General features: G+C 69.2%; 51 protein-coding genes and 1 tRNA gene (1 of these 52 only partly in view). 27 read left to right on the top strand and 25 right to left on the bottom strand.

Annotated elements, in window-relative coordinates:
- Positions 1-1,396: the 3' portion of a helicase HerA-like domain-containing protein gene (locus ABF401_RS16135; RefSeq protein ID WP_353510596.1), read on the top strand. It extends 152 nt beyond the left edge of the window; the window shows 1,396 of its 1,548 coding nt (coding positions 153-1,548); its start codon lies off the left edge, out of view; the stop codon is at positions 1,394-1,396.
- A gap of 6 nt (positions 1,397-1,402) precedes the next feature.
- A complete protein-coding gene (locus ABF401_RS16130; protein WP_353510595.1) occupies positions 1,403-2,254 on the top strand; it encodes a CoA transferase in 852 nt (283 codons plus the stop codon).
- A 170-nt stretch (positions 2,255-2,424) separates the two neighbouring features.
- Here ABF401_RS16130 and ABF401_RS16125 read toward each other — a convergent pair whose 3' ends face one another.
- The 7 genes from ABF401_RS16125 to ABF401_RS16095 form a co-directional block, all read right to left on the bottom strand.
- Entirely contained in the window at positions 2,425-2,793 is a 369-nt protein-coding gene (locus tag ABF401_RS16125; RefSeq protein WP_353510594.1) for a DUF5655 domain-containing protein, read from the bottom strand.
- An 18-nt stretch (positions 2,794-2,811) separates the two neighbouring features.
- Complete coding sequence (locus tag ABF401_RS16120) at positions 2,812-5,274, bottom strand: GcvT family protein (protein ID WP_353510593.1); 2,463 nt, start codon at positions 5,272-5,274, stop codon at positions 2,812-2,814.
- Positions 5,271-5,882, bottom strand: a complete 612-nt coding sequence (locus ABF401_RS16115; protein ID WP_353510592.1) for a GNAT family N-acetyltransferase — start codon at positions 5,880-5,882, stop codon at positions 5,271-5,273. The genes ABF401_RS16120 and ABF401_RS16115 overlap by 4 nt, the downstream gene beginning before the upstream one ends.
- Positions 5,883-5,925: 43 nt before the next feature.
- Positions 5,926-6,696, bottom strand: a complete 771-nt coding sequence (locus ABF401_RS16110; protein ID WP_353510591.1) for a class I SAM-dependent methyltransferase — start codon at positions 6,694-6,696, stop codon at positions 5,926-5,928.
- Between the two features lie 35 nt (positions 6,697-6,731).
- The gene (locus ABF401_RS16105) at positions 6,732-8,111 is read right to left on the bottom strand and encodes a hypothetical protein (RefSeq protein ID WP_353510590.1); all 1,380 of its coding nucleotides are present in this window, start codon (positions 8,109-8,111) and stop codon (positions 6,732-6,734) included.
- Positions 8,112-8,185: 74 nt separating this feature from the next.
- Positions 8,186-9,229: a uroporphyrinogen decarboxylase family protein gene (locus tag ABF401_RS16100; RefSeq protein WP_353510589.1), complete on the bottom strand. Its 1,044-nt coding sequence runs from the start codon at positions 9,227-9,229 to the stop codon at positions 8,186-8,188.
- A 54-nt stretch (positions 9,230-9,283) separates the two neighbouring features.
- Complete coding sequence (locus tag ABF401_RS16095; protein WP_353510588.1) at positions 9,284-11,182, bottom strand: potassium transporter Kup; 1,899 nt, start codon at positions 11,180-11,182, stop codon at positions 9,284-9,286.
- 293 nt (positions 11,183-11,475) lie between these two features.
- On the opposite strand from ABF401_RS16095, the gene ABF401_RS16090 reads away from it, so the two are divergent.
- From ABF401_RS16090 to ABF401_RS16065, 6 genes are all read left to right on the top strand, one after another.
- Positions 11,476-14,022, top strand: a complete 2,547-nt coding sequence (locus ABF401_RS16090; protein ID WP_353510587.1) for a DUF4118 domain-containing protein — start codon at positions 11,476-11,478, stop codon at positions 14,020-14,022.
- Entirely contained in the window at positions 14,019-14,696 is a 678-nt protein-coding gene (locus tag ABF401_RS16085) for a response regulator transcription factor (RefSeq protein WP_353510586.1), read from the top strand. Before ABF401_RS16090 ends, ABF401_RS16085 begins: the two co-directional genes overlap by 4 nt.
- 130 nt (positions 14,697-14,826) lie before the next feature.
- Positions 14,827-15,567, top strand: a complete 741-nt coding sequence (locus ABF401_RS16080) for a DUF4118 domain-containing protein (protein WP_353510585.1) — start codon at positions 14,827-14,829, stop codon at positions 15,565-15,567.
- Positions 15,568-15,593: 26 nt separating this feature from the next.
- The gene (locus tag ABF401_RS16075; protein ID WP_353510584.1) at positions 15,594-16,403 is read left to right on the top strand and encodes an SDR family NAD(P)-dependent oxidoreductase; all 810 of its coding nucleotides are present in this window, start codon (positions 15,594-15,596) and stop codon (positions 16,401-16,403) included.
- Between the two features lie 377 nt (positions 16,404-16,780).
- Entirely contained in the window at positions 16,781-17,596 is an 816-nt protein-coding gene (locus ABF401_RS16070) for a maleylpyruvate isomerase family mycothiol-dependent enzyme (RefSeq protein ID WP_353510583.1), read from the top strand.
- Between the two features lie 7 nt (positions 17,597-17,603).
- Positions 17,604-18,101 (top strand): VOC family protein, encoded by a 498-nt coding sequence (locus tag ABF401_RS16065; RefSeq protein WP_353510582.1) that lies wholly within the window; start codon positions 17,604-17,606, stop codon positions 18,099-18,101.
- Between the two features lie 290 nt (positions 18,102-18,391).
- On the opposite strand, the gene ABF401_RS16060 is transcribed toward ABF401_RS16065, so the two are convergent.
- Positions 18,392-18,694, bottom strand: a complete 303-nt coding sequence (locus tag ABF401_RS16060) for an addiction module antidote protein (protein ID WP_353510581.1) — start codon at positions 18,692-18,694, stop codon at positions 18,392-18,394.
- Positions 18,691-19,005: a type II toxin-antitoxin system RelE/ParE family toxin gene (locus ABF401_RS16055; RefSeq protein WP_353510580.1), complete on the bottom strand. Its 315-nt coding sequence runs from the start codon at positions 19,003-19,005 to the stop codon at positions 18,691-18,693. The genes ABF401_RS16060 and ABF401_RS16055 overlap by 4 nt, the downstream gene beginning before the upstream one ends.
- Before the next feature lie 431 nt (positions 19,006-19,436).
- Here ABF401_RS16055 and ABF401_RS16050 point away from each other — a divergent pair, with 431 nt between their 5' ends.
- Entirely contained in the window at positions 19,437-19,796 is a 360-nt protein-coding gene (locus tag ABF401_RS16050) for a hypothetical protein (RefSeq protein ID WP_353510579.1), read from the top strand.
- 23 nt (positions 19,797-19,819) lie between these two features.
- Here the strand turns inward: ABF401_RS16050 and ABF401_RS16045 are convergent, their stop codons facing one another.
- From ABF401_RS16045 to tadA, 5 genes are all read right to left on the bottom strand, one after another.
- Positions 19,820-20,161 carry a hypothetical protein gene (locus tag ABF401_RS16045; protein WP_353510578.1) on the bottom strand — a complete coding sequence of 114 codons (342 nt, stop codon included), beginning with the start codon at positions 20,159-20,161 and terminating at the stop codon, positions 19,820-19,822.
- Positions 20,161-20,772 carry an excisionase gene (locus ABF401_RS16040; protein WP_353510577.1) on the bottom strand — a complete coding sequence of 204 codons (612 nt, stop codon included), beginning with the start codon at positions 20,770-20,772 and terminating at the stop codon, positions 20,161-20,163. Before ABF401_RS16040 ends, ABF401_RS16045 begins: the two co-directional genes overlap by 1 nt.
- A gap of 446 nt (positions 20,773-21,218) precedes the next feature.
- Positions 21,219-21,308, bottom strand: a tRNA-Ser gene (locus tag ABF401_RS16035).
- Positions 21,309-21,360: 52 nt separating this feature from the next.
- Positions 21,361-22,233 carry a ketopantoate reductase family protein gene (locus ABF401_RS16030; protein WP_353510576.1) on the bottom strand — a complete coding sequence of 291 codons (873 nt, stop codon included), beginning with the start codon at positions 22,231-22,233 and terminating at the stop codon, positions 21,361-21,363.
- Positions 22,230-22,772, bottom strand: coding sequence for a tRNA adenosine(34) deaminase TadA (gene tadA, locus ABF401_RS16025; protein ID WP_353510575.1), 543 nt, complete (start codon positions 22,770-22,772; stop codon positions 22,230-22,232). The genes ABF401_RS16030 and tadA overlap by 4 nt, the downstream gene beginning before the upstream one ends.
- 17 nt (positions 22,773-22,789) lie before the next feature.
- On the opposite strand from tadA, the gene upp reads away from it, so the two are divergent.
- The 4 genes from upp (at position 22,790) to ABF401_RS16005 (ending at position 26,323) form a co-directional block, all read left to right on the top strand.
- Entirely contained in the window at positions 22,790-23,431 is a 642-nt protein-coding gene (gene upp / locus ABF401_RS16020; protein WP_353510574.1) for a uracil phosphoribosyltransferase, read from the top strand.
- A 212-nt stretch (positions 23,432-23,643) separates the two neighbouring features.
- Entirely contained in the window at positions 23,644-23,814 is a 171-nt protein-coding gene (locus ABF401_RS16015; RefSeq protein ID WP_353510573.1) for a hypothetical protein, read from the top strand.
- 18 nt (positions 23,815-23,832) lie between these two features.
- The gene (locus tag ABF401_RS16010) at positions 23,833-24,729 is read left to right on the top strand and encodes a PH domain-containing protein (protein ID WP_353510572.1); all 897 of its coding nucleotides are present in this window, start codon (positions 23,833-23,835) and stop codon (positions 24,727-24,729) included.
- A gap of 91 nt (positions 24,730-24,820) precedes the next feature.
- A complete protein-coding gene (locus ABF401_RS16005; RefSeq protein WP_353510571.1) occupies positions 24,821-26,323 on the top strand; it encodes an amino acid permease in 1,503 nt (500 codons plus the stop codon).
- 19 nt (positions 26,324-26,342) lie between these two features.
- On the opposite strand, the gene pntB is transcribed toward ABF401_RS16005, so the two are convergent.
- A complete protein-coding gene (pntB, locus tag ABF401_RS16000) occupies positions 26,343-27,722 on the bottom strand; it encodes a Re/Si-specific NAD(P)(+) transhydrogenase subunit beta (protein WP_353510570.1) in 1,380 nt (459 codons plus the stop codon).
- 8 nt (positions 27,723-27,730) lie between these two features.
- The gene (locus ABF401_RS15995) at positions 27,731-29,272 is read right to left on the bottom strand and encodes a Re/Si-specific NAD(P)(+) transhydrogenase subunit alpha (protein ID WP_353510569.1); all 1,542 of its coding nucleotides are present in this window, start codon (positions 29,270-29,272) and stop codon (positions 27,731-27,733) included.
- Between the two features lie 136 nt (positions 29,273-29,408).
- Between ABF401_RS15995 and ABF401_RS15990 the strand changes: the two genes are divergently transcribed.
- Positions 29,409-30,212 (top strand): crotonase/enoyl-CoA hydratase family protein, encoded by an 804-nt coding sequence (locus tag ABF401_RS15990; RefSeq protein ID WP_353510568.1) that lies wholly within the window; start codon positions 29,409-29,411, stop codon positions 30,210-30,212.
- A 94-nt stretch (positions 30,213-30,306) separates the two neighbouring features.
- Here the strand turns inward: ABF401_RS15990 and ABF401_RS15985 are convergent, their stop codons facing one another.
- Both ABF401_RS15985 and ABF401_RS15980 read right to left on the bottom strand, forming a co-directional pair.
- Positions 30,307-31,701: an MFS transporter gene (locus ABF401_RS15985; protein WP_353510567.1), complete on the bottom strand. Its 1,395-nt coding sequence runs from the start codon at positions 31,699-31,701 to the stop codon at positions 30,307-30,309.
- Complete coding sequence (locus ABF401_RS15980; RefSeq protein ID WP_353510566.1) at positions 31,698-33,080, bottom strand: MFS transporter; 1,383 nt, start codon at positions 33,078-33,080, stop codon at positions 31,698-31,700. Before ABF401_RS15980 ends, ABF401_RS15985 begins: the two co-directional genes overlap by 4 nt.
- A 327-nt stretch (positions 33,081-33,407) precedes the next feature.
- On the opposite strand from ABF401_RS15980, the gene ABF401_RS15975 reads away from it, so the two are divergent.
- The 5 genes from ABF401_RS15975 to narI are packed head-to-tail and all read left to right on the top strand — an operon-like array spanning position 33,408 to position 41,060.
- The gene (locus ABF401_RS15975) at positions 33,408-34,223 is read left to right on the top strand and encodes a helix-turn-helix transcriptional regulator (protein ID WP_353510565.1); all 816 of its coding nucleotides are present in this window, start codon (positions 33,408-33,410) and stop codon (positions 34,221-34,223) included.
- Positions 34,220-37,930 carry a nitrate reductase subunit alpha gene (locus ABF401_RS15970; protein WP_353510564.1) on the top strand — a complete coding sequence of 1,237 codons (3,711 nt, stop codon included), beginning with the start codon at positions 34,220-34,222 and terminating at the stop codon, positions 37,928-37,930. Before ABF401_RS15975 ends, ABF401_RS15970 begins: the two co-directional genes overlap by 4 nt.
- Positions 37,931-37,963: 33 nt before the next feature.
- On the top strand, positions 37,964-39,613 hold the full coding sequence (gene narH, locus ABF401_RS15965) for a nitrate reductase subunit beta (protein WP_353510563.1): 1,650 nt from the start codon (positions 37,964-37,966) through the stop codon (positions 39,611-39,613).
- On the top strand, positions 39,610-40,314 hold the full coding sequence (narJ, locus tag ABF401_RS15960; RefSeq protein WP_353510562.1) for a nitrate reductase molybdenum cofactor assembly chaperone: 705 nt from the start codon (positions 39,610-39,612) through the stop codon (positions 40,312-40,314). Before narH ends, narJ begins: the two co-directional genes overlap by 4 nt.
- On the top strand, positions 40,311-41,060 hold the full coding sequence (narI, locus tag ABF401_RS15955; RefSeq protein ID WP_353510561.1) for a respiratory nitrate reductase subunit gamma: 750 nt from the start codon (positions 40,311-40,313) through the stop codon (positions 41,058-41,060). The genes narJ and narI overlap by 4 nt, the downstream gene beginning before the upstream one ends.
- A gap of 138 nt (positions 41,061-41,198) precedes the next feature.
- Here the strand turns inward: narI and ABF401_RS15950 are convergent, their stop codons facing one another.
- Positions 41,199-41,807 carry a TetR/AcrR family transcriptional regulator gene (locus ABF401_RS15950; protein ID WP_353510560.1) on the bottom strand — a complete coding sequence of 203 codons (609 nt, stop codon included), beginning with the start codon at positions 41,805-41,807 and terminating at the stop codon, positions 41,199-41,201.
- A 94-nt stretch (positions 41,808-41,901) separates the two neighbouring features.
- Between ABF401_RS15950 and ABF401_RS15945 the strand changes: the two genes are divergently transcribed.
- Genes ABF401_RS15945 through ABF401_RS15915 form a run of 7 tightly spaced genes read left to right on the top strand, consistent with a single transcriptional unit; the run spans position 41,902 to position 49,564 of the window.
- Positions 41,902-42,699 carry an enoyl-CoA hydratase-related protein gene (locus ABF401_RS15945; protein ID WP_353510559.1) on the top strand — a complete coding sequence of 266 codons (798 nt, stop codon included), beginning with the start codon at positions 41,902-41,904 and terminating at the stop codon, positions 42,697-42,699.
- A 31-nt stretch (positions 42,700-42,730) separates the two neighbouring features.
- Positions 42,731-43,882: an acyl-CoA dehydrogenase family protein gene (locus ABF401_RS15940; RefSeq protein WP_353510558.1), complete on the top strand. Its 1,152-nt coding sequence runs from the start codon at positions 42,731-42,733 to the stop codon at positions 43,880-43,882.
- A gap of 54 nt (positions 43,883-43,936) precedes the next feature.
- Positions 43,937-44,683, top strand: coding sequence for an SDR family NAD(P)-dependent oxidoreductase (locus tag ABF401_RS15935; RefSeq protein WP_353510557.1), 747 nt, complete (start codon positions 43,937-43,939; stop codon positions 44,681-44,683).
- A gap of 12 nt (positions 44,684-44,695) precedes the next feature.
- Positions 44,696-46,330 carry an AMP-binding protein gene (locus ABF401_RS15930; RefSeq protein ID WP_353510556.1) on the top strand — a complete coding sequence of 545 codons (1,635 nt, stop codon included), beginning with the start codon at positions 44,696-44,698 and terminating at the stop codon, positions 46,328-46,330.
- Positions 46,327-47,526: a 3-oxoadipyl-CoA thiolase gene (gene pcaF, locus ABF401_RS15925; RefSeq protein ID WP_353510555.1), complete on the top strand. Its 1,200-nt coding sequence runs from the start codon at positions 46,327-46,329 to the stop codon at positions 47,524-47,526. Before ABF401_RS15930 ends, pcaF begins: the two co-directional genes overlap by 4 nt.
- Before the next feature lie 35 nt (positions 47,527-47,561).
- Positions 47,562-48,362: an enoyl-CoA hydratase/isomerase family protein gene (locus ABF401_RS15920; RefSeq protein ID WP_353510554.1), complete on the top strand. Its 801-nt coding sequence runs from the start codon at positions 47,562-47,564 to the stop codon at positions 48,360-48,362.
- A 50-nt stretch (positions 48,363-48,412) separates the two neighbouring features.
- The gene (locus ABF401_RS15915) at positions 48,413-49,564 is read left to right on the top strand and encodes an acyl-CoA dehydrogenase family protein (RefSeq protein WP_353510553.1); all 1,152 of its coding nucleotides are present in this window, start codon (positions 48,413-48,415) and stop codon (positions 49,562-49,564) included.
- Here ABF401_RS15915 and ABF401_RS15910 read toward each other — a convergent pair.
- The 3 genes from ABF401_RS15910 to trxA form a co-directional block, all read right to left on the bottom strand.
- Positions 49,557-50,603 carry an alpha/beta hydrolase gene (locus ABF401_RS15910; RefSeq protein ID WP_353510552.1) on the bottom strand — a complete coding sequence of 349 codons (1,047 nt, stop codon included), beginning with the start codon at positions 50,601-50,603 and terminating at the stop codon, positions 49,557-49,559. The two genes, ABF401_RS15915 and ABF401_RS15910, sit on opposite strands and share 8 nt — an antisense overlap.
- 300 nt (positions 50,604-50,903) lie before the next feature.
- Positions 50,904-51,305: a DUF302 domain-containing protein gene (locus ABF401_RS15905; protein WP_353510551.1), complete on the bottom strand. Its 402-nt coding sequence runs from the start codon at positions 51,303-51,305 to the stop codon at positions 50,904-50,906.
- A gap of 33 nt (positions 51,306-51,338) precedes the next feature.
- Positions 51,339-51,713, bottom strand: a complete 375-nt coding sequence (gene trxA, locus ABF401_RS15900; protein WP_353510550.1) for a thioredoxin — start codon at positions 51,711-51,713, stop codon at positions 51,339-51,341.
- Positions 51,714-51,847: 134 nt separating this feature from the next.
- Here trxA and ABF401_RS15895 point away from each other — a divergent pair, with 134 nt between their 5' ends.
- Positions 51,848-52,021 (top strand): DUF8730 family Cys-rich protein, encoded by a 174-nt coding sequence (locus ABF401_RS15895; RefSeq protein WP_353510549.1) that lies wholly within the window; start codon positions 51,848-51,850, stop codon positions 52,019-52,021.
- A 127-nt stretch (positions 52,022-52,148) separates the two neighbouring features.
- On the opposite strand, the gene ABF401_RS15890 is transcribed toward ABF401_RS15895, so the two are convergent.
- The 3 genes from ABF401_RS15890 to ABF401_RS15880 all read right to left on the bottom strand — a co-directional run bounded on the left by ABF401_RS15890 (position 52,149) and on the right by ABF401_RS15880 (position 57,326).
- Complete coding sequence (locus ABF401_RS15890; protein ID WP_353510548.1) at positions 52,149-53,399, bottom strand: alpha/beta hydrolase; 1,251 nt, start codon at positions 53,397-53,399, stop codon at positions 52,149-52,151.
- A 94-nt stretch (positions 53,400-53,493) separates the two neighbouring features.
- Entirely contained in the window at positions 53,494-55,254 is a 1,761-nt protein-coding gene (gene argS / locus ABF401_RS15885; protein ID WP_353510547.1) for an arginine--tRNA ligase, read from the bottom strand.
- 236 nt (positions 55,255-55,490) lie between these two features.
- Positions 55,491-57,326 (bottom strand): AMP-binding protein, encoded by a 1,836-nt coding sequence (locus tag ABF401_RS15880; protein WP_353510546.1) that lies wholly within the window; start codon positions 57,324-57,326, stop codon positions 55,491-55,493.
- Positions 57,327-57,489 lie beyond the last annotated feature (163 nt).

The following is a 57,489-nucleotide window of genomic DNA, read 5'->3' as shown; positions in this document are numbered from 1 at the left end:
GCACGGCCTGGTGGCGGGGGCCACGGGCACCGGCAAGACGAAGACACTGCAGCTGCTGGCCGAGCAGCTCTCCGACCAGGGCGTGCCGGTCTTCCTGGCCGACATCAAGGGTGACCTGTCCGGGATCGCCAGCCCCGGTGAGGGCGGGGAGAAGATCACCGAGCGGGCGACGTCGGTCGGCATGCCGTGGGAGGCCCGCGGCTACCCGACGGAGTTCTACTCCCTCGGGGGCATGGGCAGCGGCATCCCCGTGCGGGCGACGATCACCTCGTTCGGGCCGGTGCTCCTGTCGAAGGTGCTCGGCCTGAACGCCACCCAGGAGAGCAGCCTCGGCCTGATCTTCCACTACGCCGACCAGAACGGCCTGGCCCTGCTCGACCTCAAGGACCTCCGCGCCGTCATCTCCCACCTCACCTCCGACGAGGGCAAGGCGGACCTCAAGACCCTCGGAGGCCTGTCCTCGGCGACGGCCGGGGTCATCCTGCGCAACCTCATCACCTTCGCGGACCAGGGGGCCGACGCCTTCTTCGGCGAGCCGGAGTTCGACACGAACGACCTGCTGCGCACCACCGCCGACGGCAAGGGAATCATCTCGTGCCTCGAGCTGCCCCAGGTGCAGGACCGGCCGAAGCTGTTCTCGACCTTCCTCATGTGGCTGCTCGCCGACCTGTTCCAGGACCTGCCCGAGGAGGGCGACCTCGACAAGCCGAAGCTCGTCTTCTTCTTCGACGAGGCGCACCTGCTCTTCGATGACGCGAGCAAGCCCTTCCTCGACGCCATCGAGCAGACCGTCCGGCTGATCCGCTCGAAGGGCGTCGGCGTCTTCTTCGTCACCCAGTCGCCCAAGGACGTGCCCCCCGATGTGCTCGCCCAGCTCGGCAACCGCGTCCAGCACGCCCTGCGCGCCTTCACGCCAGACGACGCGAAGGCGCTCAAGCAGGCCATCGCGACGTACCCGCACACCCAGTACGACATGGAGAAGCTGCTGACCTCCCTCGGCATCGGCGAGGCCGTCGTCACCGTGTTGTCCGAGAAGGGCGTCCCGACACCTGTGGCGTGGACCCGGATGAAGGCACCGAACTCGCTCATGGACCCGTCGCCGCAGGCAACCGTCGACCGGATCATCTCCGGCTCGCCGCTGGCCGGGAAGTACGCCGACGTCGCCGACCGGGAGTCCGCCTATGAGCTGCTCGCCAAGCGCCTCCAGGCCGCCCCCACTCCCCAGCAGGCGCCGGCCCCGGAGCCGAAGCAGGGCCGCGAGCCCAAGCAGGACGAGGGACTCGTCGAGCAGGTCGTCTCGTCGGGCGCCTTCCGCTCGCTGCTCCGCTCGGCAGGCACGGTCATCGGCCGCGAGATCACCCGCAGCATCTTCGGCACGTCCCGTCGGCGACGCTGAGGCGCGATGAGCAGCGCGGCGCTTCCCCTCGAGAACATCTCGGTCGTCAGCATCGCGACGAACGTCCCGGGTCCGGTGGCCGCGGCCCGCCTGACCGGGCTCGGCGCGACGGTGACCAAGGTCGAGCCGCCCTCCGGCGACCTCATCGCCCGGGCGGCCCCCGACTACTACGCGGAGCTCACGGTGGGGCAGGAGGTCGTCACCCTCGACCTCAAGACCGACGAGGGCAGCGTCGCGATGGAGGCCCTGCTGTCCGTCGCGGACCTGTTCGTCACGTCGCACCGCCCTTCGGCCCTCGCCCGCCTCGGGCTGGGCTGGGACGCCGTTCATGAGCGGCACCCGCGCCTGTGCCAGGTGGCGATCGTGGGTGACCCGGGGCCGGGCGCCGAGGTGCCCGGCCACGACCTCACGTACCAGGCGGTCAACGGCCTCATCTTCACCGACGACGGCACGCCGCGGATGCCGTCCACCCTCATCGCCGACCTGGCCGGCGCCGAGCGCGCCGCGACGGCCGCCGTGGCCGCCCTGTTCGCCCGGGAGCGCTCCGGCGAGGGCAGCTACAACGAGGTCGCGCTGGCGGTCGCGGCAGAGTCGATGGCCGATCCGCTGCGGCACGGACTCACCGCCACCGGTGGGCTCCTCGGCGGCGCCCTGCCGGGCTATGCGATCTATGCCACCAGGGACGGGTACGTCGCCTGCGCCGCGTTGGAGCCGCACTTCCTCGCCCGGCTCGAGGACCTGCTCGAGGCGAGCGACCGGGACGCCCTGGCCGCCGCCTTCAGCACGAGGACCGCCGCCGAGTGGGCCGAGTGGGCCCGCGAGCACGACCTTCCCCTCGAGGCCCTCGCCCACGCCTGACGGCGGGTTGCCCCCGGACTGAGCTCAGCGGCATACGGAACATGCCGTATGCCGCTCACCGCGCGCCCGCTCCCACCCCCGCAACACGCCCGGGTCCTCGAAACGCACCACTGTTGCTTCAGGGGTGCGTTCGATGGTGCCGGGCGTGTTGCGGTTGCCGGGGCTGGGACTCACCTCGCTCGCTCGGCCGCCTCGCGCAACCAGCCGACGACCTCGTCGTCGAGGTCGGCGAGGTGTCGAACCTCGAGGTGATGGATCCAGTGCTTGGGTGAGGGGTGCGCGACCTCCTTCCAGCGGAGGGAGTCGTCGTGGCGCCCGAGCGCGATGGACAGGACGACCTCGGCCTCTGGATGGGCCAGGTACTGTCCCGGCAGCCAGAGGTAGGCGAAGGCGCGACGCAACCGGAGCGCGACCTGGCTCTTGGACACCCGCACCTCGACCGGAGCGAACTCGCCAACGATGTCGAGCACCCTGTTGTGGACCGTGAGGGGGAAGGGGTGCCCGGCGAAGAAGTCCTCGGCCGTCGGACCGGAGTTCATGGTGACAGTGCGCTGAGGTCAGACCCGGACCCGGGCGCTGGTGGGGTCGTACATGGGCCTCAGGGACACCTCGGCCGGGTAGCGGGTGCCGGCGACCTCGATCTCCCAGCGCCCGCTCGTCAGCCAGTCCGGCGTCACCGGCACGCCGCCACCGTCGACCATGGCCAGCCCGACCGCGGAGCCGAGGGTCCAGCCGTAGGACCCGGCCCGGACGTATCCGACCGGCCGACCGTCTCGGAGCACGATCTCGGCGTGGTACAGCAACGGCTCAGGATCGAGCACCCGCACCTGGACGATGCGGCGAGCCATGCCGCCCGCCGCGGCGTTCGCGGCTCTTCGGGCCAGGAGTGGCTCACGACCCATGAACGGCGTCGGCTTGTCGAGCGCCACCGCGAAGCCGAGCCCGGCCTCGAGGGGGCAGTCCGTGTTGTCGATGTCATGGCCGAAGTCGCGGTACGCCTTCTCCATGCGCAGGGACGCCAGCGCCTTGAGGCCCACCGGGCGCAGGCCGTGGCCGGCACCGGCGCCTTGGACGGCGTCATAGACCTGGAGCGCGTCCACCGCGGGCACGTAGAGCTCGTAACCGAGCTCGCCGACATAGGTGATCCGGGTCAGGAGCAACCGCACCCCGGCGAGCTCGACCCACCCGGCGCTGCGGAAGCCGAACGTGTCCGTCTGCAGGTCCGTGTCGGTGAGCCGGGCGAGGACGTCTCGGGAGGCCGGACCCTGCACGTTGAGCTGTGCGTAGTCGGCCGTCACGTCGGTGACTGACACGTCGGGATCGGCGAACCGGTGCAGGCGGGCGCGCACATGGCCGTGCGCCGTGTCCGAGGCCACGACGAGGAAGTCGTCCTCGTCGAGCTTGGTCACCGTGAGGTCGGCCTCGATCCGCCCGTCACCATTGAGCCACTGCGTGTAGGTGATGATGCCCGGGTCGCCGTTCACGGGACCGGCCGACAGGCGGTCGAGGAGCTGGCCGGCGCCGGGGCCACGCACGTGGAACTTCGCCATGAAGGACATGTCCATCAGCCCCACGGCTTCGCGGACCGCCCGGTGCTCCAGCTCCCACTGCTCGAACCAGGGTGCTCGTCCCCACGTCGGCTCGGCCGTCGGGGTCTGGCCCTGGCCCGCGAACCAGTCGGCGCCCTCCCAACCGGAGACCTCGCGAAGGTGCCCACCCTGCTTGACGAGCCGCTCGTGCACGGGCGAGAGCAGGCGGTCGCGCGCTGTGCGCAGCTGCGTGCCCGGGGTGTGGGCGGCGTAGACCGTGCCCAGGACCTCGGACGTGCGGGTGGCCCGGTAGCTCGGGTCGAGCTGGTCGGAGCGGAAGCGGTCGACGTTGAAGCCGGTGACGTCGACGTCCGGCTCGCCGGTCGTGATCCAGTGGGCCAGGACCCGGCCGAGGCCCCCGGCCGACAGGACGCCGACCGAGTTCATCCCGGCGGCGACGAAGTAGCCTCGGATCCCAGGCGCCTCACCGACGGCCGGGGCCAGGTCCGGCGTGAACGACTCCGGACCGCAGAAGAAGGTCCGGACCCCGGCCTCCAGGGTGACCGGCACCCGCGCCATCGCCTTCTCGAGGAAGGGTGCCATCCGGTCCCAGTCAGGTGGCAGCGTCCCGAACGAGAACTCAGCGGGGACCCCGTCGACTGCCCAGGCCGCGGCCTCCGGCTCGAAGAGGCCGACCATCATGCCGCCGCCCTCCTCACGGTAGTAGCCGAAGGACGACGGGTCCTCGAAGATCGGGGCGTTGGGGTCGAGCCCCTCGATGGTGTCGGTGATGAGGTAGTAGTGCTCGGCGGCCTGGTTGGGGATGACGAGGCCGTTCCGTTCGCCGAGCTCCCTGGCCCACATGCCGGAGCAGTTGACGACGTACTCGCACTCGATGGTCTGGTCGCCCGCGCGCACCCCCGTGACGGTGCCGTTGCTCGTGAGGACGTCGGTCACCCGGACACCCTCGATGACGTGCACGCCGAGCGCACGTGCGCCCTTCGCGAGGGACATCGTCAGGTCGACGGGATTGACCCTGCCGTCGCCGGGCACCAGGAAGCCCGCGAGCAGGTCGTCGGTCCGCGCCCACGGGAACAGGTCGGCGATCTCGGCGGGCGAGATCTCGTGAACCTCGAGTCCGAGGTGGCGTTGGAAGGCAGCGACTCGCCGGTACTCCTCCAGGCGGTCGCGGTCGGCGGCCGCCTCGATCAGGCCCACCGGGCGGAAGCCGGTCGCCAGCCCCGTCTCATCCTCCAGCCGGGCGTAGAGGTCCCGGGAGTAGAGCCTGATCTCGGTGTTGGTCTCCGACGTCGACCCGAAACAGGTCATCAGCCCGGCCGCGTGCCACGTCGTGCCGGACGTGAGCCGGTCCCGCTCCAGCAGGACGACGTCGGTCCAGCCGGCATGGGCCAGGTGGTAGGCCACCGATGAGCCGATGACACCGCCACCGATGACGACGACGCGAGCCCGCGCGGGCAGTTCAACAGTCACCCGGACACGGTAGCCGCCGGCACCGTCAGGCTCATGACGCAGTTGCCCTGGCCCTTGGGTCGTTCGTAGGCGAATCCGAGCCGCTCGTACATGGTGCGGGTGGCGTTGTACAGGAACGACGAGGAGATCTTCTTGTCCGGCGGCAGGTCGTGGGGATAGGACTCCACGTGGCCGCCACCAGCGGCGCCGATCAGCTCGAGCGCTCCCCGCACGGCGATCTCGGCGAGTCCCTTCCGGCGGTAGCGGCGGTCCACGAAGAGGCAGGTGATGCGGTAGTCCGGCATCCGTTCAACGCCCTGTTCCCACTGCTTGCGGTGGTGGATGTTGGGCAGTTCCTCGACAGTTCCGTACTCCGCCCAGGCGATGGCCTCGTCGCCGTCGAAGACCAGTGCCGCGTGCGCGCGACCCTCCCTGACCCTGCGCTCCTTGAAGGCCCGGTTGCCGATCTCCCTGCGATCCGGCGGGTCGGGATAGCGGTGGAACCACGTGCACCAGCACCCGCCGAACACGCCGTTGTGACGTTCGGCCAAGTCGGCGAAGGCCGGCCAGGTCTGCGCGTTGAGCGGCTCTATCCGGTAGCCGCTGATCATGGGGCTCTCCTCGGCCATTTCCCGAGCGTAGGAGACTACCCGGACGATCTACGCCCGGATCTCATCCGTGTCGGACACGTTGCGCACACAACAGATAGGTGCCGCCGGCCACGGTCACGACACCCCCGTGCCGCTCGATCGCCTCCTGCAACGCCGACGTCAAGCGCCCGAGGCGTTCCGGTCCGAGGCGGCGATGATCACCGAAGGTCGCCACGAGGCCGGCCCACTCGGGCGAGGTCATCCGGCGCTGCCAGCGGTAGGTCCGCGGAGCGGCCGTCGTGAACGCGGGGTGCGTGCCGAAGGGGTCCGGGGCGTCGACCGCGTCGCGGGGGTCGCGGCCGATGACGGTGGCCGTGGGCGCCAGCTCGGCATAGATCGCCTCGAACTCGCGACGCAGGCGCGCCGGCACGACGTGGTAGTTCCAGAACCGGGCGATCCGACCTGCGGGCTGGAGCAGCCGGGCGGTCGTGTCCGGGCCCGTCTCAGGGTCGATCCAATGCCATGCGTGCCCACACGTGATCAGGTCGAAGCGCCGTCCGGCGTCGTCCCAGCTCTCGAACTCCCCATGCTCGACATCCACGCCGTACCTGCGGGCAACAGCTGCCATTCTTGGGTCGGGATCGATCCCCAGGGTCTGGACCCCACGCCGACGTAGGTCAACCGCCACCTTGCCGGTCCCGCATCCCACGTCGAGGGCGGTGCGAACGTTCCGGGCCAGCAGGTCATCGAACAGGGCCCCGGGGTAGCCCGGCCGGAACTGGTCATAGGCCTCAGCGTCGAACCCGAAGGACTGAGCCCGGTCGCGGTCACTGTGGAGATGCTCCAGCGGCACCACTCAAGTATGAGCCGCCGGGGCCGGGCGTGACGTCACGTCGCCGGCGCCTGCGCGCCGTCTGTGGAGCCGGTGGCCGGGAGGGTTTCGGTCACGCTTGGAGCCGGTTCGAGGCTCGGCGTGGCCCTCGCCTCATCGGGTCTGGAGCTGAACCACGCGGTGATCCCTGCCAGCACCGCGACGATGACGAGCAGCAGGTTCCAGAAGACAGGAAGATCCGTGGCCAGCAGGACGACGACGGCGACGATCGTGGCCGCAATGGAGACGACGAAGGTGTGCTGCCAGCCCATCGCCCGACCCCATGCCACCTCGCTCGTCTGACGAACCTGTCGGCGCAGCGCGGTCGCACGCGCCCCGTTGCCCGACACGAGCGCAACGACGAGGGCGATGAGGGCGACCCAGGCGACCACGCGCAGGATCGTGCGGAGCCGATCCGTGACGATGGTGACCATTGCTTGCGCGGCTCCGCGCACGTCCTGACGGAGGTTGTCGACGGCAAAGTCCTGGCCGACTCTGGCGGCCGTCAGGGCGATGAGCATCGCGACAACGATGCCCGCCAGCGTGAAGAGTGTCGCTCGCAACCTCCTGCGCGAGAAGAAGATTCCGAGCCCCAGCAGGAGGATCGTCAGGATGAGCAGGAGCACGGGAATGCCCTTGACCAGCCGGTAGGCGTCCTGCGCTCGCTCGATGCGCGTGCCGTCCCCGACGACGACCTGGGCATTGATGTCGGGGATCTTGTCCGCGCCGGGCACGCCCGCGGCGACGAGCTGGGTCCGCAGCGGTCCCGAGATCGCGGAGAGATTGAGGACGAGCTGGCCGCTCTCGTTCTGCTGGAGCGCGGACGTCTCCCCGTTGAGCAGGCGCAGGAGCTGGGTGTGGACGACTCGGTTGGCGTCGGTCCACACGGTCGCGAAGGCCTCGCTCGACACGACCTCCCCGACGACGCGGTGGACGAGGTTTGTCGTCTGCTCCCGGATCGGCGAGGCGATGAGGCTCGCCGCGGCAGCAATCTGGGGCGGCACGCCGCGGGCAATGAGGGCGTCGGTCGCCTCCTGTGCGAGGTTGAGGCTCTGGATGCGGGTCATGACGCGGTCCGTGACCTGGTCGGTGACCGCGGCCTGCACCTGCGGGTCCGAGGCGAGGGGGCCCACAGCGGCGACGTACTTGTCCGTGTCGGTCAGCGTGCCGCGCACCCACCACGACACGGCCGTGACGGGGACGAGGATGACGCCGAGCACGAGCAGGATCGCGGCCGCCGCTGCCCGCCAGGGATTGCCCCCCGGGGGAGCAGCCGAGGCGGTGGGCGCGGGTGGCCCCGCGGTCACCGGCGTCACGCCGCCGGAGCCAACGCCCGGGCCGCTGTCAGCCGTGCGCTCCATGGGCGTGGGGACTGTCGGGTCGCTGTGCTCGGACATGCGTCCAGCGTGTGCGCGTCCTCACGGGAGCGTCGTCACCCTTGTCAGGTGAACTTGGGCACCCGACGCGGCAGTCAGAGCTCGGCGCGCAGGATCGACGCCGCGCCGGCCATGGCGCGCATCTTTCCCTCGGCACTCGCCCTCGGCAGGTACTTCATCCCGCAGTCAGTGGCGATGGTGATCCGGTCCGGTGAGGTGTAGGCGAAGGCTCGGCGCACCCGCTCTGCGACCAGCTCCGCCGACTCGACCTCGTCATCGGAAAGGTCGATGACGCCCAGGATGATGGTCTTGTCACGCAGATCCCGCAGCACGCCGAGATCGAGACCGGACTGGGCGGTCTCGATCGAGATCTGGTCGGCCGGGCAACCGGCCAGCTCAGGCAGGAACGAGTACCCCTCGGGCCGTTCGTGGATGATCGCGGCGTACCCGAAGCAGATGTGGACCGCGGTGGTCCCGGTGACCCCGTCGAGAGCGGCGTTGAGGGCGGCCAGCCCGTACTCGCGGGCTGCCTGGGGCCGTGCCTGCATGTACGGCTCGTCGATCTGGACCACGTCGGCGCCGGCGGCGTGCAGGTCCTTGATCTCGGCGTTCACCGCGGCGGCGTACGCCAGAGCCGCCGACGCGAGGTCCGGGTAGTGGTCGTTCTGCGCCTGCTGCGACATCGTGAACGGGCCGGGAACGGTCATCTTGATGGTGTGGTCGGTGTTGGCCTTGAGGAACTGCACGTCACGGACGCCGACGGGTTGCGGCCGCGAGATCGGACCGGCGATCCGGGGCACCGGGTTGGGGTGCCCGCTCCGATCGAGCGCCGTCCCGGGGTTGTCGATGTCGACGCCGTCAAGGGCGGTGGCGAAATGGTTGCTGTAGGACTCGCGGCGCATCTCGCCATCGGTGATGATGTCCAGACCCGCCCGCTCCTGGGCGCGAATGGCCAGCACCGTGGCGTCGTCCTGCGCCTGCGCGAGGTGGTCGGGACTGACCCGCCAGAGCTCTCGGGCCCGCACCCTCGGTGGGAAGCGGCCCGCGAGCTTGGCACGGTCGATCAGCCAGTCCGGCTGGGCGTAGCTGCCGACCAGGGAGGTCGGCAGAACCGGTAGCGGGGAGGAGGTCGCGGTCACCCTCGTGACTCTAGAGGTGCCGGTGCCACGTGAGGAGGCCTATGGCCCGCGGGCTCAGAAGGTGACCGTGGCCCCCACGGACACCGTGCGCTCCTCCGGCAGGTGGTAGTAGCCGGTCGGAGACGCCGCGTTGTGGGCCAGCACGAGGAAGAGCCGCTTGCGCCACGGACGCATCGTCGGCGCGGGCCCCCGGTTCAGCGAGATCCGCGACAGGAAGTAGTACGCATCATCGGGCTCGACGTCGATGATCTTCTGGTCGCGGGCCAGGGCCAGGGCACGCGGGATGTCCTGCTCCTCCTGGAACCCGAAGCGCAACGTCAGGTGGGTGATCGCGTCGTAGGGATCGCCGAGGTGGTCGAGCTCGACCCGCTCGGCATCGGGGATCGTCGGCACGTTCTCAGAGGAGACGCGGACGATGAGGACCAGCTCGTGGATGACGTGGTTGAAGGTCGCGTTCTCGCGCAGCGCCAGCGGAGTTGAGGTCTTGACGGCGTGCAGGAACACCGCGGTTCCGGGCACCTTGGCGACCGGATCGGTGTGGAGCCAGTCGATGAACGGATCGAGGGGTCCCTCGAGCTCGGTGCGACGGTCGGTGACCAGCAACCGGCCTCGCTGCCAGGTGAGCATCACCGTCGCGACGAGCGTGGCGATGACGAGGGGCAGCCAGCCGCCGTGGACGATCTTGGTGAGGTTCGCGGCGAAGTAGGTGAGCTCGAGCACCCCGAGCGGGAGGGCGAGCGCCAACAGCTTCCGGCGGCCCCAGCCCCAGGCCGCCTCGGCGTAGATGAGGAACAGGGTCGTGGTGATCAGGAAGGTGCCCGTGACGGCGAGGCCGTAGGCGGTGGCGAGGTGCTCCGAGGAACCGAAGAGCAGCAGGAGGGCCAGGACTCCGATGAAGAGCGTCCAGTTGACCACGGGCACGTAGATCTGTCCCCGCTCCAGGCGAGAGGTGTGCCGGACGGTGAGGCGGGGCAGGTAGCCGAGTCGCTCGGCCTGTCGCGACACCGAGAAGGCGCCCGAGATGACGGCCTGTGAGGCGATGATCGTCGCGACGGTCGACAGGATCACGAGCGGGAACCCCATGGCATCCGGCGCCAGGTGGAAGAACGGACTGGCTACGGCCGACGGATCCTCGAGGATGAGGGCACCCTGGCCCAGGTAGTTGAGGGTGAGCGCGGGGAAGACGACGAAGAACCAGGCACGTCGGATCGGGGCCCGGCCGAAGTGGCCCATGTCCGCGTAGAGGGCTTCGGCGCCGGTGATGGACAGCACGACCGCACCCATCGCGACGAAGGCGACCGTGGGGTGCTGTGCGGCGAACAACACCGCGTAGTGCGGCGACAGTCCGCCGAGGATCGAGGGGTCCCTGACGACGTGGACGCCGCCGAGGATGGCCAGCACTGCGAACCAGACGCCCATCACCGGTCCGAAGAAGCGTCCGACGAGTTCGGTGCCGAAGCGTTGCCCGGCGAAGAGGAGGGTGACGATCGCCGCACCGACGGGAAGGACGAGGTGTGCGAGCCCGGGAGTGGTCACCGACAGGCCCTCGATCGCGGACATGACGGAGATCGCTGGGGTGATGACGCTGTCGCCATAGAACAGCGAGGCACCGAGTACCCCGAGCAGCATGACCAGACGGAACCGCTTGCCCCCGGAGCGCACCGCGGTCCGGGCCAGGGCCGCGAGCGCCATCACGCCGCCCTCCCCGTCATTGTCGGCCCGAAGGATGAACATCACGTATTTCACCGAGACGACCAGGGTCACGGACCAGAACACGAGGGAGATGACCCCGAACACGTCACCCGGGGTGGTGGCCACGTGGTTGTGGCCGACCGAGAACACGGTCTGCAGGGCGTACAGCGGTGACGTGCCGATGTCACCGAAGACGACCCCGAGAGCCCCGAGTGCGAGAGCGGTGGCGTTGGCACGCGAACGCCCGGTGGCGTGTTCCACGACGTCCCATTCTTTCACCGACAGCCACCGTGCCCCGTCGCGACGTGGCGTGGCGGCGGCAAATGGGCGTCAAGATCGTGTCAAGGCGCGTCAGCCGCTCGTCAAGCGGTCGCAGCCCGAGTGGCCACCGTCGTAGGAACGTGTCATGGACAGCAACGTCGCGCTCCGCCGAGTTGTGGCAGTGGTATGCCGCTGAGCTCGGTCGTCGTTCTTCCTGCAGACCGTGGGCCTGGCCGTCCAGAACGTCGTCCGAGGAGGTCGCCATCTGGGCGTCGGCCAGCGAGGATCGATACATGAGTCGTGGGTCCTTACGCATCTACCTCGGCTCCGCGCCCGGCGTCGGCAAGACCTTCGCGATGCTCCATGAGGCGCGCCGACGCCGCGCGCGCGGGACCGACGTGGTCGTCGGCATCGTCGAGACGCACGGCCGTGCGCTGACCACAACTCTGCTCGACGGGCTCGAGGTCCTCCCGCGGCTCACCGTCGAGCACCGCGGCTCGCGTCGGGCCGAGCTCGACACGGCGGCCGTCATCGCCAGGCGGCCACAGGTCGTGCTCGTCGACGAGCTGGCCCGCACCAACCTGCCGGGGTCGAGGCACGAGAAGCGCTGGCAGGACGTCGAGGACATCCTCGAGGCCGGCATCGACGTGCTCACGACGGTCAACATCCAGCACCTCGAGTCGCTGGGCGACGTCGTCGAGTCGATCACCGGCGTCCGCCAGCACGAGACCGTTCCGGACGAGGTGGTGCGCCGCGCCGAGCAGGTCGAGCTGGTCGACATGACGCCGGAGGCACTGCGGCGCCGGCTGGCCCACGGCAACGTCTTCGCTGCCGACAAGGTCAACGGCGCGGTCACCAGCTACTTCCGCCTCGGCAACCTCTCGGCGCTGCGTGAGATCGCCCTGCTCTGGCTGGCCGACCGGGTCGACGAGGCACTTGAGCGGTACCGCGCCGAGGAGGGCATTCGCGATCAGTGGCCCACGCGCGAACGGGTGGTCGTCGCCCTCACCGGTGGACCCGAGAGCGAGACGCTGCTCCGGCGCGGTGCCCGCATCACGACGCGAGCTGCAGGGGGCCACCTCTTCGCCTGCCACGTGCGTGTCTCCGAAGGTCGGGGCAGGGTGGACTCCGAGGCCCTGACCGGGATCCGCCGCATCGCCCGCGACGTCGGCGCCGAGTTCCAGGAGGTGTCCGGCAACGACGTCGCCACCGCGATCCTCGACTACGCCCGGGGCGTCAACGCGACCCAGATCGTCGTCGGGGTGAGCCGTCGGAGCCGCTGGCAGCAGCTGCTGCGGCCCAGCATCGCCTCGGACGTTGCCGCCGGGTCGCGAGACATCGATGTCCACCTGGTGTCACACGAGCAGTCGGGGACTGGGCACCGGGACCGGCGCAGTCGTGGCCTGCCCCGCCGGCGGGTGGTCAGCGGCTTCCTCGTCGCGATGGTGTCCCTCGTCGCGCTGACGGCCGGGCTGGTCGTGACCCAGGACAAGCACGCCCTCTCGTTCGACCTCCTCCTCTACCTGGCGCTCACCGTCGGCTGCGCCCTCGTCGGCGGCATCTGGCCGGCGCTCTTCTGCGCCGTGGCGGGGTCGCTCGTCGTCAACTGGTTCTTCACGGAACCACGAGGCACGCTCACGATCAGCGATCCTCCCAACGCCGTGGCCCTCGTCCTGTTCATCCTCGTCGCCACAGCGGTGTCGTGGGTCGTCCACGTCGCAGCCCGTCGCACCGAGCAGGCCGTCGCGGCTCAGCGCGAGTCGGCGGCCCTCGCCGCCCTGAGCCGGGACCTGCTCGCCGAGCCCCGGCCGCTCCCGGCGCTGCTCGACAAGGCATGCCTCGCCCTTGGCCTGCGCCGCGCCGTACTCACCGAGACGGCCGAGGACGGCCAGCGGGTCGTGGTCGCCACCACCGACCCGGCCGTCGCCATCGGATCACCCCTACCCCCCGGCCAGTCGTGGAGTCTCGACGTCCCCGTCGAGGACGGCGTACACCTGCTGTTCGACGGCCCGCCCGTCGCGGCCGGCGACCAACGCGTCGTCAACGCGTACGCCGCGCATGCGGCGATCCTGCACGGACGCGAGCAGCTCCTCCGGACGGCGCAGCAGGCGGCAGGCCTGGCCCGTGACAGCGCTGCCCGGACCACGCTCTTGGCCGCGGTGTCCCATGATCTGCGCACGCCGCTCGCCAGCATCAAGGCGGGCGTCTCCACCCTGCGCCAGCGGGACGTCACCTTGTCCGCGGCCGACGAGGCGGAACTGCTCGAGTCGGTCGAGGGTTCGGCCGACCAGCTCGACGCGCTCATCGGCAACCTGCTCGACCTGTCCCGGATCGAGACCGGCACCGTGCGGGCCCACGCGCACCTCGTCGACCCGTTCGACGCGGTCGTCGGCGCGGTGCGCACCACCAGCGACCCCGCCCGGGTCGAGGTCGAGCTCGGCCCGGACATTCCCAGCGTGACAGCCGACCCGGGACTGCTGGACCGGGTCCTCGCCAACCTCATCGAGAACGCGCTGCGCCATGGTGGCCGGGACGTGCGCATCACGGGCGATGTGGTCGGCGAGGTCGTGCAGCTGCGGGTCATCGACCGCGGCCCGGGAGTCGACAACGCCGACAAGGAGCGGATCTTCGCCGCATTCCAGCGGGTGGGTGACGCGCCACGCGGCGAGGGCCTCGGCCTCGGACTGGCCGTGGCACGCGGCCTGATGACGGTGATGGGTGGCACGCTCGTGCCCGAGGACACGCCCGGCGGCGGCCTGACGATGATCGCCGAGCTGCCGCGCGCCGAGACCGCCGAACCGGGAGCGGTGACGCACGGGGCCGTGGAGGAGGGCGCGTGATCCGCGTTCTCGTCGTCGACGACGATCCGAGGCTCCAGCGCACCCTGACCATTGCGCTGCGTGCTCATGGCAACGACGTCGTCACTGCGAACGACGGACGCACGGCGATCCAGGCGGTCGAGGACGACGCGCCCGACGTGGTCATCCTCGACCTCGGCCTCCCTGACATCGACGGCACCGAAGTGCTTCGCCGCCTCCGGCTGTCCTCCAGGGTGCCCGTCATCGTGCTGTCGGCGCGGCATGACTCTGACGACACGGTCGAGGCGCTCGACCTCGGCGCGGACGACTACGTGACCAAGCCGTTCGGTGTCGAGGAGCTGCTCGCTCGGGTCCGGGCCGCTGCGCGCCGGGGTGTTGACGTCGCGCGGGGCCTGGGCACCCTGTCCACCGCTGACTTCATGCTCGACTTCGCCGAGCGGCGCGCCACCGTCGCTGACGCCGAGATCCGCCTGACCCCCACGGAGTGGCGCCTCCTGGAGGAGCTGTGCCGCGACCCGGGCCACCTCGTCTCCCAGCAGGAGCTGCTCCATACGGTGTGGGGCCCTGCGTACGGCAAGGAGTCCAACTACCTGCGCGTCTACGCCAACCAGTTACGCCGCAAGCTCGAGCCGGACCCGAGCAGCCCCGTCCACATCATCACCGAGCCAGGCCTCGGCTACCGCTTCAATCCCTGAACGGCTCCGAGCGGCTGACGCAGCCACGGCCGTCCTGGTTGGCCACACTCGCATCAGGGTCGCGTCAGGGTTGCGTCATGATCGCGACGATGTCGTCTGTCGCGGGCCGCAGTGTGGTGATCCTTGAGGCATGACGCGGACGTGGCCCGCCGAGCACCCGGGCGCCCTGCGACTGTTCGCCGCGATCCTTCCCGTGGTGCTCGGTGCTGGGCTCTCGCTGGCGCACGACACCATCAGTGCGGCCACGGGAGCGCTTGTCCTCGTCCTCGCCGTCGTGGCTGCCGCTGCCACGGGCGACCGGCTGGCTGGTGGCATTGCCGCGATCTCTGCGGCCGCCTCGTTCGACTTCTTCCTCACCGTGCCGTACCACTCATTGGCGATCAAGAACCGCGACGACGCGGTCCTCAACGTCATCCTGCTGCTCGTCGGACTATCGGTCACGGAGATCGCGCTCTGGGGTCGGCGCCAGCAAACGAGCGCACTCCGGCGGGAGGGATACCTGGATGGCCTGGTCCATCTGCTGGAACTGCCGTCCCAAACGACCACGGACGAGCGGGGACGAGCGATCGCCGCCGCGATCACACATGTCCTCGGCGCCGACCGCACCGAGTGGGTGACCGGCGAGCCGGGGGCGACCGATGCGATCCTCGACCGGGACGCCGATGTGCACGCCGGCAGCACGATCCTGCCGGTCAGCCGAGTCGGCCTGCCCACGGAGTCGTACACCGCGATCGTGCTCCACCATCCCTTTGGGCCTCCCGGGTACTTCCGAGTGACGGCATCGACCCACCTCGTGCGACCCGGCAGGGAGCAGCTGAAGGTGGCCGTGCTGTTGGCGGAACAGATGGTCGGCGTGACGACGCATGACTGACCTCGCGATCGGCGAGAATGAGGACCATGCAGCTCGAAGCGAAGGTGTTCGCCGTGACCGGCGGCGGCAATGGGATCGGCCGGGAAGTGGTGCTCGCGCTGCTCGCGCGGGGTGCCAGCGTCGCAGCCATGGACGTCCGCGACGTGGCGCTCGCCGAGACAGCGCGCCTCGCCGGAGCAAACGCGAAGCGCCTCACCAGCCACGCGGTCGACATCACCGACCGCGCGGCGGTCGAACAGGTGCCGACGGCGGTCATCGCGGCGCACGGCCAGGTCGACGGGCTGCTCAACGTGGCCGGCATCATCCAGCAGTTCGTCCCGTTCGCAGAGCTCGACTACCCCGAGATCGAGCGGGTGCTCGCAGTCAACTTCTGGGGGGTCGTGCACACCACCAAGGCGTTCCTGCCGCACCTGCTGACCCGACCCGAGGCGTGCGTGGTCAACGTCTCGAGCATGGGCGGCTTCCTGCCCGTGCCGGGCCAGACCGTCTACGGGGCGAGCAAGGCCGCGGTCAAGCTGCTCACCGAGGGCCTCTACTCCGAGCTGAAGGACTCGCAAGTGTCCGTGACCGTCGTCTTTCCCGGAGGCGTCGCCACCGACATCACGGGCAACTCCGGCGTGCGAGCCCCGGGGGGCGGCGGTGACACGAGCGCCGCAGCCGCGAAGCTCGCGACCCCGACGGATGCCGCGCAGCAGATCGTGGCAGGCGTCGAACGAGGCTCCTACCGCGTCGTCATCGGCAAGGACGCGCGGATGATGGACCGGCTGAGCCGACTGGCGCCGCAGCGAGCGACCGACCTCATCGCCAGGAAGATGGCCTCCCTCGTCGGGAAGTGAAAAGCCTTCTGCACGTATGCCGCTGAGCGCGCCCCGCGCCCAAGGTGCCGTTCGCGCCGGGCGAGCTGAGCGGCATACGGCACCCTTCTCGTGGGCCGACAGGCGGCCTCCGGATGCGAGCGGCGCAGTCCTGCGTCAGATGCCCCCTCACACGCCCTCTGCGCGGTCGTGCCACGTCGTGTCCGAGTTGACCCGTCTCGACCACTGGAGCGGCGCCCGCCTCCGGCGCTAGCCTGAGTTGAAAGCGCAACTGTCCGCCTGCGGACGACTTGCGGAGCAGCTGTCGGACCTCCGCGATGCCCTCCGTTGGGCTGCACCGGGCACGTCGGCATCGGCCATCCACTTCGACAGTCATCCACTTCGACGGGAGGTGCGGCATGGACAGCTGGAACGCCATGACCCCTGCAGGAAAGGGCACGATCCTGCGGGTCGTGCGACAGGAAGCAGAGCAGTTCTTCGACCTCGTCGACGACGAGCAGGCCTGGCAGGCGCCGACCGGTGCCGGTCACTGGCAGGTCCGCGACATCGTCGCGCACCTCGTGGACACGACGGAGTCGTACTTCGTCGCGTTCGACGGTGCCCGCAACGGCCGGCCGGTCGAGCCGGCATACGGTCTACCCGGGATGGCGAAGCGCGTCGACACGATGGCCCAGGCGCTCCGGTCGGTGCCGCGTCAGGAACTGGTGGCGCGCGCCCGCACCGACTTCGACACGATGATGATGACCTTCGACGAGCTGACCGACGAGGACTGGACCGGCCTGCAGGTCCCCCACTTCTACATGGGCCCGCTCCCGTCGTTCTTCTACCCGGCCTTCCAGCTGATGGACTACGGCGTGCACAGCTGGGACGTGCGCCAGGGGACCGGCCGGGCGCACGGGCTCTCGGGGGACGCGGCCGACCTGCTCACACCGTTCATGTTCGTGCTGTGGCAGTACACGACGAACCCGGTCACACCCGACGACGTCTGCGACATCGGCATCCGGATCACCTCCGGGCCCAACGCCGGCGATACGCGAGTCTCGCTGACCGAGGAAGGGTTCTCGTACTCGCCGGGTGACCCGGAGGGACTGACCGTGCTCGAGTTCGACCCCGGCAGCTTCGTGCTCACGGCCTTCGGCCGCAGCAATGCCGGGACCATTCGGGGCGACCGCGCCGTGGCGGACCGCTTCCTCAACATCTTCTTCAGGATCTGAGGCAACCGTGACCGAGATCGACCTGGCTGCCATCGACGCCGAGCGCACCCGTATCCGTGACACCTACCTCCAGCCCGACGGGCGCCGCCCGGCGTCGAGCGCCCGTGGCCTCCACCACTTCGCGGTCGTCGCCCGCGACGTCGAGGAGACCGTCAGGTTCTACCAGGAGATCCTTGAGTTCCCGCTGACCGAGATCTTCGAGAACCGTGACTACAAGGGCTCGAACCACTTCTTCTTCGACATCGGCAACGGCAACCTGCTGGCGTTCTTCGACTTCCCCGGGCTCGATGTGGGGCCGTATGCCGAGGTGCTCGGCGGGCTGCACCACATCGCCATCTCGGTCGAGCCAGCAACGTGGGAGCGGCTCAAGGGTCGCCTCACCGATGCGGGCGTGGAGTACCTCGAGGAGAGCGGGACGTCGATCTACTTCCGCGACCCGAACGGAGCCCGGCTCGAGCTGATCTGCGACCCACTCGGCGAGATGTACGGCAGCTCGGTCCTCTGAACCTTCCCAGCGTGCTCGGCCCGGAACGAGACCGCAACCGAGACCAGGCCTGGGAAACGCCGGCCCGAGCCCGGTGGCTCGAACCGGCGTTTCCGCAGGTGGATGGCGGTGGCGGTGGGATTTGAACCCACGGAGGAGTTGCCCCCTCACACGCTTTCGAGGTCTGGGATGCGACGTTCGTAGTCAGTCGCGAGCGGCCGTTCGGGCTCAGGACGCGCCGCGGCGACCTCTCGCGAACGGTCAGAGCGCGAGGCGAATGAGACTACAGATGAGACGGCCGCTGCTGCGTGTCAGGCGGACTTGTCGAAGTGGATCCGCAGTCCGAGTGCCCGCGAAACTTTCATGACGGTTGCGAAGCTCGGGTTGCCGTCGGCTGACAGAGCCCGGTACAGGCCTTCGCGGCTCATGCCGACGCGGCGGGCAAGTTCGCTGACATTGCCAGAGCGAGCGATCACGCCGAGCGCGTGGGCGATCACGGCGGGGTCGTCCCCGCCTTCCTCGATGGCGGCTTCCAGGTAGGCGGCCACGTCGTCGACATCGCGCAGGTAGTCGGCGGAGTCGTACGGCGTGAAGGTCTCGGGACTCTGGTTCATGCGCGGTGTCCTTGCTGTGTGCGCCACTCCTCGGCGATCTGATGGGCGGTCTTGATGTCGCTCTCTTGGGTGCTCTTGTCTCCTCCGCAGAGCAGCACAATGACCCGGTCGCCCTCACGTAGGCAGTAGATCCGGTAGCCAGGGCCGTAGTTGATGCGGAGTTCGGAGATCCCGTGACCAACGGGTTTGACGTCGCCCGGGTTTCCCATCGCGAGCCGGTCGATGCGGATGGCGACCCGCGCGGCTGCTTTGCGGTCTTTGAGTTTTCGTTGCCATCGGTCGAACGTCGCGGACTTGACGACCTCGACCATGTGTCAACTGTAGTTCACAGGTGCGAGGTGGGCAATGGATCGCCGCACGCTACCCGTGCTTCGACCCGCCTCGACAACGAGCGAGCCGCCGCCGTCGGGCGCAAGGCTGACACGTGTGGCCGACATTCCCGCGCAGGTTGCTCGAGATGGATGTGAAGATGTCCCAGGTGGTCAGACCGAGGCCAGACGCGATGTCAGGGGAAGCAATGACGACGACCATTCATGTGGCTCAACCGAACTTCTGGTGGCGCGCGCCGGCGCAGCGCCTGCGGGATGTCTTGGAACTGACCGATCCGGACCTGCAGGACGGTCGGAGGCGCTGGCCGGACCGTGACCAGCAGCGCTGGCCACTTGTCGCCCAGGCCATCTCAGCAGTCTCTGCGGCTCTCGCCGCGGGCAGTTGGAGGCAGCCGGAGCCCAACAGCCGGCACGTGGTCGTCGAGATCCCCGAGAATGACCTGACCGACACCGAACTCAAGATCGTGCGGTCCTGGTTCAACCACGCGGAGGCCGTGCGCGCGGACCCGTGGCTCTACATAGCCAACGGTCGGCACCGCCTGTGGTCAACGATGCCCTTCATGAGCCAACCCGTCCCGGTCGCCGGATGCGACCTGAAGGGCGCGAACCCCGTAGACGCCGAGGACATCGGCCCCTCTTGGACGAAGTACTTCGTCGAAGACCTGCGCGCCCTTCACCGGTTGACATGGTTCGATGTCGGCGACCCAGTCAACGCGCGCTTCTGCCGTGCCCTCGCGCAGGCCGCGGACGGGGCGTTCCCGTCACCTGTCTGATCGGGCCGTTGACACGGCGCCATTCACCACTGGTGACGTCGTCGCCGCCTCGATTGCCAGTAGATCCAGTCCCGCTCCTCCTTTCCTAGATCTGTCGGAGGAAACGATCCTCGTTCCTTGAAGCGCCACATCACGGCCCGAGCAGCTTGGAGCGTCATGCCGTCGGCAACGAGCCCCTTGAATGCGTCCAGCGAGGCGCGGGTGACCCGATAGTGCACCTGACCCGGCGCGTAGAAGCGACGATCCAGACACCAGCAGATCTCGTTGGCTTTCCAGAGCGGTACATCCAACTCCTGGGCGACTCTCCGGGCCGACACGAGCAGCTTCGGGGGGTCGGGCGGCTCCCAGTGCTTGGCCTGAGCCATCACCACCACACCTTGGCGGATTCCCGTGGCATGGAGTTGACCCATGCGAGTAGTGATCCGTACACGATTCGGTAGTTCTTGCCACCCTCACCGATGAAGACCCGGTCAAGGTCGCCGAAGGACACGGCCTGACGGATGGCGTGCTCGGGCAAGCTGAGCATCCACGCGGCTTCCTTCACCGTGATGAGGATCTTCTCGTCGTACGGGTCCCTCTTGCCCTCGACGAACAGCCCGTCCCCGGCCGGCCGGCCCCTCCTGCGCCGCCTCCCGGCCGGCGAGTCGACGCTGAGGGCGGGCTCGGACTTCGCCTTGGCCGCCCGCTTATCGACGGTCGAATGCCGCTTGGGTGGTGCCGGTACCAGGTCAGGGGAAGGCTTGCGCTCCGTGCCGTGATGATGCCCCGCTGGATAGTCGCCGTTTTCCAGGTAGTGACGCCCCGCCGCGGTGAGCTCGGCACGCCACGTCGAGCCGCGTCCCTTGATCTTGACGAGCCTTCGCGTCGCGAGCGCTCGTGCAGTCACCCGCTGGGAGTTCGTCGCCTGGCCATCTGCTGGTCCTGCGGCCAGCCAGGTGAGCATGGTCCTCTGCGCGTCGTTGAGTCGTATCGTCACGCGCCCCGAGCGTAGGGCTCCGCTCATAGACACGCAGTCTTGCGGCCCGGATTTGGCCGACTCAGACCCCAGGCAGGCGTGGATCCGTTCCTGTATGAGGTGAGCGGGCTTGACGACCATCCCCACTTCTGGGCCCAACTGTCCGGTCCGGCCAGAGTCCCCGACGCCGTGGAACCGCGACTGTCCTTTCGATCAGTCTGGGGAGAGCCTTCATCGAGTCGACGTTTGGCTGATCTACGCGGACCGCGGCGGACGCGATCACACATGCTTCGGGAGCGTGCACCTCAGGAACTTACGCACGAAACGGACGCGGGCGAACGTCGGTGAAGGCGCGCGAACGGCCGATCGGCGACCCATGGCAGCCCAAATGAGACCCCAAATGAGACTAGGCCTGGGAAACGCCGGTCAGCTCCGGGAGGGAGCCAACCGACGTTTCCGCAGGTGGATGGCGGTGGCGGTGGGATTTGAACCCACGGAGGAGTTGCCCCCTCACACGCTTTCGAGGCGTGCTCCTTAGGCCGCTCGGACACGCCACCGCCGAGAACCATACCGGAGCGTCCCGGCGGCGATGAAATCGCTACGACCACCTCAGGCGGTGGCCGCCAGAATGCTCGACACCGCCTCAACCGTGGCCCGAGCGCCATCCCTGCCGAGCGCACCGATGATGGGTCCGGCGATGGCGTCCAGCTCGACCGCCCTGCCGGCCAGCGCATCCTTGAGCATCGACGACTGCATGCCGGCGGGAAGCGATCGCAGCCGCGCCTCGTTCGCCTCGGCGTCGACGGCCACACCGGCAGTCCCGGCCGCCGCAGCAGCCTCCTCCACCAGGGGCCGCAGCAGATCGGGGTGCGAGGAAAGCGCCTCGCCGACCGGCACCATCGCAGAGGTCGTCAGCAGGGCCAGCGGACCGAGGAAGGACAGCTTGCGCCAGAGCACCGTCGCGTCGTCGGGCACCGTGGTCACCGAGCATCCGGCGCCCTCGGCCAGCTCGGCCCACCGCCGCCCTCCATCGCTCGCGAGCGAGACGCCCACGTCGGCGAAGCCGCTCACCTGCTCGACGACTCCCGGGCGATGCCGGGTCGCCTCGACGGAGATGGTGGAGGCCACGACGTCGGCACCGGGAAGCTGGGCTCGGAGGAAGGCCACGTGGTCGATGCCGTTGAGCAGCGGCACGACCGCGGTCCCGCCGAGCAGCCCGGCGGGCACCCGGTGCAGGGCGGACAGCAGGTCCATCGCCTTGGTTGCCACGACGAGGACGTCGACGGGCTCCGCAAGCAGGCTCCGTGCCTCGACCGAGGCCTCGCCGGATCCCTCGGGCAAGGTGTAGTGCAGGCCGCCCGACGCGATGACGGCGGCCGTGCGCTCCGACGCGATGACGGTGACCTCGTGACCCGCGCGCTGCAGCCGCGCGGCCATGACTCCCCCGACGCCGCCGGGCCCCAGAACTGCGATCCTCGTCATCGACCCTCTCTCCAGCTCGATTCCTGCCCGTCCGGCGCAGCGTCCCGTCTGCGCTCGAAGAAGTCCATGAGCAGCCGGGCCGACTCCGCTGCCCGCACGCCACCGACCACCTCGATCCGATGCAGCGCCAACGGATCCCGCACCAGGTCCCAGACCGAACCACACGCCCCGGCCTTGTGGTCCCAGGCACCGAAGACGATCCGCTCGATCCGGGCTGCGACGGCGGCTCCGGCGCACATGACGCAGGGCTCCAACGTCGCCACCAGGGTTGCCCCGTCGAGGCGCCACGAGCCGACGGCGGCAGCCGCCTCACGCAGCGCCATGATCTCGGCGTGGCCGGTCGGGTCGCCGAGCTGCTCCCGCACGTTCCGTCCCCGGCCGATGACCACGTCGTCGGCACCGATGACGAGGGCACCCACGGGTACGTCGTCCGAGCCACTCGCGCGGGCAGCAAGCTCGAGCGCCTCCCCGACCCAGGCGGCATACCGCTCCGCCACGTCGGCGCCGTCCGTCACCTGAGTCTCGGAATCCCTGGCCACGCGCTAAGTTTCCACCCATGCACGTCCACGTCGCCGACCACCCCCTCATCGCCCACAAGCTGACCTACCTGCGCGACAGGCGGACGGACAGCCCGACGTTCCGGCGCCTCGCGGAGGAGCTGATGACACTCCTGGCCTACGAGGCGACCCGAGAGGTCCGGGTCGAGCCGTTCGAGATCGACACCCCCGTATCGCCGACGACGGGGATCAAGCTCTCGAAGCCCAAGCCGCTCATCGTGCCGATCCTGCGCGCGGGGCTCGGCATGCTCGAGGGCATGGTCCGGCTCCTGCCGAGCGCCGAGGTGGGCTTCCTCGGCATGCAACGCAACGAGGAGACCCTGGAAGCGGTCACGTACGCCAACCGCCTCCCCGAGGACCTCACCGGGCGGCAGGTCTTCGTGCTCGACCCGATGCTGGCGACGGGTGGCTCGATGGCTGACGCGATCCACTTCCTGCTCGACCGTGGCGCCGACGACGTCACCGCCGTGTGCCTCCTCGCCGCCCCCGAGGGCATCGCGCATCTCGAGGAGTCGCTGGCCGCGACGAGCGCGCGCGTCAAGGTGGTCACCGGCGCCGTCGACGAGCGGCTCAACGACAAGGGATACATCGTGCCCGGCTTGGGCGACGCAGGTGACCGCCTCTACGGGGTCGTCGACTAGCCCGTATGCCGCTGGGCTCGCTTCCCGAGCCTGCCTCCCGTGCGGGACCGGCCCGACAAGACCGATTCGGGCAAGGAGACTAGTGTGGGTCTCCACGAAGCCCAGACACACCCCGATGCCTTCCCCGTCCCCATCGGTCACTTGCGGCACACTGGTCCCATATCCGTGCCGTGCGACGACGCGGCCGTCCGTCATGCTGAGGAGCGAACACCATGGGTTCGAAGACCAAGAAGGTCATCCTCTTCCTCGTGCTGGCGTTCTTCGTCTACGCGATCTTCACGTCGCCGGACCAGGCGGCCGGCATCATCACGAGCATCTGGAACATCCTCGTGCAGGGCTTCTACGCCCTGTTGGAGTTCTTCGACAGCTTGTTGGGCGGCTGAGGAGGGTCGGCGGGCGACATGTCCTTCCTCCGGAGCACCGACGAGATCCCATCGGGACTCTCGCCCATCCTGCTGCCGGGTGAGCAGCTCGTCACGGCGGTCCATGCCCACTGGGCCCGGCTCCTGAGACCCATCGCGATCAGCGTCGTGGCCTTCAGCATCGCCCTGTTCTTCGACGCCAACCTCACACACGACAGCCAACCCATCGGCAACTTCCTCTGGTTCGTCTTCTTCGCCACCCTGCTGTATCTCGGCTGGGAGATCCTCGAGTGGCGCCATGACTGGTTCGCCGCCACCAACAAGCGGCTGATCCTGCGCTATGGGCTCATCACGCACAAGGTCGCGATGATGCCGCTCATCAAGGTGACCGACATGAGCTACGAGCGGACCGTCACCGGCAAACTGCTCGGATACGGACGGTTCGTCCTGGAGAGTGCCGGTCAGGACCAGGCCCTGCGTACCGTGGACCTGATCCGGCGTCCGGACGAGACCTACCGCGCCATCTGCGCGGTCATCTTCGATGTCGGGCCACCGCCCGGCACGACCACGGTGCGAGAGATCGAGGACGACGGCACGGACTCAGGGCCTCCGGTCGAGGGTGGGAACGGCCCGGACAATGGTTCGGGTGGCCCTGGCGACTCGGGTGGCTCCGGCGGGCCAAATGGTGAGAGCGGCTCCGCCGCCCCCAAATACGGCACGCCGTCCTACCCTGACGTGGCGCCGATCCACAGCCCCATCCAGGATCGACTTGACCAGCATTCGCGCGCCATCCCGATCCGGCGGAAGCGCGACGGCGAGACGCTCTACGAGAGCGACGACATCCGACGACGCCGCCGCGCGGCGGACACCGGGCCCGTTCCGATCTGGCCCTCGGACCGTGTCACCAACCGCCAGCACGACCCCGGCGACGACTGACCACATCTCAGGCAACTCAGGCATCGCGCCGGGCGCCCCTGCGGGCTAGTTTGAAGTGACCGTCCCGACCCAACTGTGTTCGGAGGTCATCATGAGCCTGTTGCGCACCAAGACGATCGAGGCGTCCATGGCCGCGGCCGATGAGCCGGACCATCACCTCAAACGCCGGCTGACCGCCCTCGACCTCGTCGTCTTCGGGGTCGGCGTCGTGATCGGCGCCGGCATCTTCACCGTCACCGGCCGGGCCGCCCAGCAGTATGCCGGGCCCGCCGTCATCCTGTCCTTCATCCTCGCGGCCGTCGTGTGCGCCTTCGCCGCGATGTGCTACGCGGAGTTCGCCTCGACCGTCCCGGTGTCCGGGTCCGCCTACACGTTCTCCTACGCCACACTCGGTGAGTTCATCGCCTGGGTCATCGGGTGGGACCTGGTCCTCGAGCTGATGCTCGGCGCGAGCGTCGTCGCCCAGGGGTGGTCCGCCTACGTCGAGATCCTGCTGGGCCGGTTCGGGATCGACGTCCCCGCTGCCGTGGCTCCCGGTTCCCACTTCGACCTCGGGGCGTTCCTGCTCGTGGCGGTGCTCGCCCTGCTCGTCGCCAAGGGCATCAAGGAGTCCCTTCGGGTCAACCTCGTGCTCGTGTCGATCAAGGTGTTCATCGTGCTGTTCGTCATCGTTGCCGGCATCGGCTTCGTCAACTCTGAGAACTGGAGCCCCTTCATCCCGCCGAGCGCGGCCGGTGCCCCCGCCGCGGAAGGAGTCCACGCCCCGGTCCTGCAGGTCATCACCGGCATGACGCCGGCCACCTACGGCGTCATGGGCATCATGTCGGCTGCGGCCCTCGTCTTCTTCGCCTACATCGGCTTCGACGTCGTGGCCACGACAGCGGAGGAGGCCAAGAACCCCCAGCGCGCCCTGCCCATCGGCATTCTCGGATCGCTCGCGATCTGCACCGTCCTCTACGTCGCCGTCGCCCTCGTGATCACCGGAATGGTGCCCTTCGACCAGATCCATCCGCAGGGCGCTCTGGCAGCCGCGTTCGAGCAGGTGGGCCAGGGCGGCTATGCCACGCTCATCGCGGCAGGGGCCGTCGCCGGCCTCACGACGGTCGTCATGACCCTCCTCATCGGGACCACTCGCGTCGTCTTCGCGATGAGCCGGGACCGGCTCCTCCCCGCCGGGCTGGGTGTGACGAGCCCCCGGACGGGGACACCCGTGCGACTCACCTTCCTCGCCGGTGGCGTCATCGCCCTGGTCGCATCGCTGACTCCCGTCGGCCGGCTCGAGGAGATGGTCAACATCGGCACGCTCACGGCCTTCGTGCTCGTCTCCCTGGCGGTGCCGATCCTGCGCAAACGACGTCCCGACCTGAAGCGCGGCTTCGTCGTGCCGGGGAGTCCGGTGATTCCGTGGCTGTCGGCCGCGCTCTGCACCTACCTCATCCTCAACCTCTCGATCGAGACCTGGATCCGGTTCGTGGTGTGGATGGCAGTCGGGGTGATCATCTACTTCGCCTACTCCCGGAGCCACAGCCGGCTGGCCACCGGGGAGCGTGAGGCTGGGTTCGCGGACGTGCCCCGGGTCCTCGACGTGGACTGAGGGCTGACCGGAGGGCTGGTCAGAGGGACTTGATGATGTCCTCGACCCGGTCCTTCGCGTCGCCGAACAGCATGGCGCTGTTGTCCCGGAAGAAGAGCGGGTTCTGCACTCCGGCATAGCCGGCGGCCATCGATCGCTTGAAGACGATGACGTCCTTGGCGTTCCAGACCTCGAGCACGGGCATGCCGGCGATGGGGCTGTTCGGGTCCTCCTCTGCGGCCGGGTTCACCGTGTCATTGGCGCCGATGACGAGGACGACGTCGGTCTCCGGGAGGTCGTCGTTGATCTCGTCCATCTCGAGGACGATGTCGTAGGGAACCTTCGCCTCGGCGAGGAGCACGTTCATGTGCCCCGGGAGCCGACCGGCGACCGGGTGGATGCCGAAGCGGACGTCGACGCCCTTCTCCCGGAGCTTGGCGGTGAGGTCCGCCACGGGATACTGCGCCTGGGCGACCGCCATGCCATAGCCCGGCGTGATGACGACCGACTTGGCGTGGAGCAGAAGATCGGCCACCTCGTCGGGGTTGGTCTCCCGGTGCTCGCCGTAGTCGACGTCCCCCGTCGGCGCACCGCCGTCCTGTCCGAACCCGCCGGCGATGACGGAGATGAACGACCGGTTCATCGCCTTGCTCATGATGTACGACAGGTACGCACCGGACGAGCCGACGAGCGCGCCGGTGATGATGAGCAGGTCGTTGCCGAGCATGAAGCCCGCGGCCGCCGCGGCCCATCCGGAGTAGGAGTTGAGCATCGACACGACGACCGGCATGTCGCCGCCGCCGATCGAGGCGACGAGGTGCCAGCCGAAGGCAAGGGCGATGGCCGTCATCATGGCGAGCGGCACGATCGAGTGGGACGCGACGAACCAGATCATCAGGCCGAACGAGAGGATCCCGGCGAAGAGGTTGAGCCAGTGCCGCGCCGGCAGCATGAGGGGCCGGCCGGAGATCCGGGCCGCCAGCTTGAGGTAGGCGACGACCGAACCGGTGAAGGTCACCGCGCCGATGAAGACGCCGAGGAAGATCTCGACCAGGTGGACACCGTCGCTCGTCCCCGCGTCTGACGCGAGGAAGGTGTTGAAACCGACGAGCACCGCGGCCGCGCCGACGAAGCTGTGCAGCATCGCGATGAGCTCCGGCATCTCGGTCATCTCGACGCGACGGGCCTTCCAGATGCCGATGACGGCGCCGATCGCCATGGCGGCGGCGATGGACAGCCAGTTCAGCGGATCGGAACCGCGCAGGGCCAGCCACAGCGTCGCCACGAGGGCAAGGAGCATGCCGACCATCCCGAGGACGTTGCCGTCCTTCGCGGTCTCGTGCTTCGAGAGGCCGGCGAGCGACAGGATGAAGAGCAGCCCGGCGATGATGTAGGCGGCCTGGATCAGTGCGAGGTCCATGTGTGCGCTCAGCCCTTCCGGAACATCGTGAGCATGCGGCGGGTGACGAGGAAGCCACCGAAGATGTTGATGCTGGCGATCAGCGTCGCGAGGAAGGCGAGCACGAAGATGGCCAGCCCCAGCTCCTCAGACCACTGGCCCAGCTGGATGAGGGCACCGACGATGATGATTCCGCTGATCGCGTTCGTCACCGACATGAGCGGCGTGTGGAGCGCGTGGTGGACGTTCCCGATCACGTAGTAACCGACGACCACGGCCAGGGCGAACACCGTGAAGTGGCCGAGGAAGCTCGCGGGCGAGACCGCGGCGATGAGCGCGAAGGCCACGGCCGCGATGGCCATGTAGACGTACTTGCGACGCGGGTCCTTGACCTTCTCGGGCGCCTTGACCACCTCGGCGGCGGGCTTGGCCACGGGAGCTGCGGACACCTGGATGGCAGGCGGCGGCCAGAGGAGCTCTCGGTCGCGGGTCACCGTCATGCCCCGCTGCACGACGTCGTCGAAGTCGAGGACGAGCTGGCCGTCCTTGCCAGGCGTGAGCAGCTTCATCAGGTTGACGAGGTTCGTGCCGTAGAGCTGGCTGGCCTGCGTCGGGAGCCGACTGGCGAGGTCCGTGTAGCCGAGGATCTTCACCCCGTTGTCCGTGACGACCAGCTCGTCGGGCACCGAGCCCTCGACGTTGCCGCCGTTGGACGCGGCCATGTCGACGATGACGGAGCCCGGCCGCATCGTCGCGATCATGTCGGAGGTGATGAGCCGCGGGGCCGGCCGGCCCGGGATGAGCGCGGTCGTGACGATGATGTCGGCGTCCTTGGCCTGGTCGGCGTAGAGCTGCGCCTCGCGCGCCTGGTAGTCCTCGCCCATCTCCTTGGCGTAACCCGTGGCGCTGACCTCCGCCTCCGCCGACTCGATGGCGAGGTACTCGCCACCGAGGGACTTGACCTGGTCGGCCACCTCGGGCCGCGGGTCGGTGGCCCGGACGATGGCTCCGAGGCTGCCTGCGGCCCCGATCGCTGCGAGACCCGCAACACCGGCGCCGGCCACGAGGACCTTGGCCGGTGGGATCTTGCCGGCGGCCGTGACCTGACCGGTGAAGAAGGAGCCGAACACGTTGGCCGCCTCGACGACCGCGCGGTAGCCGGCGATGTTCGCCATCGAGGAGAGGACGTCGAGGGACTGGGCCCGGCTGATGCGCGGAACGGCGTCCATCGCCATCGCCGTGACGCCGGCGTCGCGCAGCTTCTCGACGAGGTCGGGGCTCAGTGCCGGTGCGAGAAGGCTGACGAGCACGGCGCCGGGCCGCATCAGGGCGACCTCGACGTCCGACGGTGCGTTCACCTTGTGCACAATGTCCGAGGACCAGACCTCCAGCGACGTCACGATGCGGGCGCCAGCCACCGCATAGGCCTCGTCCGAGAAGCTCGACGCCTCGCCGGCGCCGCGCTCGACGACGACGTCGTAGCCGAGGGCGATGAGCTGCCCGACCGTCTTGGGTGTAGCGGCGACGCGCGTCTCCCGGACGCGTGTCTCGCGTGGAACACCGATCTGCACAGGTCTCTCCTTCGTCTCTGCGCTGCACCCCGAAACCTATGGCACCGTCACTCGGGGATCACGGGCGGTGCCGCCCAAATCACATCTCTGCGCTCAAGCGGCTCGGACGCCCGGTGGGGCTCCTAGGCTCGGCCTCATGCGCAGTCACATCACCTGCAGGACCGCCGACGGGATCGCCCGGGTCCAGCTCGACCGGCCCGAGAAGCTCAACGCCCTCACCCTGGACATGCTCGACGACCTCGTCGCCACGGCTCGACGACTCCGCGGGGACCGTTCGCTGCGGGCCGTCATCCTGTCGGGCGCTGGTGACTCGTTCTGCGCGGGGCTCGACTTCGCCACGGTGCTGAAGAACCCGCGGGCCGTTGCGGCGGCCTTCGTTCCGCGGCCATGGCTCGGCACCAACACCTTCCAGGAAGCGTGCTGGGCCTGGCGCCGGCTGCCGGTGCCCGTCGTCGCGGCGGTCCACGGCCACTGCTTCGGCGGTGGGGTGCAGATCGCCCTCGGGGCGGATTTCCGGGTCACGACTCCCGACGCCACGTGGTCCGTCCTCGAGTCGAAATGGGGACTCATCCCCGACATGTCCGGGATCCAGAGCCTCACCGAAGTCGTCCACCTCGACGTCGCCAAACGGCTCACCATGACCGGGGCGGTCGTCAGCGGCGAGGAGGCAGCCGTGCTGGGGCTGGCCACCGCCGTTGCCGAGGACCCGCAGGCGGCCGCCGAGGAGCTCGTCGCCGAGATCATGACGCGGTCTCCCGACGCCGTCGCCGCCGCGAAGCGCCTCTTCGAGAAGACCTCGTCGGTCGGGCCGCGGCGGACCTTCGCCAAGGAACGCGCCGAGCAGCTGCGGCTGCTCCTGCGAACGCCGAACACCCGTCGGGCACGGCAGGCTGCGTTCGCGAGGGAGACACCCGAGTTCGCACCGCGCCAGCGCCGGTGACGGGAGTCGCGAGTCGCCGCGACTGCGGTAGGAGCGGAACCGCTGGGCCCGCTCGGGAGCGAGCCCAGCGGCATACGGCATCGTTCTTGGCCTGTCAGCCGGGCTTGGGAGCGTTGGGACGCGCGTAACGCATCCACGTGATGCCGACGCACATGACCGCCCAGGCGATCCCGATGGTGTAGAACAGCGTCGGCGACATGATCGTCAGGCCCACGCCGAAGAGGAACGGACCGAAGGCGGCGATCGCAGCCGTCCAGCCGATGACCCCGCCCGCCTGGCGGCGCTCGAAGATCATCGGCATCTGCTTGAACGTCGAGGCGTTGCCGATGCCGCTGAAGAGGAAGATCGCGAGCATCCCCCAGAGGAACCGGTTGAAGCCGCCCTGCAGCGCCTCCGCCGACGAGGTGTCGGGGACGAGCGCCGGGATCGTGTAGGCGATCGAGGCGATCAGCCCGATCCCGGACACGAGCGTCCACCTCGCTCCACCCATGCGGTCGGTCAGCGGCGAGAAGAGGACGCGAGCGCCGGCGCCGACGAGCGGGCCGAGGAAGACGTACTTGGCCACGTCGGGCACGGCATAGCCCTCGACGAGCATCTGAGCGGACGCACCGGCGCCCTTGACGATGTCGGTGTTGCCGATCCCGTAGAGGTTGGCCATGAGCAGGCCGAACTGGGCCGACAGGCCGGAGAACGTGCCGAAGGTCATGATGTAGAGCAGTGTCATCCACCAGGTGTCCTGGTTGTTGAAGATGTCGAACTGCTGCCGGATGTTGGCCTTGATCGGGACCGACTTGAGCATCGTCCACGCGAGGATCGCGCCGATGATCATGAGCGGGATCCAGACGAAGGCAGCGTTCTGGTACCACACCTCGACGGGCTGCTTGCCCGGCATCGTCATCTGCTGGCTGCCGCCGATGATGGCCAGGAAGCTCAGCCCGATGAGGTACGGGGTGAGGAGCTGGACGAGGGACACGCCGAAGTTGCCGATGCCGGCCTGGAGCCCGAGCGCGGTGCCCTGCATGCGCCGTGGGAAGAAGTACGAGGTGCTCGGCATGAAGCCGGAGAACGCGCCGCCGCCGATGCCGGCGAGGAAGGCCAGGACCATGAGCTCCCAGTAGGGAGCCGTCGGGCTCTGCACCCGGACACCCCAGCCGAGGGTCGAGGCGATGAGCAGCAGGGTCGTCAGGGACACCATCTTGCGAGTGCCCATGATCGGCGGCAGCACCATCCAGATCAGGCGCATCAGGCCGGCCGCGAGCCCGGGCATGGCGGCCATCCAGTAGAGCTGGCCCTTGCTGAACTCGTAGCCGAGCGGGTTGAGCTTGGGGATGATCGCGCTCGGGAGGAACCAGGCGATGAACGCGAGGGTGAGGCAGAAGGTCGTGATCCAGAGGGTCCGCCACGCGAGCGCCTTGTCCCACGTCTCCTCGTTCTCGGGATCCCAGGACTCGAGCCACTCCCCTCTCGTGGGTGCGGTCTTGGTGGTCATGCGCGCGCCTCCGTCGTTTCCTTGCTGGTGATGCGGTCGTCGGCAGCCTGATCCAGTAGATCAGGGTTGTGGGCCGGTGGCGGCTCGAAGTAGTCGGCGAGCTGGGGCGAGCCCTCGTGCAGCATGTGGACGACGGTCCAGTGCATCCACAGGGCACACACCGCGGTGAGCACGAAGATGACGAAGAAGGTGCTCGACGGGAAGCCGAACCAGTCCTTCGTGTAGGCGAACATCGGGGGCAGGAAGAAGCCGCCCAGGCCACCGAGCATGCCGACCAGGCCCCCGACCGGGCCCACCGCCCTCGGGAAGTACTCGGGGATGTGCTTGTAGACCGCGGCCTTGCCGATGCCCATCGCACAGCCGAGGAAGAAGACGAGGATGACGAAGGGCACGAGGCCCATGCTGTAGTTCCAGTGCTCGGTCTGCGCGCCGTCCGCCTGGACGACGACGAGGTGGCCGTTGGGCATCATGAGCAGTCCGCTCGTCACGAGCATCACGGTGAAGGTGAAGTACATGCCGCGCCGGGCCCCGAACGTGTCGCTGAACCAGCCGCCCAGGGGCCGGAGCAGGGAGGCCGGGAAGATGAAGGTCGCGGTGAGGAGCGCAGCCGTCCAGAGGTCCACGCCGAAGTTGTCGACGTAGTACTTGGGCAGCCACACCGACAGCGCGACGTAGGCGCCGAAGACCGCCACGTAGTAGAGGCCGAAGCGCCACACGCGGATGTCCTTCAGCGGCGTGAGCATCGTGGCCATGGACTGGCTCTTGCCCGGCATCCTGTCGTGGCGCGGCGTGATGACCCACGTCGCCACCGCGATGACGACGAGCAGGATGGCATAGAGGGCCGGGACGAGCCGCCAGCCGCCCTGGACGCCGGCGATGTAGGTGGCGCCGGCCGTGCTCGTGATGAGCGCCGGTCCGATGAACTTCGTCACGGAGGCACCGACGTTGCCGGCGCCGAAGACACCGAGAGCGAAGCCCTGGCGGTCACGGGGGTACCAGGCGGCGTTCCACGCGATGCCGACGGAGAAGAGGTTGCCGGCGAAGCCGACGAGGAACGCCAGGACGAGCAGCATCAGGTAGTTCGTCGCCTGGGAGACGAAGTACGCCGGGATCGCGGTGGCGAGGAGCATGAAGATGGTGACCCGCCGGCCACCGATCCGGTCGGTCAGCATGCCCGCCGGCAGGCGCCACATCGACCCGTTGAGGATGGCGACCGCCGAGATCCAGGAGAGCTCGACGTCAGTGAGGCCGAGCTCCTTCTGGATGGGGATGCCGAGGATGCCGAACATCATCCACACCGCGAACATCACGGTGAAGGCCGTCGTCGACATGACGAGGACCCGGGTACGACCCGACGACGCGGCTGTTGTGCCGTCCATTTCGTCTCCGTCTATTTGGAGGAATGAATCCGTTTAAAGGGGGCTGCCCGAGAGGGTGCCTCGACCCGTTGAATACCCGCAGAAATCATTCTGCCACCCCGGGTCGACGGTCAACTACGTTACGTAGTAGATTGCCGTCCATGCAAGTTGGGCTGACGGGATCTGCCTCACACCGCAGGGGAATCCGCCGGAGGAGCCGGGTGGCGCACAGAGGATGGAACTCCTCGCAATGCCCCTGTCTGACACTGCAGCCAGCGTGCTTAGATGGAGGAGCAGCGTTCCTCTAAATAACGTCAGAGAGATGTTCGCTAATTGAAGGGTATCGCCGTGGCATTGACTGCGATTACGAGCTCAGGTGCCGGTACGGACCTGCTGGGCTCACCCGTTCGGAGGACCATCGTCGACACCCTCGCCAACCTCCCGACGAGCGTCGACCCGGCCACCGGTGCCGTCGTCCCGCACCCGGGCCTGCGCGCCCAGGACCTGGCCCACCGACTCGGCCTGCACGTGACGACGGTGCGGTTCCACCTCGACCAGCTCGTCGCGGCCGGGCTGCTCCGGGCGCACTTCCAGCGGCGCAAGGAAGCCGGCCGCCCCCGCAAGCTCTACGCCATCGAGCAGGGCTCGCTCGGGACGGTCACGTCCGACCAGTCCTACCGGATGCTCTCCGAGCTGCTCGTCCAGACGCTGGGCTTCCGGGACGGGGAGGCGCCGACGACGCCTGAGGAGGCAGGGCTGCGCTGGGGGCGCCGGCACGTCCTCGACGGCCACACCGGCCTCGTCGGCCAACGCGCCGCCCGCTCCCCCGGCCAGTGGCTCGGCAAGATCGGACAGATGGTCGACCTGCTGCGGGAGTGGGGATACAGCCCCGAGGTGTCGACGACGAACGACGGCCGCACGGCTCGCGTGGCCCTGCACGACTGCCCGTTCCTGCCGCTGGCCAAGGACAACACCGCGGTCGTCTGCGGCATCCACCGCGGGCTGATGCGCGGTGTGATGGAGGCTCTCGGCGAGGAGTCGACCGAGGTCGGGCTGACGCCGTTCGTCGCCCCCAGCCTGTGCATCGCCGCCCTGACCACGACCACGAGCTTTGAGCAACCCGCGTCGCTCAACCACCCGCCCCGACAAGGAGATCACTCATGAACGCCTCCCCGACCGGCCTCACCGAGACGGGCCTCGACGGTCCCTTGAGCGAGGCCCTCGTCGGCACGCGCCGGTTCTTCACCAAGGCGACGGTTTCCGAGGACAAACGCAGTATGGAGGCCAAGGGCGGGCGCGCCGGCGACTCCTTCTACCGGGATCGCTGGAGCCACGACAAGGTGGTTCGCTCCACGCACGGCGTCAACTGCACGGGCTCCTGCTCGTGGAAGGTCTACGTCAAGGACGGGATCATCACCTGGGAGGCGCAGCAGACGGACTACCCCAGCCCCGGTGCCGACCGTCCCGACTATGAGCCTCGGGGCTGCCCGCGTGGCGCCGCCTTCTCCTGGTACACCTACTCGCCCACCCGGGTGCGCTATCCCTACGTGCGGGGCGTCCTGCTCGAGATGTTCCGTCGGGCCAAGAGCCAGCACGGCGGCGACCCCGTCCTCGCCTGGGGCTCCATCGTCGAGGACCCCGAGAAGGCCATGCGGTACAAGAAGGCGCGCGGCAAGGGCGGCCTCGTCAGAGCCACGTGGGAGGAGGTCACCGAGCTCGTCGCCGCCGCGCACGTCTACACCGTCAAGCGCTTCGGTCCCGACCGCATCGCGGGCTTCTCGCCCATCCCGGCCATGTCGCCGGTCTCCTACACGTCCGGCGCCCGCTTCCTCGAGCTCATCGGCGCCCCGATGCTGTCGTTCTACGACTGGTACGCCGACCTGCCCAACGCGTCTCCGCAGATGTTCGGCGACCAGACCGACGTGCCGGAGTCCGGTGACTGGTGGGACGCCGGCTATCTCATCATGTGGGGGTCGAACGTCCCGCTGACCCGGACCCCCGATGCCCACTGGATGACCGAGGCGCGCTACCGCGGGCAGAAGGTGCTCGCCGTGGCCCCCGACTACGCCGAGAACGTCAAGTTCGCCGACGAGTGGGTGACGGCGGCACCGGGCACCGATGGCGCGCTGGCGATGGGCATGGGCCACGTCATCCTCAAGGAGTTCTTCGTCGACCAGCAGGTGCCCTTCTTCGTCGACTACAACCAGCGGTTCACGGACCTGCCCTTCCTCATCAGCCTCGTCCCGACGGACGGCGGCGCCTACCGCCCCGGCAAGTACCTCGTGGCCGGCGACATGGACGGCGGACCGCAGGCCGACTCCGAGAACGCCATGTGGAAGCCGGCCATCTTCGACTCGCGCACCGGGCAGGTCGCCATCCCCAACGGCTCCATCGGTGACCGCTTCGGCGAGGAGGGCCTGGGCAAGTGGAACCTCGAGCTCGGCGACCTGGACCCTGCATTGACCGTCTACGGGTCGCACGACGACGCAGTCGAGGTGGAGCTGCCACGCTTCGACGCGGCCGATGGCAAGGCCGTGTTCGAGCGGCGCGGGGTCCCCGTCCGTCGCGTCGGTGACCGTCTCGTCACGACGGTGCTCGACCTCATGCTCGCCCAGTACGGAGTGGCACGCGAGGGCCTGCCCGGCCACTGGCCGACGGGCTACGACGACGCCTCGGTCCCGGCGACACCTGCCTGGCAGGAGGTGCACACCTCGGTCCCCGCGGAGCAGGTGACGCGCCTCGCACGGGAGTGGGCCCGGAACGCGATCGACACGAACGGCCGCGGCATGATCCTGCTCGGCGCCGGGACCAACCACTGGTTCCACAGCGACCAGATCTACCGGGCGATCCTCGTGCTGACGACGATCACGGGCACGCAGGGGCGCAACGGCGGCGGCTGGGCACACTACGTGGGCCAGGAGAAGATCCGCCCCATCATGGGCTTCCAGCACATGGCCTTCGCGCTCGACTGGCACCGCCCGCCGCGGCACATGAACCAGACGGCGTACTGGTACGTACACACCTCGCAGTACCGCTACGACACGTTCACCGCCGACGACCTCGACGCAGGCACGGGCATCTTCGCCGGCAAGGGGGTCATGGACCTGCTCGCCCAGTCGGTGCGACTCGGCTGGACCCCGAGCTACCCCACCTTCGACCGCAGCTCGCTCGACCTCGCCGACGACGCGGCCGCCGCGGGCATGGAGCCGCCGGCCTACGTGGCGCAGCAGCTCAAGGAGGGCAACCTGCGTTTCGCCGTCGAGGATCCCGAAGCGGAGAACAACTACCCCCGCGTGCTCTCCCTGTGGCGGTCCAACCTGCTCGGCAGCTCGGCGAAGGGCAACGAGTACTTCCTGCGTCACCTGCTCGGCACCGACAGCGCGGCCACGGCCGACGAGGCGCGGCCGGAGCAGCGGCCGTCCTCGATCCGCTGGGCGGACGAGGCCGTCGAGGGCAAGCTCGACCTGCTCATGACCCTCGACTTCCGCATGACGAGCTCGACGATCTTCAGCGACGTCGTGTTCCCCGCGGCGACGTGGTACGAGAAGCACGACCTCAGCACCACCGACATGCACCCGTTCGTCCACTCCTTCAACCCGGCGATCAACCCGCCCTGGCAGACGAAGTCGGACTGGGACACGTGGAAGGTCATCGCCAAGAAGTTCAGCGAGCTCGCCGCCGACCACCTCGGCACCCGCAGGGACGTCGTGGCCAAACCCCTGTGGCACGACACGCCGGAGGCCATGGCCACCGTCCACGGCGTCGTGAAGGACTGGAAGGCCGGCGAGTGCGAGCCGGTCCCGGGCAAGACCCTCCCGGTCATCGCCGTCGCCGAGCGCGACTACACGGCGGTCTACGACAAGATGACCTCGATCGGCCCGCTCCTGGAGAAGGTCGGCATGCTGACCAAGGGCGTGGCCTACGACGTCAAGCGCGAGGTCGACATCCTGCGAAACCGCAACGGCGTGCAGCACGGAGGCGTGGGCGACGGCCAGCCCAAGGTCGACACCGACGTCCAGATGGCCGACGCGATGCTCCACCTGGCCGGGGTGTCCAACGGCCACCTCGCAACGCAAGGCTTCCGGTTCCTCGAGAAGCGCACCGGCACCAAGCTCGCCGACCTGGCCGGTGAGCACGAGGGCAAGCAGATCACCTTCGCCGACACGCAGGTCGCCCCGGTCCCGGTCATCACCTCCCCGGAGTGGTCCGGCTCCGAGTCGGGCGGGCGGCGCTACAGCCCGTTCACGATCAACATCGAGCGGAGCAAGCCGTTCCACACGCTGACCGGCCGGCAACAGTTCTACGTCGACCACGACTGGTTCCTGGGGATGGGCGAGGCGCTCCCCGGCTACCGGCCGCCGCTCAACATGACCACCCTCTTCGGCGAGACGCCGATCGGCGAGCAGACCGAGCTCGGCGTCTCGGTGCGCTACCTCACGCCGCACAACAAGTGGTCGATCCACTCCGAGTACCAGGACAACCTGTTCATGCTGAGCCTCTCCCGAGGTGGCCAGTCGGTGTGGATGAGCGACCGGGACGCCGCGAAGATCGGGGTCAGGGACAACGACTGGATCGAGATGGTCAACCGCAACGGCGTCGTCGCCGCGCGCGCCATCGTCAGCCACCGGATGCCCGAGGGCACGGTCTACATGCACCACGCCCAGGACCGGCTCATCGACGTGCCGCTCACCGAGCGCGACCGCAAGCGCGGCGGCATCCACAACAGCCTGACCCGAATCCTGTTGAAGCCCAACCATATTGTCGGCGGGTACGCCCAGCTGGCCTACTTCTTCAACTACATCGGACCCATCGGCAACAACCGCGACGAGGTCACGATGATCCGCAAGCGAACCGCGAAGGTGGAGTACTGACATGCCCGTGCGGCGAACGAAGGGAGCGCAGCGATGCGCCTGATGGCCCAGATGGCGATGGTCATGAACCTCGACAAGTGCATCGGCTGCCACACGTGCTCCGTCACGTGCAAGCAGGCGTGGACCAACCGCGCGGGCACGGAGTACGTCTGGTTCAACAACGTCGAGACCCGACCGGGACTCGGCTACCCGCGCACGTACGAGGACCAGGAGACGTGGGAGGGCGGCTGGGTCCGCAAGTCGAACGGGCGGCTGACCCTCAGGGCCGGCGGCCGGTGGAAGAAGCTCGCGACGATCTTCAGCAACCCCAAGCTGCCCTCGATCCAGGACTACTACGAGCCGTGGACGTACGACTACGAGACGCTGCTCAACTCACCGGCGACGAGCACCTTCCCCGTCGCCCGGCCCACGTCGCTCATCAGCGGCAAGCAGATGAACGTCGAGTGGTCGGCCAACTGGGATGACGACCTCGGCGGCAGCAGGGAGCACGCCGCCAAGGACCCGATGCTCAAGGGCATCGAGGACAAGGTGAAGCTCGAGTTCGAGCAGACCTTCATGTTCTACCTGCCGCGCATCTGCGAGCACTGCCTCAACCCGAGCTGTGCCGCGAGCTGCCCGAGCGGTGCGATCTACAAGCGCAGCGAGGACGGCATCGTCCTCGTCGACCAGGACAAGTGCCGCGGGTGGCGCATGTGTGTGTCGGGCTGCCCGTACAAGAAGGTCTACTTCAACCACAAGACCGGCAAGGCCGAGAAGTGCACCTTCTGCTACCCCCGCGTCGAGGTGGGCATCCCGACCGTCTGTGCGGAGACGTGCGTCGGCCGGCTGCGCTACATCGGCCTGATGATCTACGACGCCGACAAGGTGCTCGAGGCAGCGTCGGTGGCCAACGAGCACGACCTCTACGAGGCGCAGCGCAACGTCTTCGTCGACCCCAACGACCCGGAGGTCGCCCGTGCGGCCGAGCGGGCCGGCATCCCGCTCGACTGGATCGAGGCGGCCAAGAAGTCGCCGGTCCGCCGGCTCATCCAGGACTACCAGGTCGCCCTCCCGCTCCACCCGGAGTACCGGACGATGCCGATGGTCTGGTACATCCCGCCGCTGTCGCCCGTCGTCGACGTCATCAAGGAGACCGGGCACGACGCCGAGGACCAGGGCAACCTGTTCGCGGCGATCGACACGCTGCGCATCCCCGTCGAGTACCTCGCCAACCTCTTCACCGCCGGGGACCCCGCACCGGTCACCGAGGTCCTGCGGAAGCTCGCCGCGATGCGGTCCTTCATGCGCGACATCAACCTCGGCGGCGACCCCGACGGTGCGATCGCCGAGTCGGTCGGCATGGATGCCGAGTCGATGTACGAGATGTTCCGGCTGCTGGCCATCGCCAAGTACGACGACCGCTACGTCATCCCGACCGCTCACGTCGAGCAGGCGCACGGGCTCGAGGAGCTGGCCACCGAGTGCCCGGTCGACTTCGACTACGAGGCACAGACGGGCGTGTTCGGCGAGGGCTCGGGTGACCTCACCCCGGTCGCCGTCGAGAACTTCCGGATGCTCGAGGAGCGCCAGACCTCGGACCAGCTCGTCAGCGGCGGGACCAAGCGCGGCCGGGTCAACCTGCTCAACTGGGACGGCAAGGGCAAGCCGGGCGGCCTGTTCCCGAAGCGGAAGGACGACTCGTGAACCCCTTCCGCCGCGTGGCCCGGGCGCAGGCGTCGCGGCGGCTTCCGGACGAGCAGCTGGCCGTCGCGTGGCAGGCGGTTTCGCTCCTGCTGGACTACCCGACCGCCGAGTGGGCCAGCTCCCATGCCGCGATCCGTCGCGCCGTGGCCGGGTTGCCAGAACCAGTCCGTATGCCGCTGGGCTCGTTCCTCGACCACGTGGCGTCCCGGCCCCTCGAGGAGGTCCAGCGGGACTACGTCGAGACCTTCGACCACACCCGCAAGTGCTGTCTCTACCTGACCTACTTCACCTTCGGCGACACCCGCCGCCGGGGCGTCGCGCTCGTCCAGTTCAAGCAGGCCTTTCGGAAGGCAGGCGTGGACCTGACGGCCGAGGAGCTGCCCGACCACCTCGGCGTCGTGCTCGAGTTCGGCGCCACGGCCGACGTCGAGGCGGCGTGGAAGCTGCTCAACGACCACCGGGCCGGCATCGAGATGCTCCGCCTGGCGCTGGCCGACCGCCAGTCGCCGTGGGAGCAGGTGCTCCTCGCCCTGACGGAGACCCTGCCGCAGCTCGATGGCGATGGGGTCGACGCCGTCCGCCGGCTCATCGAGGCTGGGCCACCCCAGGAGGAGGTCGGCCTGGAGGGCTACGCCCTGGACCCTCGCCTGAACACCGCCTCGGCCACCTTCCCAACGATTCGCGTAGGAGCAGACTCGTGAGCACGTTCCTCTGGGTGATCTTCCCCTACCTCTGCCTCGCGACCTTCGTCGTCGGGCACTGGTGGCGCTACCGCTACGACAAGTTCGGCTGGACGACGCGCAGCTCCCAGCTCTACGAGACCCGGCTGCTCCGGTGGGGCAGCCCCCTGTTCCACTTCGGGATGCTCGGCGTCGTCATCGGGCACATCGGCGGCCTGCTCATCCCGAAGGCGTGGACCGACGCGATCGGGATCAGCGAGACGATGTACCACTGGGCGGCGGTCATCGGCGGCATGGCTGCCGGCATCGCGGCGTTCGTCGGCATGGTCATCCTCATCTACCGCCGGCGCACCGTCGGACCGGTCTTCTCAGCGACCACACCGATGGACAAGACGATGTACTTCTTCCTCGGCCTCGTCATCGCCCTCGGCATGTGGAACACCATCGCGTCGAGCATCTTCGGGCTGGGCGCCGAGGGTGGCCACGCCTTCAACTACCGCGAGAGCGTCTCGCTCTGGTTCCGGGGCATCTTCTCCGGGAACCCCGACCCAGAGCACATGGTCGGCATCCCGCTCGGCTTCCAGCTCCACGCGCTGACGGCCTGCATCCTGTTCGCCCTCTGGCCGTTCACCCGGCTCGTGCACGTCTTCTCGGCCCCGATCGGCTACATCACGCGGCCCTACATCGTCTACCGCAGCAAGGACGAGCGTGAGGGCACGGCGGTCGGGAGCCGCGCGCCGAGCCGCGGTTGGGAGCGCGTGCAGTGACCGAACGCCGCCCCCTTTTGGTCGAGTGTGCACTTCGCGCCGCCCCCCTTCTGGTCGAGTGTGCACTTCGCGCCGAACCGGGCGGCGCGGAGTGCACACTCGACTGTTCGGAGGGGCGTGGAGTGCACACTCGACTGTTCAGGGGCGGATGGCGCGGAGGAGCAGGTCCAGCTCACGCTCGACGTAGGCGTCCAGGTCGAGCCAGCGCGACAGGCGCCACTGCTTCAGGGCCCAGCCGTGGGCGGTGAGCAGCAGGTTGTGCACCACCAGATCCGCATCGATGTCGCGGAAGTCGCCTGACGCCATGCCGTCGAGGAGTGCGCGGCGGAACGGCTCAGCCGTCTCGACCTCGAGGGCCTTGATCTCGTCGCGCCCCTCCTTCGACAGCGTCATGCTCTCGCGGTACGACAGGACCGTCGCCTCCGGCTTCTCGTCGATCACCTCGACCAGGGTGCGGAACCCCATGCGGATCCGCGCCTCGGGGTCGCTACCCGCCTGCGCCATGGCCGCAGGAACCCGGTCCCGGAAGTCGGCGAGGATGTCGACGATGGCGGCACGAAGGAGATCCTCCTTGTTGCCGAAGTACTGGTAGATCAGGCCCACGCTGATCCCGGCCCGCTCGGCCACCGCATGGGTCGTCGTCGAGTGGTAACCGTCCTCCTGGAAGAGCTGCACGGCCGCCGTCAGGATCTCGGACCGTCGGCGTTGGATCCGCTGGTCCTTCGTGCTCTGGGTCTGTGTCGACACTGCTTCCTCACTCTCGAGCCACCCGTTGACGGACGACTGAACCGTCCCTACTCTATTGAATGAACGTACATTCAACAAGCAACGGAGCAGGCGAATGAGCAACTACGAGGACATCACCTACGTCGTCGAGGACAGCGCCGCGATCATCACGATCAACCGCCCGGAGCGGTACAACGCCTTCCGCGCGAAGACCGTCGACGAGCTGATCAAGGCCTTCCGCTCGGCGTGGGCCGACCGTGGGATTCGCTCGATCATCCTCACCGGCGCTGGCGAGAAGGCCTTCTGCACGGGCGGGGACGTCAAGCAGCGCGCCGAGACGGGCGACTACGGCCCGAGCGAGTCCGGCATGTTCGAGATCGGCTACCTGCACAAGCTCATTCGCGACGTCCCCAAGCCCGTCATCGCGGCGGTCAACGGCGTCGCGGTCGGAGGCGGCCACGTGCTGCACGTCCTCTGCGACGTCTCCATCGCCGCGGACACGGCCCGCTTCGGACAGGCCGGTCCCCGGGTCGGCTCCTTCGACGCCGGGTTCGGCTCTGCCTACCTGGCCCGCGTCGTCGGCGAGAAGAAGGCGCGCGAGATCTGGTTCTGGTGCCGGCAGTACTCCGCCGCCGAGGCCCTCGCGATGGGCCTGGTCAACAAGGTCGTCCCGGGCGCCGAGCTGCTCACCGAGGCCAAGGCTTGGGCCGCCGAGATCAACGAGAAGAGCCCGACCGCGATCAAGTTCCTCAAGCAGTCGTTCAACGCGGACACCGACCACCAGGCCGGCTTCTCCAACATGGCCATGACCGCGCTCGACCTCTTCGCCGTCTCGGAGGAGGGAATGGAGGGCGCGCACGCCTTCGCCGAGAAGCGCAAGCCCGACTTCAACAGCAAGGTCACCTGGCACTGAGTCGCGAGCGACCCGAAGCGAAGGAACGACGATGCACTACGCGTTCGACGAGGACCAGCAGACCTACGCCCACGAGGTGCGCAAGTTCGCGGTCAAGACACTCGCGCCGCACTACCAATCGGATGACAAGGCGGCCGAGTTCCGGCGCCAGCTGGCGCTCGACATGGCGGGCATGGGCCTGACCGGCCTGCGCATCCCGGAGGAGTACGGCGGCCAGGACGCCACGGCAGTCATCGCCGGCATCGCGGCCGAGGAGGTCGGCCGCGAGGACTTCAACGCGGGCTACCTCATCATCAACACCGCGCTCATCAGCGACATCATCGTCCGCAACGCGACCGACGAGCAGAAGGCGGCATGGCTGCCGGGCATCGCATCCGGACAGACCGTGCCGTGCATCTGCATCACCGAGCCCGGGCATGGCACCGACGCGGCCAGCCTCGAGCTCAAGGCCACTCCGACCGACGACGGCGAGGGCTGGACACTCCACGGCGAGAAGACCTCGATCACCCTCGGCATGGCCGCGGACCGGGCCGTCGTCCTCGCCCGCACCGGCGGTCCGGGCGCCCGCGGCGTCAGCGCCTTCTGGGTCGACTTGCACCACCCATCGGTGAGCCGGAGCGCCTTCGACGACCTCGGCAGCCGGGCCATCGGACGGGCGAGCCTCCACTTCGACGGCACGCCGGTCAGCCAGGGCGAGCTCATCGGCAGCGAGGGCGACGGCTTCGTCTCGGTCATGCAGGGCTTCGACTACTCGCGGGCCATCATCGGCCTGCTCTGCATCGGCGCCGCCCAGGCAAGCCTCGACGAGGCGATCCAGTGGTCCCGGGACCGGGAGGCCTTCGGGTCCCCGATCGGCACTTTCCAGGGCGTGTCCTTCCCCCTTGCCGAGGCGGCGACGTACCTCAAGGGCGCCCGGCACGTGTGCCTCGAGGCGCTCTGGCGCAAGGACAACGACCTCGAGCACAGCTCCGAGGCCGCCATGGCCAAGTTCTGGGCACCGAAGCTCGCCGCCGACGTCATCCACCAGTGCCTGCTCACCATCGGCCACATCGGCTACTCGTCCGAGCACAAGGTCGGTCAGCGCCTCCGCGACGTCATCGGCCTCGAGATCGGGGACGGGACGGCCCAGGTCTCCAAGCTCGTCATCTCCCGTCACCTGCTGGGCCGGAAGTACGCGCCCTGACGCACAGCCAGCCCAGCGGCATACGACATCGTCTTTCTTGAGAGGGAACACACCATGAACCGGCTTGAAGGCAAGATCGCCATCGTCACGGGGGCAGCCCGGGGCCTGGGCCGCGGCATCGCCGAGCGGCTCGCGGCCGAGGGCGCAGTCGTCGTCGTCACCGACGTCAACGCCGAGGGCGCCCAGCAGGCCGCCACCGAGCTGGGCGGGTCGGCTGTCGGCCTCGGCTGCGACGTGTCCGACTACGACTCCGTGGAGGCGACGGTGGCCGATGTCAGGGACCGCTACGGCCGGATCGACGTCCTCGTCAACAACGCCGGGTGGGACCGGGCCGCTCCCTTCCTCGAGCTCGACCGCGACCTGTGGCCCAGGATCATCGGGATCAACCTCGTCGGGGTGCTCAACACGAGCAAGGTGGTCCTGCCGATCATGGCGGAGCAGGGCTCTGGCTCCGTTGTCAACATCAGCTCGGACGCGGGGCGCGTCGGCTCGTCGGGCGAGGCCGTGTACTCGGCGGCCAAGGGCGGCGTCATCGCGTTCACCAAGTCGATGGCCCGGGAGATGGCCCGCAAGCAGGTGCGGGTCAACGTGGTCTGCCCCGGCCCGTCCGACACACAGCTGTTCGCCGAGTTCGCCGGCGACAACGACAAGCTGCGAGAGGCCCTCACCAAGGCCATCCCGCTGCGCCGCCTCGGCCAGCCCGAGGACGTCGCAGGCGCCGTCGCCTACTTCGCCTCGGACGACTCCACCTACGTCACCGGACAGACCGTCAGCGTCAGCGGCGGCCTGACCATGAGCTGAACGGACTGCACCATGGCCTTCGAGACGATCCTCGACGACGAGCTCATCGAGAAGTACACGAGCGCCGGCCACTGGGTCGACCGCACCATCACCGACTACCTCGACGAGTGGGCAGAGCGCACGCCGGACAAGGTGGCCTTCATCGACTCCCGCCGCGAGGTCACCTACCGACAGCTCCGTGCCGAGGTGGACCGCTGCGCCCTGGGGCTGCTCGAGCTCGGCATCCAGCCCGGCGACGTCGTCTCGTTCCAGCTGCCCAACTGGATCGACTGGGTCGTCCTGCACTACGCGTGCACGCGGATCGGCGTGGTCAGCAACCCGCTCATCCCGATCTACCGGGCCCGCGAGGTCGGCTTCATGGTGGGACTGGCGGAGTCGAGGCTCATCGTCGTGCCGCGCGAGTTCCGGGGCTTCGACCACGTCGCCATGATCGAGCAGCTGCGCCCCGACTGGCCGGCCCTGGAGCACCTCCTGGTCGTCGGCGGCCCTGACGCGCCGGACTCGTGGGAGGAGTTCATGGCCACGCCGTGGGAGCAGCGGCGCGATCCCGCGTCGCTCTCCGCCCTGCGGCCGGACCCCAACGACGTCACGCTGCTCATCTTCACCTCCGGCACAACGGGCGAGCCCAAGGGCGTCATGCACACGCACAACACTGCGGTGGCGGCCAACAACCCGCTCCCCGAGCGGCTCGGCATCACGTCCGAGAGCGTCATCCACATGGCCTCGACGCTCGCCCACCTCACCGGGTTCCTCTACGGCGCAAGGCTGCCGGTGCAGAACGGCGCGACCGGTGTGCTCCAGGACATCTGGGACCCGAAGGTCTTCGTCGACCTCATCGAGCGGCACGGGATCACCTACACCTCTGCTGCGACGCCCTTCCTCCACGACACGCTCTCCGTCGAGGGCATCGGCGAGCGCAAGGTCGGCAGCCTCGTCCGCTTCTGCTGCATGGGAGCGCCGATCCCGCGCGCCATGGTGCGCCTCGCCAAGGAGATCCTGCCGCAGCTGCTCGTGCTCGGCGGCTGGGGACAGACGGAGAACGCCCTCGTCACGCTCGGCAGGCCGGGCGACCCCGAGGACAAGATCGTCGAGACCGACGGCTACCCGTGGCCCGGGATGGAGATCCGCACGGTCGGGCTCGGAGACAGCGAGGCGGTGCCGGCCGGCACGGAGGGGCGCCTCCAGGTGCGCGGCCCGTTCCTCTTCGTCGGCTACGCCAAGCGGCTCGAGATGACGCGGGGCAGCTTCGAGGAAGGCGGCTGGTTCGACACCGGCGACCTCGCCATCATCGACGAGGACGGCTACGTCAAGCTGTCCGGCCGGACCAAGGACGTCATCATCCGCGGCGGCGAGAACATCCCGGTCGTCTATGTCGAGAACGCGCTCTACGAGGACCCCCGGATCGAGAGCGTCGCCGTCGTCGGCATGCCTGACGAGCGGCTGCAAGAGCGTGCCGTCGCCTGCGTGACCCTCAAGCCGGGGGCCACCCTCGCCTTCCAGGAGATGCAGGACTTCCTCCGCGAGCGTGGGGTCGCTCGGCAGTACTGGCCGGAGCGGCTCGACATCCTCGATGAGCTGCCGCGGACCCCGAGCGGGAAGATCCTCAAGTACCAGCTGCGCGACCGCTACGCAGGGGTGGCCGAGTGAGCACCGCCTATCTGGTCGCGGGAGTGCGCACGCCCATTGGCCGGTATGCCGGTGGGCTTGCTCCGGTGCGGACCGATGACCTCGCTGCCCACGTCGTCTCCAGCCTCGTCGACCGCCTCCCAGCCGTGGACTGGGGGCAGGTGGACGACGTGATCCTCGGCTGCGCCAACCAGGCGGGCGAGGACAACCGGAACGTCGCCCGGATGGCCGGGCTGCTCGCGGGCCTGCCGGTCCAGGTGCCCGGCATGACCGTGAACCGGCTCTGCGCCTCGGGCCTCGACGCGGTCGGAGCGGCCGCACGGGCGATCCGGGCCGGCGACGCCGACCTCGTCATCGCCGGCGGAGTCGAGAGCATGTCGCGTGCCCCGCTCGTCATGCCCAAGGCCGATGCCGCCTGGTCGCGCCGGGCCGAGATCCACGACACGACGATCGGCTGGCGCTTCGTCAACCCCCGGATGGAGGAGCGCTACGGCATCGACTCGATGCCGGGTACGGCACAGATCGTCGCCGACGAGTACGGGGTCTCGCGCGAGGACCAGGACGCCTTCGCGCTCCGGTCGCAGGAGCGCGCCGCCAAGGCCATCTCGTCAGGGCGGCTGGCGCGAGAGATCGTGGCCGTCGAGGTCCCGGGACGCAAGGGCGCCGTCACCGTGGTCGACACCGACGAGCACCCTCGGGAGACCTCCCTGGAGGCGCTAGGGGCACTGCGGCCGATCTTCCCCGGTGGCAGCGTCACTGCGGGGAATGCCTCGGGTGTCAACGACGGAGCCGCAGCCCTGCTCATCGCGTCCGAGGAGGCGGTGTCGCGGTTCAACCTGTCGCCGCTCGCCCGGATCACGACCTCGCTCTCGGTCGGGGTCGAGCCGCGTGTCATGGGCATCGGCCCCGACCCTGCGGTCAGGGCGCTGCTTGCCCGGACCGGCCTCGAGGTCGGCGACATCGACCTTCTCGAGCTCAACGAGGCGTTCGCGTCCCAGTCGCTGGCGGTGCTCCGTGCCCTCGGGCTGCCGGACGATGCCGAGCACGTCAATCCCAACGGGGGTGCCATCGCCCTCGGCCACCCGCTCGGCATGAGCGGGGCCAGGCTGGCCTTGACGGCAGCTCTCGAGCTCGCCGACCGCGGGGCGAGGCGGGCGATCGCCACCATGTGCGTCGGCGTCGGCCAGGGCGGCGCCCTCCTGCTGGAGGCGGCGTGATGGCGGACTCGACGACGTCGCAAGGAACCTCGCCCATGGAAGCCGGCTCAGCGGCATACGGCCCCTGTGAAACCCTCCTCGCGGAGGTCACGGACGGCGTGCTGCTCGTGACGTTCAACCGGCCCGAGGTGCGCAACGCGATCAACCGGCAGGTCCAGCTCGACCTGCGGGCCGTCCTCGAGACCGCTCGCGCGGACGACACCGTGGGTGCAGTCGTCCTGACCGGCGCCGGCGAGAAGGCGTTCATCGCCGGCGCGGACATCTCGCAGGTCGCCGGCTACACGAAGCTCACTGCGCTCGACTCCGACCTCCAACGGCTGTTCGATCTCGTCGAGGAGTTCCCCAAGCCCACCATCGCGGCGGTCAACGGCTTCGCGCTCGGCGGCGGCTGCGAGATCGCGATGGCCTGCGACATCCGGATCGCCTCCCGGACAGCGCGATTCGGCCTGCCGGAGACGGCGCTCTCGGTGCTGCCGGGGGCCGGTGGAACCCAACGGCTCGCGCGTCTCATCGGCACCGGGCGGGCCATCGAGCTGGTCCTCACGGGGCGCATGGTCGACGCGGACGAGGCCGAGCGGATCGGACTCGTCACCGCTGTGACGCAGCCGGACGAGCTCATCGCCAAGGCCCGCGAGATCGCCGCGACGATCCTCGCCCGCGGCCCGCTCGCCACCCGGCTCGCCAAGCTCGTCATCCGCGCCGGCATGGACGCGGACCAGCGCACCGGCCAGGTTGTCGAGCGCCTCGCCCAGGCGGTGCTCTACGAGAGCGAGGACAAGCTCGAGGGCACGGCCGCGTTCCTCGGCAAGCGCCCACCCCAGTTCACCGGTCAGTGACCGTCGCCGACCGTCGCCGACCGTCGCCAACCCCATCCCAGGAGACCACCATGGACCTGTCCCTGAACGAGGACCAGCTCGGCTTCAAGGCCCTCGCGCGCGACTTCCTCGACAAGGAGGTCCTGCCCCACCGCGCCGAGTGGGACCGCCGCGAGTCTGTCGACACCGCGATCATCCCCAGGCTCGGCGAGATCGGCTTCTTCGGCCTGACGATCCCCGAGGAGTACGGCGGCCTCGGCGGCGACTACATCACGTACTGCATCGGCATGGAGGAGCTCGGTCGCGCCGACTCGTCCGTCCGCGGCATCGTCTCGGTGTCGATGGGCCTCGTCGGGAAGGTCATCCTCTCCCACGGCACCGAGGAGCAGAAGCACCAGTACCTGCCCGGCATCGCCAATGGCACCCTGCTCGGCTGCTTCGGGCTCACCGAGCCGGACAACGGCTCCGACCCTGCGACCCTCAAGACCCGGGCTCGCCGCGACGGCTCCGACTACGTCATCAACGGCCAGAAGATCTTCATCACCAACGGGACCTGGGCCGACGTGTGCCTCGTCTTCGCCCGGACCGGCGGCGACGGGCCGAAGGGAGTTTCGGCGTTCCTCGTGCCGACCGACGCGCCGGGCTTCGAGGCGCGCGAGATCCACGGCAAGCTCGGCCTGCGCGGCCAGGCGACGGCGGAGATCTTCCTCACCGATGTCCGCGTGCCCGAGTCGGCCCGGCTCGGCGACGAGGGTCAGGGCTTCACGATCGCGATGCACTCGCTCGACAAGGGCCGGGTCTCGGTCGGAGCCGGGTGCACCGGCATCATCCAGGGCTGCCTCGAGGAGGTCGTCACGTACACCACCGAGCGCAAGCAGTTCGGCCGCCCCATCGCGTCCTTCCAGCTCGTGCAGGACATCATTGCCCAGATCTCGGTCGACGTGGACGCCGCCCGGCTGCTCACCTGGCGCGCGGCCGACCTCATCGAGCGGGGCGAGCCCTTCGGCATCGAGGCCTCCAAGGCGAAGTACTTCGCCTCCGAAGCGGCCGTCCGTGCAGCCAACGGCGCCCTGCAGGCCTACGGCGGCTACGGCTACATCGACGAGTATCCCGTGCAGAAGTACCTCCGGGACGCCCGCGTCATGACGCTCTACGAGGGCACCAGCCAGATCCAGAAGCTGCTCATCGGGCGAGCCGAGACGGGGATCAGCGCCTTCACCTGACCTGACCGTCGACGACACGACCGAGGGCGGCGTCGAGGAAGCTGCTCACTCGCTGCTCCCACTCGGCGGGGTGAGCGCCCAGTGCCCCGACGTGCCCCGCGTTCGGAGCAACCCAGATCTGGACCGAGCCCGGCGATCCGGCCTGGATGTGGCGTGCGGCATTGAGCTCATCTGGCACGCTACCGGCGGCGATCAGGAGTACCGGTGTTTCGGGGGCCGCGGCCACCGCCGATCGCAGCGTGCTCGGCTGGCTCGCGGCGGTCAGCAGGTCGGCGACGTTGTAGGTGAGCCAGTCCACGGGCTCCGTGATCGCGCCGCGCCAGCCGTAGACGTCGGAGAGCCAGCCCTTGTCACCGGGCACCCGGTTGGTCGCGCCCTCGGCCACGACAGCTCGGAGCCGCGGGTCGGCCGCGAGCGCGCCGATGGCCTCCTCACCGCCCATCGACATGCCGACCGCGCCGATCCGCTGGGGTTCGACGTCGGGCTGAGCCTCCAGGAACGAGATCGCACCGCCGAGGTCCGCGTCTCCGTACCACCCGGCGTCCATGGCCGTCCCGCCGCTGCGACCGTGCCCACGCGCGTCGAAGAGCAGGACGCCCAGCCCGCCCTCGGCCAGCACCACGGCGTGCTCGAGCACGGCGCTCCGGGTCGAGCCGGCTCCGTGGAGCAGGGCGACGGCGGCACCGGTGCGCGAAGGCACGTACCACCCGGACAGGCTCACCCCGTCCCGCGCGGTGAACTCGACCTCCCGGTAGGTCAGTCCGCGGTCGGCCGGCGTCGTGGTCCCGACCGCTGTCGGGGGCACCTTCGTCAGCGCAACCGCTTGCCCCAGCCCGGCGGTCGCGAGCACCACGGCGATGATGAGTGCGGGAATGGTGACGGCGTACCTGCGCCAGCCCCGGCGAGCCCGGACCAGCGACACTCCCCCCATGACGAGCAGGACGAGGCCGCCGGCAAGGGCGAGCAGGCCCGCCACCGCCAGAGGCTGCAGGCCCGTCTTGGCGAGGTGCGGCAGGCCCAGGCCGATGCCCACGGACATGAGGACCAGCCCCAGCACGAATGCCAGCACACCGCCGCGCGGTCCACGGCCCGCCCTCGGGGCCGAATGGCCGTCGTCAGTGCGGGTTGTCGATGGGGTCTCCAGCATGGCGTCCTCCCGGGCAATCGCCTGACTGCAAGCACAGCCCTGCTGACGATCCGGCAACAGGGCCGAAGGGCCCGGTGCTGCCTGACAGGCAAGAGTCATGCCGGAGCAGTCGGGACTGACGCCGTCTGACGCCTGACCCACTGATTCGCCGGGCGAATCAGTGGGTCAGTGGCGTGGGGTCCGGGCCTTGGCTCACACGGTCGCGGCGGCGACCGCGTCGAGGGCTCGAGTGATGCGCGCCTTGGCGTCGGCCGCCACCTCGACCAGCGCCGCACCGGCGCCGATCTGGGTCATGAACTCCGGGTTCATCGCCTCGACGAGCGTGCGACCGCGGTCATCGACGCGCACGACGACGTTGCAGGGCAGGAACACCCCGATCGACGGCTCTGCCTGGATTGCTGCGTGGGCCAGTGGTGGACGGCAGGCGCCGAGGATCACCTGGGGAGGCACGTCGGCGCCGATCTTGGCCTTGAGCGTGGCGGCGAGGTCGATCTCGGTGAGGATGCCGAAGCCCTCGTCGGAGAGCCGCTCGCGCGTTGCCTGAAGGGCGTCCTCGAAGGAGAGGCCGGTTGTGACGGTGATCGCGTGGTCCATCGCTGTTCTCCTCGTGAGTCCGTGTCGCGTGGCTCAGGCGTCGGCCTTGGCACGCTGCTCCTCGACCTGGCGCCGCACGTCCTCCATGTCGAGGTCGCGCACCGCCTGGATGACCTGGTCGAGGGCCGGCGCGGGCAGTGCCCCCGGCTGGCTGAAGACGAGGATCCCATCGCGGAAGGCCATCAGGGTCGGGATCGAGGTGATGCGGGCCGCGGCGGCGAGCTGCTGCTCGGCCTCGGTGTCGACCTTGCCGAAGACGATGTCCGGGTGCTGCTCCGAGGCCGTCTCGTAGACGGGCGCGAACATGCGACACGGGCCGCACCACGAGGCCCAGAAGTCGACGAGGACGATGCCCCCGCGGGAGATGGTGGCCTCGAAGTCGGCATAGGTGAGGTTGCGCGTGCTCATGGGGTTCCTTCAGGTGCGGGCGGGCCGGACTGGCGCCTGCCGGTTTGCGTGGTCTACAGTGTGAGCAACATACCCCCAGGGGTATATATTCCACCAGTTGTCCCAGAGACGCCGAGACCCTCAGGAGAAACCACATGTGCCGTCCCGCCAACTGCAGGACCTGCGGCAAGACGACATGGGCCGGCTGCGGCCAGCACGTTGACCAGGTGATGCGCAACGTCCCCCAGGCGCAGCGCTGCCAGGGCCACCCGAAGGAGACTGCGGCACCGGCCGGCGGCTTCCTGGGAAGGCTCTTCGGCCGCGGCTGACAGCCGCCCGTCGAGCGTGTCGCCCCGCACGCTCGGCGCTGCCGGAGACCGACGGGCCGGGTGCGTTTCCCCCGACGCACTCGGCCCGTCATTCTTGTGAGCTGGGAGGAGACAACCGCGCGCCGCGTCAGGTCATGGCCTGGCTGTGCACGTGCGGTGGATCGGTCGTGGACTCGTCCTCGGCGAGGAAGGCATCGAGCTCGCGGAGGAAGTGCGCCCAGGCCGGCTCGTCGGGCTGCATCAGGTGGTTACGTGTGTCGAGCGGGACGAGACGGCTGCCCCTGATCCGCGCGGCGTACTCGCGCCCTTGGCTGAACGGGATCCGGACCTCGTTCCGGCCGTGCAGGATCAAGGTGGGCACCGTCACCTTCGTGGCGGCCTCGCGCACGTCCATGGTGACCGAGACGTTGTTGAGGCGTAGCGCATTCGAGGCCGACGTCGTGCGCCGCATCAGCGCCGCGAAGTCGCTCCACAGCTGCGGGTCGGCATCCGGCATGAAGGTCGACGAGAAGTAGAGACGGAAGGAGGGGTCGTCCCGGCCCCAGCCGATCCGGATGAGCTCGGCCTGCATCTCCGCCTCATGGCGCTCCTCGGGCGTGCTCGCCCGCGCCACCCGCCCCGTCACGAAGGCCCCGACGAGGATGAGGCGGCTGACCCGCTCGGGATGCCGGACGGCGTACTCGACCGCCACCGGACCACCCTGGGACAGTCCCAGGAGCGGGAAGCGCTCGAGCCCCAGCTCGTCGACCACCGTCTCGAGGTCGCGCACGAACGCCTCGAAGGAGATGTCCTCGGGGTCCTGGTCCGAGAGCCCACAGCCGCGCTCGTCGTAGCGGACGAAGGTGCGCCCCCGGGAGAGTCCTTCCATCCAGTGGCGCCACACCGGACTGTCCCACTCGTAGTCGAGGTGCGTCATCCAGTGAGCCGCGCGCACCAGCGGCGGGCCCTGGCCGACCGTTGCGTAGGCGATCCGGACGCCGTCGGTGGCCTGGCAGAAGCCGATGCGCTGCTCGAGGCGCCGGACCGGAGGGCTGATGGACGCCAGCAGGGCCGCCGGGGCAGGGGCCCCGTCGATCGTGACCTCGGCGACCCACCGGTAGCCCCGGCCGTGGACCGTCTGGATGACTCGCTGCAGCTCGCCGTCGTCGCCGACCGCCCGGCGGGCCGCCTTGATCCGGCTCGTCAGCGTCGACTCGCTGACGAACCGATCACCCCAGACCGCGTCCAGCAGCTCGGTCTTCGGCACGACCCGCTCACGGTGGAGCAGGAGATGCGACAGGACGTCGAAGACCTGCGGCTGGACATGAACCGGCTCGCCGCCCCGCTCGAGGAGGAACCGGTCGGTGTCGAGCAGGACGTCCCCGAACGAGAACCGCACGAACCGATCATCCCACCCAGCCCCGCACGCGTCGGGTCATTTGGCTGGAGGCTGGCTCAGCGGCATACGGCATGAGTGTGGAAGCCTGCCACGCTCACATCTGCTCGGGGGACTCCAGGCCGAGCAGGTCCAGGCCCGTCGTCATGGTGCGCAGCACGAGCGCGCTGAGCGTGAGGCGCGACTCCCGCAGCTCGTGGGTCTCGGCCTTGAGCACGGGGCAGTTCTCGTAGAACGCCGAAAAGGCCTGCGCCAGCTCGAACAGGTAGCCGCTGAGCCGGTGCGGCTCGTAGAGCGAGCCGACCTCCCGGACGACGTCGGCGAATCCGAGCAGCTGCTGGCCCAGGGCGCGCTCGTGCGGCGTGCCGAGGGTGATCGGTGCGTGCTGCGTCAGCGGGTCGAGGCCGGCCTGGCGGAAGATCGAGCGCACCCGGGCGACGACGTACTGGAGGTACGGCCCAGTGTTGCCCGTCAGCGACACCATCCGGTCGAGATCGAAGACGTACTCGCTGTTGTGCGCGACGGAGAGGTCCGCGTACTTCACCGCGCCGATCCCGACCTGCCTCGCAATCGTGGCCCGCTCCCGCTCCGACAGGTCCGGACGCGTCTCGTCGATGAGGCCGCGTGCCTTGACGACCGCCTCGTCGAGCAGTGCCATGAGCCGCAGGGAGGACCCGGACCGCGTCTTGAGGATCTTCCGGTCCTCGCCGAGGACGTTGCCGATCTGGATGTGGACCGGCGTGACGTCCTCGGGCAGCCAGCCCGCAAGGCGCGCGGTGTCCCAGACCATGTTGAGGTGCAGCGCCTGCGGGGCGCCGATGACATAGAGCACCCGGTGCGCCTCGAGCTCGGACACGCGATACTTGATGGTCGCCAGATCCGTTGTGGGATAACCGTATCCGCCATCCCGCTTGCGGATGATGAGGGGCACCGGCTTGCCCTCCCGGCCGTTGTAGCCGTCGAGGAAGACGCAGAGCGCCCCGTCCGAGATCGTCGCGATCCCCTTGGCCTCGAGCTCGTCGCAGACCTCGGCGAGCAGGTGGTTGTAGGTCGACTCACCGGCCAGGTTCTCGTCGCCGAGCGTCACCCCGAGGGCTGTGTAGACCTTGTTGAAGTAGACCTTCGACATGCCGACGAGCCGGTGCCAGTGCTCCAGCGTCTCCGGGTCGCCCGACTGGAGCTTGACGACCCGGGACCGGGACCTCATGTCGAAATCGCCTGCGCTGCCGTCAGGTTCGGCTTGCTCGGCGGTGTCGAACTTGACCCGCGCCGCCTGGTAGAACGCGTTGGGGTCGGTGACCAACAGCTCCGCCTCGGGCGAGTCCTCCCCCACCTCGAGGAGGTGCTCGATGAGCATGCCGAACGGCGTGCCCCAGTCACCGATGTGGTTCTGCCGGATGACGTTGTGGCCCAGGTGCTCGAGAGTCCGGGCCAGGGAGTCGCCGACGATGGTCGTCCGCAGATGACCGACGTGCATCTCCTTGGCGACGTTGGGCGCGGAGTAGTCGATCGGGATGTTCTGCCGCTCCTCGACCGGCACGCCGAGCCGCTCGTCAGCGTCGATCTCGGCGAGGAGGGAGGCGAGCCAGCGGTCGCTGAAGGTGATGTTGACGAAGCCCGGCCCGCTGACCTCGACCCGGTCGGCGATGTCGTCCAGGTCGAGCGCGTCGACGATCTTCGTCGCGACGTCGCGTGGCGGCGCGCCGACCTTCTTGGCGAGGGCGAGCGCTGCGTTGACCTGCACGTCGGCGAACTGCGACGGTCGCAGCACCGGGTCCGCCTCGCGGTAGTCGTCGCCGAGAGCGGCGGCGATCGCGGCCTGGACCTTGGGGGTGAGCGCGACGAGCGGGGAGACCATGCGGGCCAGTCTAGGAGCGGGGCGTGGGTGCCCGCGTCGCCGTTTCAGGCCCATCCCGTATGCCGCTGAGCTCGCTCCCAGCCGGCCGTGGCCTCCCAGCCCTCCCGGCCTCGCTGCGCACCAATCGCGCCCGGGCTGGGAAAGTGCGGTGTCTCGCGGTCAGGCGCCGCACTATCCCAGCCGTGGCGGGATTGGCGCGGCGCATCAGGGCGAGGTCAGGTCAGGGCGAGGTCGGGTCAGGTGAGGTGCTCGGCGGCGGCGAGGACCTGGTGCCACGTGATCGACTTGGGTTCCGGGGTGTCGCCGAGCGGCAGCCGGGCCAGGGCACGGCGGCGTTCGTCGCCGCGCAGCTCGTCGCCGAAGCGGTCGACGAAGATGAGCATCCGCGGACGGGCGACCCCGCCGAGGTTGTCGCGGACCGTCTCGTTGAGGTCGCCGGCGAGCGCGCCGAGGGCGTGCTCGGGCGTCGCGCCGTCGAGCACGATCGCCGCCGCAAGGTAGCGCCCGCCCTGCTCGTCCCGGCGCTCGATGACGTCGGCGCGCTCGACGAAGGGGTGGCCGAGGAGCGTCTCCCGGACCTCGCTGATCGAGACGAGCTGACCGGAGAGCGAGATGACCTCGTCCGTGCGGCCGAGGAACTCGAGCCCACCCTCGGGTGTGCGACGCACTCGGTCACCGGTCGTGTAGAGCCCCGGGCGGTTCGTCCAGTGATGGTCGGTCGCGGCCGCCACGTCGCCGGTGCCGGGCAGCATCGCGCCGGCCCAGCCCTGGGTGAGGACGAGCTCCCCGGCCTGCCCATCTCGCACGCCTGCACCGGTGGCATCGACGATCGCCGGCTCGACCGACGGCACGAGGTCAGGATCGAGCGCCTCGCTCAGGTGGACGATCCCGCCGAGCTCGACCTGGCCCCACCCGTCGGCGACGACGACGGGCCGGTGGCTGAGCCCGGAGGCAGCCCACTCCCGCAGCGCCGGCTCCGACGGCTCGGCGTAGACGACGACGCGGCGCAGCGACTCGACCGGGCTCGTGTCGGCGAGCGCCGGCGCCCAGCCGCGCATCGTCCGCAGCACGGACGGGGTGGTCATCATCGTCGTCACCTCATGGCGGCGCATGATCTCCCACGCGCGGGCATGGGTGGGCACGTCAAGGGTGCCCTCGTAGAGCACGGTGGTGATCCCGCGCGCGAGTGGGCCGTAGATGCCGTGGACCTGGACGGCGAGCCAGGAGGCGTCGCCCGCGCTCCAGAGCCGCTCGCCCTCTCCGACGCCCCACTCGTGCAGCGCCGCGGCGGTGACGAGGATGTTGGCGAGGCCGTGCGTGACGACGACGGGGCGTCCGCGGTGATGGGCCTGGCTCACGAGGAAGAACGGATGGTCGCTCGGCAGGTCGACCGGCTCGCCCGCGCGTGCCGCTCCGGACGCGCGGCGCCGGTTGCCTCCGCGGTCCGCCGCGACCAGGTCGTGGTACCACCGGTCGCCCTCGTACCACGCGACGTCCATGCCGGTACGCCGCACGACGATGGTGTGCTCGATCCCCGCGACGGCCGTGAGCGCCTCGTCGGCGCGGACCTTGAGGGGCAGGATCGTCCCGTGGCGCCAGGCGCCGTCCTGGGTGAAGAGCACCTTCGCGCCGAGGCTCTCGAGCCGGTCCGCGAGTGCCTCGGCCGGGAGCGGCGTCGGGAGCACGGCGTGGACCGCGCCGACGCGGGCACAGGCGAGCATGGCCACCGCGGCCTCGGGGACGAGCCCGAGGTGCAGGGCGACGACGTCGCCGGGCCGGACGCCGATCGACCGGAGGCCGCGCGCCAACGTCGAGACCTCGGCGAGGAGGTCTCCATAGGTGATGGAGCGCCGGTCGCCCGGCTCGCCCTCCCAGCTGATGGCGACCCGGTCCGGTTGCGCCGCGGCGTGCCGGTCCACACAGGTGACGGAGGCGTTGAGCCGGCCGCCCGGGAACCAGTGGGCCCTGCCGTCCCGGGGCTCCCAGACGGCGTCGAACGGCGCCGACCACTCAACGAGGTCGGCTGCCCGCCGCCACGCATCGTCGTCGGGCGCCCACAGGGGCTCAGGCATGACCCACGGTCCTCACCGCAGCCGCGCCGGCCCGGATGAGGTGGCCCGCCACTGCCTCGATCTCCTCGGGAGACGCCCCCGGTGACACGGTGGCGACGAGGGCGCCGAGGACGCCCCCTTGGCCGTCGACGAGCGGCACCGCGACGTGGCCCGGTGGTCCGAA

Source organism: Intrasporangium sp. (genome assembly GCF_040414665.1).
Taxonomy (GTDB): Bacteria; Actinomycetota; Actinomycetes; order Actinomycetales; family Dermatophilaceae; genus Intrasporangium.
The sequence above is the reverse complement of the archived record's forward strand: the minus strand, read 5'-3'. Positions and strand labels throughout refer to the sequence as shown.

Coding starts and splice junctions, on each gene's coding strand:
- ABF401_RS16030 (WP_353510576.1), bottom strand. CDS start 22,233: ATGACGAGGATCGCAGTTCTGGGGCCCGGCGGCGTCGGGGGAGTCATG.
- pntB (WP_353510570.1), bottom strand. CDS start 27,722: ATGGACCTCGCACTGATCCAGGCCGCCTACATCATCGCCGGGCTGCTC.
- ABF401_RS16105 (WP_353510590.1), bottom strand. CDS start 8,111: ATGTCCGAGCACAGCGACCCGACAGTCCCCACGCCCATGGAGCGCACG.
- ABF401_RS15880 (WP_353510546.1), bottom strand. CDS start 57,326: ATGCCTGAGCCCCTGTGGGCGCCCGACGACGATGCGTGGCGGCGGGCA.
- ABF401_RS16005 (WP_353510571.1), top strand. CDS start 24,821: ATGAGCCTGTTGCGCACCAAGACGATCGAGGCGTCCATGGCCGCGGCC.
- ABF401_RS15990 (WP_353510568.1), top strand. CDS start 29,409: ATGCGCAGTCACATCACCTGCAGGACCGCCGACGGGATCGCCCGGGTC.
- ABF401_RS15940 (WP_353510558.1), top strand. CDS start 42,731: ATGCACTACGCGTTCGACGAGGACCAGCAGACCTACGCCCACGAGGTG.
- ABF401_RS15920 (WP_353510554.1), top strand. CDS start 47,562: ATGGAAGCCGGCTCAGCGGCATACGGCCCCTGTGAAACCCTCCTCGCG.
- ABF401_RS16125 (WP_353510594.1), bottom strand. CDS start 2,793: ATGAACTCCGGTCCGACGGCCGAGGACTTCTTCGCCGGGCACCCCTTC.
- trxA (WP_353510550.1), bottom strand. CDS start 51,713: ATGAGCACGCGCAACCTCACCTATGCCGACTTCGAGGCCACCATCTCC.
- ABF401_RS15970 (WP_353510564.1), top strand. CDS start 34,220: ATGAACGCCTCCCCGACCGGCCTCACCGAGACGGGCCTCGACGGTCCC.
- ABF401_RS15905 (WP_353510551.1), bottom strand. CDS start 51,305: ATGGACCACGCGATCACCGTCACAACCGGCCTCTCCTTCGAGGACGCC.
- ABF401_RS16010 (WP_353510572.1), top strand. CDS start 23,833: ATGTCCTTCCTCCGGAGCACCGACGAGATCCCATCGGGACTCTCGCCC.
- upp (WP_353510574.1), top strand. CDS start 22,790: ATGCACGTCCACGTCGCCGACCACCCCCTCATCGCCCACAAGCTGACC.
- ABF401_RS16080 (WP_353510585.1), top strand. CDS start 14,827: ATGACGCGGACGTGGCCCGCCGAGCACCCGGGCGCCCTGCGACTGTTC.
- ABF401_RS16115 (WP_353510592.1), bottom strand. CDS start 5,882: ATGGCCGAGGAGAGCCCCATGATCAGCGGCTACCGGATAGAGCCGCTC.
- narH (WP_353510563.1), top strand. CDS start 37,964: ATGCGCCTGATGGCCCAGATGGCGATGGTCATGAACCTCGACAAGTGC.
- ABF401_RS15935 (WP_353510557.1), top strand. CDS start 43,937: ATGAACCGGCTTGAAGGCAAGATCGCCATCGTCACGGGGGCAGCCCGG.
- ABF401_RS15915 (WP_353510553.1), top strand. CDS start 48,413: ATGGACCTGTCCCTGAACGAGGACCAGCTCGGCTTCAAGGCCCTCGCG.
- argS (WP_353510547.1), bottom strand. CDS start 55,254: ATGGTCTCCCCGCTCGTCGCGCTCACCCCCAAGGTCCAGGCCGCGATC.
- ABF401_RS16060 (WP_353510581.1), bottom strand. CDS start 18,694: ATGAACCAGAGTCCCGAGACCTTCACGCCGTACGACTCCGCCGACTAC.
- ABF401_RS16130 (WP_353510595.1), top strand. CDS start 1,403: ATGAGCAGCGCGGCGCTTCCCCTCGAGAACATCTCGGTCGTCAGCATC.
- ABF401_RS15930 (WP_353510556.1), top strand. CDS start 44,696: ATGGCCTTCGAGACGATCCTCGACGACGAGCTCATCGAGAAGTACACG.
- ABF401_RS16090 (WP_353510587.1), top strand. CDS start 11,476: ATGAGTCGTGGGTCCTTACGCATCTACCTCGGCTCCGCGCCCGGCGTC.
- ABF401_RS15910 (WP_353510552.1), bottom strand. CDS start 50,603: ATGTCCGTGGGCATCGGCCTGGGCCTGCCGCACCTCGCCAAGACGGGC.
- ABF401_RS16075 (WP_353510584.1), top strand. CDS start 15,594: ATGCAGCTCGAAGCGAAGGTGTTCGCCGTGACCGGCGGCGGCAATGGG.
- ABF401_RS16015 (WP_353510573.1), top strand. CDS start 23,644: ATGGGTTCGAAGACCAAGAAGGTCATCCTCTTCCTCGTGCTGGCGTTC.
- ABF401_RS16055 (WP_353510580.1), bottom strand. CDS start 19,005: ATGGTCGAGGTCGTCAAGTCCGCGACGTTCGACCGATGGCAACGAAAA.
- ABF401_RS16045 (WP_353510578.1), bottom strand. CDS start 20,161: ATGGCTCAGGCCAAGCACTGGGAGCCGCCCGACCCCCCGAAGCTGCTC.
- ABF401_RS16070 (WP_353510583.1), top strand. CDS start 16,781: ATGGACAGCTGGAACGCCATGACCCCTGCAGGAAAGGGCACGATCCTG.
- ABF401_RS15980 (WP_353510566.1), bottom strand. CDS start 33,080: ATGGACGGCACAACAGCCGCGTCGTCGGGTCGTACCCGGGTCCTCGTC.
- ABF401_RS15945 (WP_353510559.1), top strand. CDS start 41,902: ATGAGCAACTACGAGGACATCACCTACGTCGTCGAGGACAGCGCCGCG.
- ABF401_RS15985 (WP_353510567.1), bottom strand. CDS start 31,701: ATGACCACCAAGACCGCACCCACGAGAGGGGAGTGGCTCGAGTCCTGG.
- ABF401_RS15895 (WP_353510549.1), top strand. CDS start 51,848: ATGTGCCGTCCCGCCAACTGCAGGACCTGCGGCAAGACGACATGGGCC.